General features: G+C 70.4%; 50 protein-coding genes, 2 pseudogenes and 2 riboswitches. Of the genes and pseudogenes, 23 read left to right on the forward strand and 29 right to left on the reverse strand.

Annotation, left to right across the window (positions count from 1 at the left end; all coding sequences use genetic code 11):
• Window positions 1-138: 138 nt before the first annotated feature.
• The 9 genes and pseudogenes from ADK54_RS25405 to ADK54_RS25445 form a co-directional block, all read right to left on the reverse strand.
• Complete coding sequence (locus ADK54_RS25405) at window positions 139-573, reverse strand: VOC family protein (protein WP_053728032.1); 435 nt, start codon at window positions 571-573, stop codon at window positions 139-141.
• Between the two features lie 222 nt (window positions 574-795).
• Window positions 796-1,241, reverse strand: a pseudogene (locus ADK54_RS25410) (response regulator transcription factor); the annotation flags it as partial.
• Window positions 1,242-1,435: 194 nt separating this feature from the next.
• Window positions 1,436-2,599 (reverse strand): oxygenase MpaB family protein, encoded by a 1,164-nt coding sequence (locus tag ADK54_RS25415; protein WP_053728033.1) that lies wholly within the window; start codon window positions 2,597-2,599, stop codon window positions 1,436-1,438.
• Between the two features lie 94 nt (window positions 2,600-2,693).
• Window positions 2,694-3,749, reverse strand: a complete 1,056-nt coding sequence (locus ADK54_RS25420; protein ID WP_053728083.1) for a polyprenyl synthetase family protein — start codon at window positions 3,747-3,749, stop codon at window positions 2,694-2,696.
• Window positions 3,739-4,014, reverse strand: a complete 276-nt coding sequence (locus ADK54_RS25425; RefSeq protein WP_053728084.1) for a hypothetical protein — start codon at window positions 4,012-4,014, stop codon at window positions 3,739-3,741. Before ADK54_RS25425 ends, ADK54_RS25420 begins: the two co-directional genes overlap by 11 nt.
• A 438-nt stretch (window positions 4,015-4,452) precedes the next feature.
• Window positions 4,453-5,652, reverse strand: coding sequence for a low temperature requirement protein A (locus tag ADK54_RS25430; protein WP_053728034.1), 1,200 nt, complete (start codon window positions 5,650-5,652; stop codon window positions 4,453-4,455).
• A gap of 137 nt (window positions 5,653-5,789) precedes the next feature.
• On the reverse strand, window positions 5,790-6,056 hold the full coding sequence (locus tag ADK54_RS25435; RefSeq protein WP_053728035.1) for a hypothetical protein: 267 nt from the start codon (window positions 6,054-6,056) through the stop codon (window positions 5,790-5,792).
• A 68-nt stretch (window positions 6,057-6,124) separates the two neighbouring features.
• A complete protein-coding gene (locus ADK54_RS25440) occupies window positions 6,125-7,645 on the reverse strand; it encodes an FAD-dependent monooxygenase (protein WP_053728036.1) in 1,521 nt (506 codons plus the stop codon).
• Window positions 7,646-7,889: 244 nt separating this feature from the next.
• Window positions 7,890-8,660 carry an endonuclease/exonuclease/phosphatase family protein gene (locus ADK54_RS25445; RefSeq protein ID WP_234392201.1) on the reverse strand — a complete coding sequence of 257 codons (771 nt, stop codon included), beginning with the start codon at window positions 8,658-8,660 and terminating at the stop codon, window positions 7,890-7,892.
• Between the two features lie 228 nt (window positions 8,661-8,888).
• On the opposite strand from ADK54_RS25445, the gene ADK54_RS25450 reads away from it, so the two are divergent.
• Together ADK54_RS25450 and ADK54_RS25455 are read left to right on the forward strand one after the other, a co-directional pair.
• Complete coding sequence (locus ADK54_RS25450) at window positions 8,889-10,409, forward strand: ArnT family glycosyltransferase (protein WP_234392198.1); 1,521 nt, start codon at window positions 8,889-8,891, stop codon at window positions 10,407-10,409.
• Window positions 10,410-10,695: 286 nt separating this feature from the next.
• Window positions 10,696-11,436, forward strand: coding sequence for a hypothetical protein (locus tag ADK54_RS25455; RefSeq protein WP_053728038.1), 741 nt, complete (start codon window positions 10,696-10,698; stop codon window positions 11,434-11,436).
• Window positions 11,437-11,567: 131 nt separating this feature from the next.
• Here the strand turns inward: ADK54_RS25455 and ADK54_RS25460 are convergent, their stop codons facing one another.
• The gene (locus ADK54_RS25460; RefSeq protein WP_053728039.1) at window positions 11,568-12,305 is read right to left on the reverse strand and encodes an SDR family oxidoreductase; all 738 of its coding nucleotides are present in this window, start codon (window positions 12,303-12,305) and stop codon (window positions 11,568-11,570) included.
• Window positions 12,306-12,452: 147 nt separating this feature from the next.
• Here ADK54_RS25460 and ADK54_RS25465 point away from each other — a divergent pair, with 147 nt between their 5' ends.
• Window positions 12,453-13,025, forward strand: coding sequence for a TetR/AcrR family transcriptional regulator (locus ADK54_RS25465; RefSeq protein ID WP_053728040.1), 573 nt, complete (start codon window positions 12,453-12,455; stop codon window positions 13,023-13,025).
• 323 nt (window positions 13,026-13,348) lie between these two features.
• Here ADK54_RS25465 and ADK54_RS25470 read toward each other — a convergent pair.
• The 4 genes and pseudogenes from ADK54_RS25470 to ADK54_RS25485 form a co-directional block, all read right to left on the reverse strand.
• Window positions 13,349-13,615: pseudogene (locus ADK54_RS25470) on the reverse strand (TM2 domain-containing protein).
• A gap of 244 nt (window positions 13,616-13,859) precedes the next feature.
• Window positions 13,860-14,276, reverse strand: coding sequence for a DUF2752 domain-containing protein (locus ADK54_RS25475; protein ID WP_078966610.1), 417 nt, complete (start codon window positions 14,274-14,276; stop codon window positions 13,860-13,862).
• Window positions 14,269-14,676: a TM2 domain-containing protein gene (locus tag ADK54_RS25480; RefSeq protein WP_053728041.1), complete on the reverse strand. Its 408-nt coding sequence runs from the start codon at window positions 14,674-14,676 to the stop codon at window positions 14,269-14,271. Before ADK54_RS25480 ends, ADK54_RS25475 begins: the two co-directional genes overlap by 8 nt.
• Before the next feature lie 240 nt (window positions 14,677-14,916).
• Window positions 14,917-15,867, reverse strand: a complete 951-nt coding sequence (locus ADK54_RS25485; protein ID WP_234392199.1) for a phosphodiester glycosidase family protein — start codon at window positions 15,865-15,867, stop codon at window positions 14,917-14,919.
• Window positions 15,868-16,564: 697 nt separating this feature from the next.
• Here ADK54_RS25485 and ADK54_RS25490 point away from each other — a divergent pair.
• A complete protein-coding gene (locus tag ADK54_RS25490) occupies window positions 16,565-17,335 on the forward strand; it encodes a GNAT family N-acetyltransferase (RefSeq protein WP_053728087.1) in 771 nt (256 codons plus the stop codon).
• Window positions 17,336-17,425: 90 nt separating this feature from the next.
• Here the strand turns inward: ADK54_RS25490 and ADK54_RS25495 are convergent, their stop codons facing one another.
• Both ADK54_RS25495 and ADK54_RS25500 read right to left on the reverse strand, forming a co-directional pair.
• Window positions 17,426-19,099 carry an MFS transporter gene (locus ADK54_RS25495; protein ID WP_053728088.1) on the reverse strand — a complete coding sequence of 558 codons (1,674 nt, stop codon included), beginning with the start codon at window positions 19,097-19,099 and terminating at the stop codon, window positions 17,426-17,428.
• Between the two features lie 77 nt (window positions 19,100-19,176).
• On the reverse strand, window positions 19,177-19,620 hold the full coding sequence (locus ADK54_RS25500) for a MarR family winged helix-turn-helix transcriptional regulator (protein ID WP_063802050.1): 444 nt from the start codon (window positions 19,618-19,620) through the stop codon (window positions 19,177-19,179).
• Between the two features lie 271 nt (window positions 19,621-19,891).
• Here ADK54_RS25500 and ADK54_RS25505 point away from each other — a divergent pair, with 271 nt between their 5' ends.
• The 3 genes from ADK54_RS25505 to ADK54_RS25510 all read left to right on the forward strand — a co-directional run bounded on the left by ADK54_RS25505 (window position 19,892) and on the right by ADK54_RS25510 (window position 23,003).
• Window positions 19,892-21,532, forward strand: a complete 1,641-nt coding sequence (locus ADK54_RS25505) for a hypothetical protein (RefSeq protein ID WP_053728043.1) — start codon at window positions 19,892-19,894, stop codon at window positions 21,530-21,532.
• Between the two features lie 123 nt (window positions 21,533-21,655).
• The gene (locus ADK54_RS48320; protein WP_267887035.1) at window positions 21,656-21,781 is read left to right on the forward strand and encodes a hypothetical protein; all 126 of its coding nucleotides are present in this window, start codon (window positions 21,656-21,658) and stop codon (window positions 21,779-21,781) included.
• A 511-nt stretch (window positions 21,782-22,292) separates the two neighbouring features.
• Window positions 22,293-23,003 carry a transglycosylase SLT domain-containing protein gene (locus ADK54_RS25510; RefSeq protein WP_053728044.1) on the forward strand — a complete coding sequence of 237 codons (711 nt, stop codon included), beginning with the start codon at window positions 22,293-22,295 and terminating at the stop codon, window positions 23,001-23,003.
• A gap of 132 nt (window positions 23,004-23,135) precedes the next feature.
• Here ADK54_RS25510 and ADK54_RS25515 read toward each other — a convergent pair whose 3' ends face one another.
• Entirely contained in the window at window positions 23,136-24,074 is a 939-nt protein-coding gene (locus tag ADK54_RS25515; protein ID WP_053728045.1) for a GDSL-type esterase/lipase family protein, read from the reverse strand.
• A gap of 111 nt (window positions 24,075-24,185) precedes the next feature.
• Here ADK54_RS25515 and ADK54_RS25520 point away from each other — a divergent pair, with 111 nt between their 5' ends.
• The gene (locus ADK54_RS25520) at window positions 24,186-24,542 is read left to right on the forward strand and encodes a hypothetical protein (protein ID WP_053728046.1); all 357 of its coding nucleotides are present in this window, start codon (window positions 24,186-24,188) and stop codon (window positions 24,540-24,542) included.
• Between the two features lie 283 nt (window positions 24,543-24,825).
• Here the strand turns inward: ADK54_RS25520 and ADK54_RS25525 are convergent, their stop codons facing one another.
• From ADK54_RS25525 to ADK54_RS25535, 3 genes are all read right to left on the reverse strand, one after another.
• The gene (locus ADK54_RS25525) at window positions 24,826-25,062 is read right to left on the reverse strand and encodes a DUF5133 domain-containing protein (protein ID WP_053728047.1); all 237 of its coding nucleotides are present in this window, start codon (window positions 25,060-25,062) and stop codon (window positions 24,826-24,828) included.
• 260 nt (window positions 25,063-25,322) lie between these two features.
• Window positions 25,323-25,745 carry a hypothetical protein gene (locus ADK54_RS25530; RefSeq protein ID WP_199827033.1) on the reverse strand — a complete coding sequence of 141 codons (423 nt, stop codon included), beginning with the start codon at window positions 25,743-25,745 and terminating at the stop codon, window positions 25,323-25,325.
• Window positions 25,746-25,890: 145 nt separating this feature from the next.
• Complete coding sequence (locus ADK54_RS25535; RefSeq protein ID WP_053728048.1) at window positions 25,891-26,799, reverse strand: NAD(P)-dependent oxidoreductase; 909 nt, start codon at window positions 26,797-26,799, stop codon at window positions 25,891-25,893.
• An 83-nt stretch (window positions 26,800-26,882) separates the two neighbouring features.
• Between ADK54_RS25535 and ADK54_RS25540 the strand changes: the two genes are divergently transcribed.
• The 3 genes from ADK54_RS25540 to ADK54_RS25550 all read left to right on the forward strand — a co-directional run bounded on the left by ADK54_RS25540 (window position 26,883) and on the right by ADK54_RS25550 (window position 32,890).
• Entirely contained in the window at window positions 26,883-27,245 is a 363-nt protein-coding gene (locus tag ADK54_RS25540; RefSeq protein ID WP_053728049.1) for a winged helix-turn-helix transcriptional regulator, read from the forward strand.
• 430 nt (window positions 27,246-27,675) lie between these two features.
• Complete coding sequence (locus ADK54_RS25545) at window positions 27,676-29,841, forward strand: M4 family metallopeptidase (RefSeq protein WP_053728050.1); 2,166 nt, start codon at window positions 27,676-27,678, stop codon at window positions 29,839-29,841.
• A 217-nt stretch (window positions 29,842-30,058) separates the two neighbouring features.
• Window positions 30,059-32,890 (forward strand): ATP-binding protein, encoded by a 2,832-nt coding sequence (locus tag ADK54_RS25550; RefSeq protein ID WP_053728051.1) that lies wholly within the window; start codon window positions 30,059-30,061, stop codon window positions 32,888-32,890.
• Window positions 32,891-32,939: 49 nt separating this feature from the next.
• Here the strand turns inward: ADK54_RS25550 and ADK54_RS25555 are convergent, their stop codons facing one another.
• A complete protein-coding gene (locus ADK54_RS25555) occupies window positions 32,940-34,130 on the reverse strand; it encodes a trans-2-enoyl-CoA reductase (protein WP_053728052.1) in 1,191 nt (396 codons plus the stop codon).
• 358 nt (window positions 34,131-34,488) lie between these two features.
• Here ADK54_RS25555 and ADK54_RS25560 point away from each other — a divergent pair, with 358 nt between their 5' ends.
• Window positions 34,489-35,571 (forward strand): DUF5954 family protein, encoded by a 1,083-nt coding sequence (locus tag ADK54_RS25560; protein WP_063802049.1) that lies wholly within the window; start codon window positions 34,489-34,491, stop codon window positions 35,569-35,571.
• Between the two features lie 78 nt (window positions 35,572-35,649).
• Here the strand turns inward: ADK54_RS25560 and ADK54_RS25565 are convergent, their stop codons facing one another.
• Window positions 35,650-36,615, reverse strand: coding sequence for a TIGR03557 family F420-dependent LLM class oxidoreductase (locus ADK54_RS25565; protein WP_053728054.1), 966 nt, complete (start codon window positions 36,613-36,615; stop codon window positions 35,650-35,652).
• A gap of 147 nt (window positions 36,616-36,762) precedes the next feature.
• Between ADK54_RS25565 and ADK54_RS25570 the strand changes: the two genes are divergently transcribed.
• Window positions 36,763-36,972: a hypothetical protein gene (locus tag ADK54_RS25570; protein WP_053728055.1), complete on the forward strand. Its 210-nt coding sequence runs from the start codon at window positions 36,763-36,765 to the stop codon at window positions 36,970-36,972.
• Window positions 36,973-37,108: 136 nt separating this feature from the next.
• Here ADK54_RS25570 and ADK54_RS25575 read toward each other — a convergent pair whose 3' ends face one another.
• Window positions 37,109-37,435 carry a hypothetical protein gene (locus ADK54_RS25575; RefSeq protein WP_053728056.1) on the reverse strand — a complete coding sequence of 109 codons (327 nt, stop codon included), beginning with the start codon at window positions 37,433-37,435 and terminating at the stop codon, window positions 37,109-37,111.
• Between the two features lie 186 nt (window positions 37,436-37,621).
• Window positions 37,622-37,771: riboswitch (cobalamin riboswitch) on the forward strand.
• 39 nt (window positions 37,772-37,810) lie between these two features.
• Between ADK54_RS25575 and ADK54_RS25580 the strand changes: the two genes are divergently transcribed.
• The 3 genes from ADK54_RS25580 to ADK54_RS25590 are packed head-to-tail and all read left to right on the forward strand — an operon-like array spanning window position 37,811 to window position 39,654.
• Window positions 37,811-38,026, forward strand: a complete 216-nt coding sequence (locus tag ADK54_RS25580; RefSeq protein WP_053728057.1) for a CbtB domain-containing protein — start codon at window positions 37,811-37,813, stop codon at window positions 38,024-38,026.
• Window positions 38,027-38,053: 27 nt separating this feature from the next.
• A complete protein-coding gene (locus tag ADK54_RS25585) occupies window positions 38,054-38,920 on the forward strand; it encodes a CbtA family protein (RefSeq protein ID WP_053728058.1) in 867 nt (288 codons plus the stop codon).
• Window positions 38,917-39,654: a (2Fe-2S)-binding protein gene (locus tag ADK54_RS25590; protein WP_053728059.1), complete on the forward strand. Its 738-nt coding sequence runs from the start codon at window positions 38,917-38,919 to the stop codon at window positions 39,652-39,654. The genes ADK54_RS25585 and ADK54_RS25590 overlap by 4 nt, the downstream gene beginning before the upstream one ends.
• Before the next feature lie 111 nt (window positions 39,655-39,765).
• Here the strand turns inward: ADK54_RS25590 and ADK54_RS25595 are convergent, their stop codons facing one another.
• The 6 genes from ADK54_RS25595 to ADK54_RS25620 form a co-directional block, all read right to left on the reverse strand.
• Window positions 39,766-40,548 carry an enoyl-CoA hydratase gene (locus tag ADK54_RS25595; protein ID WP_053728060.1) on the reverse strand — a complete coding sequence of 261 codons (783 nt, stop codon included), beginning with the start codon at window positions 40,546-40,548 and terminating at the stop codon, window positions 39,766-39,768.
• Complete coding sequence (gene mmsB / locus ADK54_RS25600; RefSeq protein WP_053728061.1) at window positions 40,545-41,465, reverse strand: 3-hydroxyisobutyrate dehydrogenase; 921 nt, start codon at window positions 41,463-41,465, stop codon at window positions 40,545-40,547. Before mmsB ends, ADK54_RS25595 begins: the two co-directional genes overlap by 4 nt.
• On the reverse strand, window positions 41,462-42,529 hold the full coding sequence (locus ADK54_RS25605; RefSeq protein ID WP_053728062.1) for an enoyl-CoA hydratase/isomerase family protein: 1,068 nt from the start codon (window positions 42,527-42,529) through the stop codon (window positions 41,462-41,464). Before ADK54_RS25605 ends, mmsB begins: the two co-directional genes overlap by 4 nt.
• Entirely contained in the window at window positions 42,526-43,674 is a 1,149-nt protein-coding gene (locus ADK54_RS25610; protein ID WP_053728063.1) for an acyl-CoA dehydrogenase family protein, read from the reverse strand. Before ADK54_RS25610 ends, ADK54_RS25605 begins: the two co-directional genes overlap by 4 nt.
• Before the next feature lie 4 nt (window positions 43,675-43,678).
• Entirely contained in the window at window positions 43,679-45,178 is a 1,500-nt protein-coding gene (locus tag ADK54_RS25615) for a CoA-acylating methylmalonate-semialdehyde dehydrogenase (RefSeq protein ID WP_053728064.1), read from the reverse strand.
• Window positions 45,179-45,401: 223 nt separating this feature from the next.
• A riboswitch (cobalamin riboswitch) is annotated at window positions 45,402-45,589 on the reverse strand.
• Window positions 45,590-45,940: 351 nt separating this feature from the next.
• Window positions 45,941-47,359 carry a short-chain fatty acyl-CoA regulator family protein gene (locus ADK54_RS25620; protein ID WP_053728065.1) on the reverse strand — a complete coding sequence of 473 codons (1,419 nt, stop codon included), beginning with the start codon at window positions 47,357-47,359 and terminating at the stop codon, window positions 45,941-45,943.
• 361 nt (window positions 47,360-47,720) lie between these two features.
• On the opposite strand from ADK54_RS25620, the gene aceA reads away from it, so the two are divergent.
• From aceA to ADK54_RS25655, 7 genes are all read left to right on the forward strand, one after another.
• Complete coding sequence (aceA, locus tag ADK54_RS25625) at window positions 47,721-49,010, forward strand: isocitrate lyase (RefSeq protein ID WP_053728066.1); 1,290 nt, start codon at window positions 47,721-47,723, stop codon at window positions 49,008-49,010.
• 135 nt (window positions 49,011-49,145) lie between these two features.
• A complete protein-coding gene (aceB, locus tag ADK54_RS25630) occupies window positions 49,146-50,738 on the forward strand; it encodes a malate synthase A (protein WP_053728067.1) in 1,593 nt (530 codons plus the stop codon).
• Window positions 50,735-51,604, forward strand: coding sequence for a 3-hydroxybutyryl-CoA dehydrogenase (locus ADK54_RS25635; protein ID WP_053728068.1), 870 nt, complete (start codon window positions 50,735-50,737; stop codon window positions 51,602-51,604). The genes aceB and ADK54_RS25635 overlap by 4 nt, the downstream gene beginning before the upstream one ends.
• A gap of 477 nt (window positions 51,605-52,081) precedes the next feature.
• Entirely contained in the window at window positions 52,082-53,398 is a 1,317-nt protein-coding gene (locus ADK54_RS25640; protein WP_053728069.1) for an ABC transporter substrate-binding protein, read from the forward strand.
• Between the two features lie 14 nt (window positions 53,399-53,412).
• Window positions 53,413-54,405, forward strand: a complete 993-nt coding sequence (locus tag ADK54_RS25645) for a carbohydrate ABC transporter permease (protein WP_053728070.1) — start codon at window positions 53,413-53,415, stop codon at window positions 54,403-54,405.
• A gap of 25 nt (window positions 54,406-54,430) precedes the next feature.
• On the forward strand, window positions 54,431-55,270 hold the full coding sequence (locus ADK54_RS25650; RefSeq protein WP_053728071.1) for a carbohydrate ABC transporter permease: 840 nt from the start codon (window positions 54,431-54,433) through the stop codon (window positions 55,268-55,270).
• Window positions 55,267-56,664, forward strand: a complete 1,398-nt coding sequence (locus ADK54_RS25655) for a GH1 family beta-glucosidase (protein WP_053728072.1) — start codon at window positions 55,267-55,269, stop codon at window positions 56,662-56,664. Before ADK54_RS25650 ends, ADK54_RS25655 begins: the two co-directional genes overlap by 4 nt.
• Window positions 56,665-56,918: the final 254 nt, after the last annotated feature.

Below are 56,918 nucleotides of genomic sequence, written 5' to 3' on the forward strand. Positions count from 1 at the left end.
GGGGAGGGTGAGCAGGAAGTCCTCCAGGACGCGGGAGTAGACGTTGTCGCTGGTGCTGCCGGTGACGATGATGTCCTTGGCACGGTCGACGAGATAGAGATATCCCTCGGCGTCGAGATAACTCATGTCAGTCGAGACTCAGTCGAGACAGAACTCGTTGCCCTCGATGTCCTGCATGGAGATGCACGACTCGTTTTCCTCATCGGCGCGCAGCACTTGCACGCATACCGCGCCGAGCGCGATCAGTCGTGCGCATTCGGCCTCAAGCACGGCCAGGCGCTCTTCGCCCACGAGCCCGGTGCCGACCCGCACGTCGAGATGCACCCGGTTCTTGGCGACCTTCCCTTCGGGAACGCGCTGGAAGTACATACGCGGACCCTGACCCGAAGGATCCATACAGGCAAACCAAGAACGCTGATTCTCAGGTGACAGCGAGCGGTTGTAGTCGTCCCACGTGTCAAACCCGTCCGGCGGCGACGGTACGACGTACCCCAGCACCTCGCACCAGAAACGAGCGACGCGCTCAGGGTCCGCGCAGTCGAAGGTGACTTGAAACTTCTTGATCGATGACATCGGCGCACCATAACAGGGGGCTCCGTGGCTCACCTCCCGGTAGCCGTCGACCAGTTGACCGGGGATGGTCTACGGCGTGCGGTGGAAGCCGGACCGTGACGAGGAGACCGCCGGCAGAGCGGGGGACGAGGTCGAGGGTCCCGTCGTGGGCGCGGACGATGCTGTGCACGATCGCCGAGGCCGACGCCGGCGTGCGCGTCGGTGCGTACGCGTTCCGTTCCATGGTTCGCCGAGGCGCTTGCGCAGCGCGGAGACGGTGATGCGCACGGCGTTGGTCAGGGGTCGGCGTTCTCGTCCCAGGCCCGTCCAAGCAGCTCTTCCGCGCTGACGACCCCGCCCTCGGCGGCGACGAGGACTTCGAGGACGGCGAACGGTTTGCGGGTGAGCGCGACGTGGCGTCCGTCGCGGAAGACCTCCCGGCGGAAAGGGTCGACCCGCAGGCCCCCGAGCTCGCGGACAGGGGGCCGGGCGTGCGCGCGGCTGCGGTCGAGCGCCCGCAGCCGCAGGACGAGCTCCCGCAGCTCGAACGGTTTGATGAGGTAGTCGTCGGCGCCGAGCCCGAACCCGAAAGCCTTGTCGTCGATGCCGTCGGCAGCGGTGAGCATGAGGATCGGGATGCCGCTGCCGGAGGCGACGATCCGCCGAGCGACCTCGTCGCCGGAGGGGCCGACCGGACACACGAGTCAGTCTGCCGGTGTTGGCACGGGGCCGCCCCGAGCGCCAGGATCCGCGGCACGGATGCCGGCGCCGCGAACCGCATCGGAGCGAGGAACCCCAGTGCCGGGAAGCGATTTTCGCTACGCCCGCGAAACGCGAAATCACCGGCCTCCGCGAACTTCCTGACAAGCGGCGTTGCCTCCGGTCACTCGGAGACCGTGGCGGCCGGCGGGGTCCACCGGTGGGTGCGGGGCAGCGTGCCGGTGATGCCGTAGTCCTTCTTGAGCTGTTCGGGGATGGCGTAGTGCATGACGCGGCCGCGGGTGAGGGAGGACAGTTCGAGGACGGCGGTGAGGTGGCCGAGGCGGTCCAGCGCCCAGGCCCCCAACGGGGAACGGTCTTCGATGGTCTCCAGTACGCCGAGGAGGTGGGGCACGGCTTTGACCAGGGTGTCCCACCGGGTGCGCGGTACCTGGAGCCAGTCGGCGCACGTGTCGCCGACGAGGTGGCGGATGAGTGCGGAGACGATCGGGTCGAAGAAGGTCCCGGGCACGATCTCCTCGTAGAGGTCGATGAGTTGCCGGGTGAGGTGAGCTCCTTCGTCGGACGGCCCCATGTGCCGGACCATGTACAGGTCCAGGAACTGGCGTGCTTCCTCAAGGGACTTGGGGCAGGCCTCCTGGTCGACGCCGAGCATGGCACCGACCACGCGCCAGGCGTAGTAGTACGCTTCCGCGCCTTCCGTCGACATGTGGATGCCGAGGCGGTGCAGGCTGTCCAGGACCAGCAGGGAGAAGAACATCTGCCCGCCGATCATGTCCTCCTGACAGATCGGCGTTCCGTACACCTCGGTGTCCCAGCGGTTCTCGCGCCGCAGATGGTGACGGATGGAGGCGTGCAGGAGGCGGACCTTCTGGGCGGCGGGGATGAAGCGACTGCCGGCCTCGAAGGCGTCGGGCCGCATCAGGTAGACCGTGAACTGACCTGTCTCCGCCATCCGTTTGGAGGGGTACTTCAGCCCGTGGGTGGCTGACAGCAGTTTCGCCACGTGCGGGACGACGTAGCACGCGGGCATCGAGGCGAAGGACAGGGCGGTGGAGATGTGCACGTCGTTGTCGATGAAGAACAGCCGGGCCTTCTCCATCTCACCCCAGTCCACCCAGGACGGCGGCACACTCGTGGCCTGGAGGTATTCCCGAGCCACATCGGGCAGCCCGTCCGGCAAGGGAGCGCCGGCGGTGGAGACGTACCGCATCAGGGTGTTGAACTTGCCCACCTCCCCCCGTTCGAAGAGGGCGGCGACCGTGGCGTCGGCGAGTTCGTCACCGGCCCCCCGCAGCGCGTCCATTGATGCCTCGGTGTAGGTCACGACAGGGCTCCTTGTCATCCACAGGTCATCCACGGGTCATCCGGCGACGGGCGGGGACTGCGGCCGGTGGCACGCCTGACCTCGCCATACCGGGTCAGGACAGGCGGACCGCCGCCGAACGCGCCAGCTCGGTCAGGGCAGCGGTGGCGGGCGCGGGTGTGTTCAGGTCGTGCAGAACCCCGAGGGCCTCCTCGACCCGCGCGGTGATCATGGCTTCGATACGGTCGGGAGCCTTCAGCCGGCACATCAGCTCGCGGATCTCGTCCAACCCGTCCGTCCCCGGGTCACGGCGGCCGAGGAGAGCGCCCAATCGCTTCCGCTCGTCGTCCGCCGCGAGCCGCCAGGTCTCGGCGAGCAGGGCCGTGGGCCGGTGACCGCGTACGTCGTCGGCGTTGGCCTTGCCGGTGCGTCCCGGGTCCCCGAACAGGCCGAGCAGATCGTCCCGGAGCTGGAAGGCCTCGCCCAGCGGAAGCCCGTACGCCGAGTAGCCGACGCGCAGCCGCTCGCCTGCCCCCGCCAGAGCTCCGCCGATCAACAGGGGCTGCTCGACCGTGTACTTGGCGGTCTTGTACCTGATCACCTTCAGCGACGCCGTGGTGTCCGGATCGGCCCCGGTACGCAGGATCTCCAGGCACTCCCCCGCGATCAGCTCCCGGGCGAGCACCGACCACAACGGGCGGGCTCGCGCCAGGTACGCGGCGGGCAGACCACTGGTGGCGAACAGCTGCCCGGCCAGTGACATCAGCAGGTCCCCCACCAGCATCGCGAGCGACCTGGCGGCGGCGACGGCACGCGGCCGACGGCGTACGGCACCACGTAACGCGATGTGCGCCGTGGGCCGGCCGTGCCGCAGCGCACTGTCGTCGACGAGGTCGTCGTGCACCACCGCGGCGGCATGCACCAACTCCATCGAGGCGGCCGCCCGCACCAGCGCGTCGCTGTCCGGCTGTCCCACCGCGCGCCAGCCCCAGTAGCAGAACGCCGCGCGCAGCCGTTTCCCGTCGGCGACCGCGGCCTCCAACTGGCCGGCCACCGGGCCCAACAGGGCATCGATCGCCGACAGTTGCTCGGCCTCCTGGGCGACGAAGCGGTGCACCACCTCGTCGACGCGGGCCTTGAACGCGGCCGGCTCCCACCGGTCAGACGTCATCGGCGGCCCGGGCCAGGGCATGGCGGGCGAGGATTTCCAGATGGGCCGGGGGGACAGCCGCGTACCGGTCAACCACCAGGCGCCCACGCGCCATCAGATCGTGCTCGGCCTGCGCCGCCAGCTCCGCGGCGTCCGAGCGGCGCAGCAGCCCCCGCACCGTCCCCAGCGCCGCACCCAGTGTGCTCACCGCCAGATCGGCCAGCCCGGCCGCCAGCAACACCGCCTGCTCGTCCAGGCCCCCGCGTCGTCCCGCTTCGCGCGCCATCCGTCCCCCCACCCACATCACGCCCGGAGCGGCGCCGTCATGCGCCGCCCTCCCCAGGATCGCGTCGCACCCGATCCATGACCGGAAGAACTCACGATCGAGTGATCACATCGCTTGTCCGTACGGAGGTTGGTCCGTCGCAGGCCGGTGGTGCCGGGGCTGGGGCTTCGTGAAGGCGGTCGCCCGACCGGGCGCCGTTCGGCCTCAAGGGTTTGACGGTCCGGCCGATCGGGATACCCGGCCACCCGCGTCCTGCTGCTCTGGGGACGACGCCCCGCCGACCCGTCGCGCTGACACAGCTCGGCCGGCCCGGAAACCCTGCGCAGGGTACGGACCCTCCTGGGCGGCTACTAGGCCTCGGCGTTCGACAAGGCGGCCGGCCGGATGGCCGTCCTCGCTGACGAACCATCAGTTCTCGCTCTTCGTGGCGGAGCCCCACTACGCGCTGGTGCGCCGGGCGACGGCCACGCCCCAGGGGATGCCCAGCAGAACGAGCAGCCCCAGTCCGAGTGGCAGGGGGGCCGGGCGGGCCGCACCGAGGGCGAGGCTCACAGCGGCGGCCGCGGCACTGGTGAGGGCGAGCGGGCGATACAGGGCCCGGTCCTCGCGCCAGGCGCGCAGAGTGGTGGCCACCACCATGGTGATGGCCAGGACGGTCGCGCAGGTGGCGCTCAACAGCCATGCGGTGGCGGCCGGGGTGCGTGTGTCGTGGGCATGCTCGACGAGGCTGACCATCGCGGCGCCCATCGCGGCGATCGCCGCGGTCAGCGGAAGATGGGCGAACAGCCAGCGGACGGCGGCGGCACGGGTGGCCACGGGCGGACGGTGGCCCGCGTAGTCGAAATACGTCCACCACGCCCCGAACCCGACGAGGACCGCGACGAGACCCACGGTCAGGGTCCGGGCGTCGACCCCGTGCTCCTCGGTCAGCCCGTCGACGACTCCGGTCACCGTCTCGCCGAGGACGATGATGATCAGCAGTCCGAACCGCTCGATGACGGCATCCGTGATGGCGAGAGCTGCCCGTTGGGCGGAGGGAGACGTCGCGGTGTGCATCATGACGGCGAGACCGGCGAGGTAGAGGACGTCGAGCGCACCCCAGGCCGGCAGGCGGGCCCGCTGCGGCAGCGACGTGCTCGCCACGAGGAGGACGGCGCAAGCGGCGGTTCCCGCAACGTACGGGCGGGACAGCCGGCGGTACTCGGGGCGGTCGCCGCGGGAAGCCAGGGCCCACAGAACCGCCAGAAACGCGAAGAGCACCCCGGCCGTCACGGCGAACGCGGCCCCGAGCGAGCCGCCCACCCCCGGGATGAACGCGCCGAGCGGCACGAGGACGAGGATCTGGAGCAGGAACGTCGTGCGGCCTCGGACGTCATCGCGGCCGTGCAGCTCGTGATGAAGCGTGCCGTTGAGCCACGCGATCCAGATCAACGTGAATACGACGGCGTACTCGCCGAGGCCGCGCCACGTCAGCTGACCCGCCAGATGGTGGGCGGCCTGCGCGACGAGGACGACCATGACCAGGTCGTAGAAGAGCTCCAGGGGACCGACGACCCGTTCGCGGGGCTGCTCCCCGTGAGGGCGGGGCGGGTGCCACAGCTGCTGGCGGATGCGGATCCATCGGGATTCGGGTGGCATCGGTGACCTAAGCGCCGGGTGGGTCAGGGCGGGTGGGGCGTCTTGGTGGAGAGGGGATCACCGAGTGGCGGGCGCCGCAACTCGGACCCACGCCGCGCCCGCACCGTCCACCAGCAGGTGGGTCCCGAGCGAATTCGTCACCCGCCGCCGTGGGCGTCGCCACTCTGAACACGGTCGTCCCGCCCACCGGCCCACCTGGGCTTCGCCCGGTCCATCACCTTCTGGCCCGCGATCCCGGTGTTCAGCCAGTTCACGGGCCGGTCGGGGTGCCGGAGCCCCCACTCGCCCGCGTCGCGCAGCGGGTAGCCGAACCCGAGACCGTCTTCGCTCGCCAGCCGCTGGCAGTCGGTGATCGAATCCCCGGCGAACATCACGGTGCTTCCGGGGCGGAGTGTGATCGTCATGTGTGCTCCTTGACATCGGACGAGGAGGGGAAAGGGGGCAGCAGACCAGCCGGAGAGGAATTGCTGCTTTAGATTTCCGGGCTACCGAGCCAATTCCTGGCTGCCCGCTCAAAGGATTCGGGATCAGGGGTGCGATCTCCTGTCCAGGCCACCACCCCGTCGGGTCGGACGAGCACGGCGCCCAATCCGAGGTCGTTCCCCGCCGGCCCGGCCGCGTACCGTATCCGGCTCTCCCAACCCATCGCCGGACGGTGCAGGCGACGGTCGGCGCTGAAATCGAGCGCGACGCCTCGTCCGTCCTGCATCAGGTCGCCGAGGCGGGTGCCGTTGTCGAGGCAGAGGTCCGGGGCGTTGCGGCCGACCAGTGGATGCTCGCCGCCGAGGTCGTAGCGGATCGACGATCCCGACAGCCTCTCGAACGCGTAGGTCGTTCCGTCACGGGTTCCGAGCAGGTCGCGAACCACTCCTTGGATCGCCCGGGCATGCGGGTCGGGGCTCATGACCGCCACCTGGGCGCGCGACCAGTCGAGCACCCGGGCACCGATCGGATGGCGTTCGCGGGTGTACGTGTCGAGCAGCCCGTCCGGCGCGTACCCGTGCACGGTCGCCGCGAGCTTCCAGCCCAGGTTCATGGCGTCGCCGATGCCGGTGTTGAGTCCCTGGCCTCCGAGGGGCGAGTGGATGTGGGCGGCGTCGCCCGCGAGCAGCACACGTCCGCGCCGGTAGGTCGTCGTCTGCATGGCCCGATCGGTGAAGCTGGAGGCGAGTTGGACGTCGCTCAGCGTCACGTCGGTGCCGGATACGCGGCGCAGCACGGCCTGGAGATGATCACGGGTCGGCTGCCGCGAGCGGTCGAACGCGCCGCCGTCGAAGTCCATCATGCCGATGTGTCCTTCGGTGGCCATCCGGATGTACGTGCCCGTCGGCGTCAGGTTGATCCCGGGGCTCAGCTTGTCGGGATCGGCGAGGGTGCCGAGCATCAGGTAGCCGGTGAACTGCGGCTCTGTGCCGACGAATTCGAAGCCCGCGAGCCCGCGCACCGCACTGCGTCCGCCGTCGCAGCCGACGACCCAGCGCGCCGCGTACTCGTGCCCGTCGGCTCGCGCGACCGCGCACTCGTCGTCCTGGGAGATGGCCGAGACCGTGACGCCGCGCCTGATCTCCACGCCCAGCTTCGCCGCCCGCTCGGACAGCAGCGACTCGACCGCATCGAGGTAGGTGAGCATGCCGTCCATCGCCGGGCTGGGAAGCCGGTAGGGCAGGGCGGCGACATCGACTTGGGCCGGATCGAGCACCATGCCGGCGAAATGGCCCACGCCCCGCAGGGGTGACGGCTCGTGCCCGTCGTGGCCCGCGGCGAAGTCGTCTCCGGCACCCGATGCCGTCCGCAGCCGATGCAACATCCCGCGGCGGTAGAACGACTCGACCGACGCGACGGACAGGCCCCTCATCCCGAACGGCTTCGTCTTGACCGGGGAGCAGGGCTCCGGTTCCCGTTCGAGTACCAGGACGGAGCAGCCCGCGAGGCCGAGCTCGCAGGCGAGGAACAGACCGACCGGGCCGGCGCCCACGATCACTACGTCATGCATGAGAGATCCCCTTCCCAAACCATCGCCGGGTGGGCACCCGGCAGGACCTCTCGAAAGGTGCCAGACCTCACCTACATCGGACCGACAGCCCCCGACATGTCACCGACGCCGGACCCACACCCCCGACGAATCGTCAACTCCGGCTGCCTGTAAGGGAATTGAGGCACTGGGGTGGACGGCCGGCTGGATGACTCGGCAGGCGAGGAAAAGCGATCGCCTCGAAGCCGCGGTTGCTCCCCGCTCCTCAGCGTTCGGTTGGCGCTGTCCTGTCCGGCGACGGGTGCGGGCCGGACGCGAGGTCGCAGACCACGCCGAAATGGTCGGAAGGCCACAATGGGCCGCGTGCGGTGAGGTACGGGGTGGTGAACGCCAACTCGGCGTGCGCTGCCCGGAGTCCGGCCGTGAGGATGTAGTCGATACGTCGCGCCGGTTCGCGGGCTTTGCGCGCATGCACGTTGACGGGTGTGTACGTGTGGCCCGAGCCGCGGCCGCCGCGCGCCCACGCGTCCTCCATGCGGCTGGTCAGCCATCGGATCTCGGCTGTGTCCGGGGCCGCGTTGAGGTCGGCCAGGAGGACGACGTCGCGTCCCCCGTGCCCCGCCACGAGTTCCGCGAGGAACCGCACCTGCTGTTGCCTGATGTGCGCGTGCTCCCATTCCCAGGTCAAATGCGTGACGAGCACGGTGGTCGAACCCACCTCGGCGCACAGCACCGACCGGGGCTCGACACCCGGAGTCGGCAGCGGGAGCACCTCGTACCGTGTGACGGGCGCCCGGCTGAGCAGCGCATTGCCCTGGGTGGCACGGGTGCGCGCCGAGCAGGCCGGCGCGTAGGTCACGTGATGGCCCAGGGCATCGGCGATCCGCTCCGCCTGGCACCGCGAGCCCCTGCGCCACACCTCCTGCAGACCGACCAGGTCGGGAGCGAGCCGTACGAGCTCGGCCCTGACCAGGGGCAGCCGACGGCGCCAAGCCGGGCCCCGGCCCCAGATGTTGAGAGTGACGGCACGCTCCATGTCCACCACCACACCGTACGCGTTCGTGCACGGCGCGGCGTGGCTGCGCCCGGCGGCCCGGCCGGCCCACATCGGGTCGAGGCCTGCTCCAGAGGCGGCACCCCCGACGGCCCATGCCTTGTGATCACAACGCCCATAGAGCCGCCCGGTAAACGGTCTTGGAATGGGGGCGGGGCCCGGCTCTTGTCCCCCTTGGCCGCGCCACTCGTGGGCTGCCAGACTGCGGCGGTGAACATTCGGGGGGATGGTCGGCTTGGTCTGCACTCGTTCGCGGCACGGCCGGTCGCGTTGGTGGCGGCTGTTCTCTTCGCCGTGCTCGTCGCACTGTCCGGGCGATACGGCTTCCACCGCGACGAGCTCTACTTCCTGCTCACCGGCCGGCATCCGGCCTGGGGCTACGTCGACCAGCCTCCGCTGACCCCGTTGCTCGCCCGGGCCGGCACCGCCGTCTTCGGCGCGAGCCCAACAGGTCTGCGGGTCGTACCCGCACTGCTCTCCGCATGCTCCGTGGCGCTGACCGCCCTGCTGGCCCGGGAGCTGGGAGCCGGCCGCGGCGCGCAGGCTTTCGCCGCCGGGTGCTGTGCCTGCTCGGGATACGTCCTGGCCATTGGCCACTTGCTGTCCACCAGCACCTTCGATCTGACCGCCGAACTGGGCGTCCTGCTCCTGACGCTGCGGCTGCTGCGGACCCGCGACAGCCGCTGGTGGCCGGCCCTGGGTGCGGCGATCGGGACGACGCTGCTGAACAAGCAGCTCGTCCTCTCGCTGCTCCTCGCACTGTTGGTGGGCCTGCTGGCAGCCCGCCCCTGGCGCGAGGCCACGCGGCGCCCCGGCCCCTGGGACGCACGGCTGCTGCTCGGACCCCTGCTGGCGCTGTTCCTCGCGCTCCTCATCAGCGCACCCACTCTCTGGTGGCAGGCCACGCACGGCTGGCCCGAGGTGAAGGTGGCCCGCGTCCTCAGCCACGTCGACGGCGTGTCGGGACGGCTGCTGTTCGTGCCCCTCCAACTGCTCCAGTTCTCCCCGATCCTCGTTCCGGTCGCGATAGTGGGCCTGCGCCGGCTGCTCCGCGACGACGAGCTGCGCTGGGCCCGGCCAGTCGCCCTCGCCTACCCGGTGCTCTGCGTCCTGGTGCTCGTCGGCGGCGGCAAGCCCTACTACCCGCTCCCGCTCCTGCTCGCCGTGACGGCGGCCGGCTGCGAGCCCGTCGTACGCCGAGCCCGCCGGTCCTGGCGCACCCTCGCGCCCCTCCTTCTCGTGGCGGCGGCCACCAGCGCCCTGGCCGCCCTGCCAGTACTGCCGGTCTCTGCAGTCGCGGTGACCAACGCCGTCGACATCGACCAGGGCGAGCAGGTGGGCTGGCCCCGATTCACGCGTGCCGTCGCAGCCGCCTGGACGTCGATCCCCACCGCTCAGCGCACCCACGCCACGCTGCTCACTTCGAACTACGGCGAGGCGGGCGCCCTCGCCCGTTACGGCCCCGCCTACGGCCTGCCCACCGCGTACTCCGGCCACATGAGCCTTTACGAGTGGGGCCCACCCCCCGACAGTGCCGACGGCCCCGTCCTCCTCGTCGAACAGGCCGACGGACAACACCGCCTGGAACAACCCTTCAGCGACTGCCACACCGTCACACGCACCGACAACGGCCTCGGCATCAACAACCAGGAACAGCACGGGGAGGTGGTGCTGTGCACTGGCGCGCACCGACCGTGGTCCGTGCTGTGGCCGTCATTGCGCCAGTACTGACACACCGTCAGTTGCTGTGGCTGGGCCGGTCGCCCGCAAGGCCTCGTATGCGCCCCGTACGGGCCGCACCAGGGCGTGGCGTTCGGACACCACGCGCCTCCGCCATCCGGAGTGTCCGGTTCAAGTCACCGGCCCGTCCTGGCAGTTGTGACATCGGCCGGGCAACCCGGCTTCCTCGTGTCCCGTGTACAGAGGTGTGCAGCAATAGCTGCGCACCGCACGGAGTCCGGCCGGGGCGTGCCGATGTCCGGTGGAGTCACACACAGACCGAAACGGAGAATCCAGCATGACTGTTCGTCGTCGTACGATCTCGCTCGCTCTCGTCACCACCGGCGCGGCGCTGGCCCTGGCCGCCTGCGGAGGCGGCTCGGACAACGCGGCCGCAAGCCCTTCCAGCGGCGGCGCGAGCCCGGGCACCGCGACTGCCACAGCGACGCCCGGCCCCGGTGGCTCCGGCGGCCCCAAGGCCGGCGGCGCAAGCGGATCCGCCTCCGCAACCAACGCGTCCGGAACCGCCGGCACGAAGACGGGCGGAAAGGACGCCACCAGCGACTCCTACGCCTACAAGCACCTGTGCACAGCCGGGCAGCTCTCGATCAGCACGAAGGAGCTCGACTCGAACCCGGACCAGTACGTCATCGCCGTGACCAATCGCGGCAAGGCCGCCTGCGGCCTCTCCTCGTACTACCCCAGGGTCGACCTCGGCTCGAAGAACGGCGCGGACCGCTCCCACAACATCCACCCGCTCGTGCCCAGCGGTCTGGGTGGCGCCCCCGCCATGCCGGTCTACGCGGGGCGCACCGTCTACGCGGTACTCGATGTCGACCCCAACGGCGCCAAGGGCAGCAACGGCGGCATCGACGAGATCAACGTCCTTGCGGACCAGCGCTTCCCGAACGCCGAGACGCACAACTTCCCGATGAACGAGGGAGCCACCGTCGTCCAGCACCCCAAGCTGGGGCTGTACCGCGACAGCGTCGGTGACGCGGTCAGCAGCATGCGCACGGCGGACATCAACGGCAGCTGAAGCGGCCGCCCGCCCTCCTGGCCGTCGTACGGCGTGCGAGGACGATGGCGACGAGCCCGTGGGGCAGAGGAACTCGGGCACGCGGCTTCGACTTCTGGGGGCGGCCGCTCCGTGGCGGACGTTTCCGGATGTCAGGCTTGCGCAGTGGGCCGGACGACGATCTCACTGATGTCGATGCCGGCGGGCTGCTCGATCGCGTAGCCGATCGCGGATGCGATGGCGGAGGGCGGGATGGCGATCTCGTCGCGCTGTTGGGCGATCGCCGCCGCCGCTTCGGGGCTCCCTCCCTTGCCCACGCCTTCGGTGTTGGTGAACCCCGGTGAGACGAGGGTGACACGCAGGTGAGGTCCCGACTCCTGCCGCAGCCCCTCGGTCAGCACCTTCACCGCCGTCTTGGTGGCCGCGTAGACGCCCTGCGGGGATTTCACGACGTAGGCCGCGGTGGAGGCGACGTTGACGAACTGGCCGGAGCGCTGCCGCCGAAAGATGGGAAGTGCCGCCGCGATGCCGTTCAGCAAGCCGGTGACATGGGTGGCGACCATGGCGTCCCAGTCGTCCTGACGCAGCTCGTCGAACGGTGACACCGCCATCGTGCCGGCGTTGGAGACCAGGACATCGAGTCGGCCGAACTGGTCGACCGCCGTGTCCGTCAGGCGCTTGAGATCCTCTCGGCGCGTCACGTCGATGACGGCGCCGACGGCTGAGCCGCCCCGCGCCGTGATCTGGTCCACCACCGCGTTCAGCCGATCCTCCCGCCGGGCCCCGAGCACGAGCCGGGCACCTTTCTCCGCGAGGTAGGCCGCCGTCGCCGCTCCGATACCACTGCTGGCACCTGTGATCGCTACGACCTTGCCCTCGACACCCGACATGATCAATGTCCCTCCAAGGTGGATGAACGCAGGTCAGGTCATGACCTACGATAAAAGTGGGGGCGCCACCACTTACGTCAAAGCTAAGTGGATGCTCCCCCACTTAGCAAGGTGAGAGGGAAACGAAGAGGAGAGTGGCGACCGCTGATGGCCGGCAGTGCACAACGCCCGTTGCGAGCCGACGCACGGCGCAACAGAGACAAGATCCTCGCGGCCGCGGTGCGCGTGTTGACCGAGGAGGGGCTGGACGCGCACCTGGAGCACATCGCCAAGGAGGCGGGCGTGGGCAGCGCGACCCTGTACCGCAACTTCCCCACCCGGGAGGCCCTGATCGAGGCGGTCTACCGCAACGAGGTGGCCCAGCTGTGCGACGCGGCGCCCGGCCTGCTCACGCAAAAGCCGCCCTACGAAGCCCTGCACGACTGGACACGCCTCTTCCTGGACTACGTCACGACCAAGGCTGGCATGGTCGATGCCTTGCGCGCCATCGCGGCCAAGGGAAACAGTCCCTACGGCCACAGCCGGGACATGGTCCAGGCCGCCATCACCACCCTCATGGACGCGTGTGCGGCCGCCGGGACGATCCGCACCGACATCAGCCCCGCCGACATGAGCGCCGCCCTCGAAGGCATCGCCCTCACCTCGGCCAAACCCGAACAACGCGGACGAGCCGAGCGTCTGCTCGACCTCATCCTGGACGGCCTCAAGACCCGATCGTGAGGGCAGTTCCGGGGGCAGGTGACGCGGCGCTCAAGTGCCGTGGAAAGTCTGGCTGGTTGGTTGCCGAGTGGCGGTAAACGGATACCCCCCGGTCAGCCCCGCTTCCACTCCGATCCCCCGGATTCCTCACCGGCGGCACCACCATACGAGACCACTGGTCACACCCACGGTCGAAGACTCAGGCCCGGCGCCGCGCCCGGACGCGCACCTCACTCAGCACAGCGATCCGCCCCGCTGGATGAGATCCAACAGGGCGGATTCCGACAGGGCCCCGCGTCGTCGGGGCTCTCGGGCGCAGGGGCCGACGGGCGGCCCACACGGCATCAGCCGCGCAGCACGCGGCCCTCCTTGTCGGTGCGGTCGTTGCTGACGAGGTAGATGATCCCGTCGATCAGCGCCCAGAACCCGAGCCCGCCACAGGTGAGCAGCTAAGCGATACCCACACCGACCGAACCGACATAGAACCGGCCTATGCCGAGCGTGCCGAGGAAGAGCTGGAGGATTCCGGCGACGATCTTCGACTTGTCCGAGTACGGACGGCCCTGGGGGTCGTAGCCGAAGGGAGCGGCGGGGCCGGCGGGGACGGTCATGGTGGTGCTCCTGGGAAGAAGTGTGACAAGCCGGGCGGACTGCCCGGACGGCCCAGGGAGGAACCTCGCTCATCGCGCAACTGACTCGATCACGGCGGCCACGAGCAGCCGTGGGCCGTCCCCCCTATGCATAACGATCATAACCCGCATATAAGGCGCATAAGGACACGAGCGCGGCAAGCGGGAGCGGAAGCGGCTCGGAGCGACGGCTCCTCTTCCGTGATCGATTCCCGACCGCGGCATCTCAAGTGACGTTGCGCAGCACCGCCCAGGCCACCGCCGCGAGCAGGATCAGCACGTGGAGGGCCGGAGCGATCTCCGGTCTCCACGACCGACCCCTCAGCCCCTCCAACGTCCAGCGGCCCCACAGGGCCAGCGCGAACGGGGCGGCGAGCAGCAGGGCCCGGTTGTCCAGCCAGGCTTCGGCGAGGTGACCGTGCATCAGGTCGTACGTCATGCGGGTGCCGCCGCAGGCCGGGCAGAGCAGTCCGGTGACGAGCCGGAACGGGCAGGCGGGCAGCAGGTGTCCGCCTTCGTGCGGGTCAGTGCCCCACAAGTACCAGGCCCCTGCGACGCCGACGACGAGCACCGTCAGGGGTGCCACCGCGGGATGCCGGGCCAGGCGGCTCCGCGCCGACACCGACCGGACCGAGTCAGCCACGCAGGATCCGGCCCCGGTCGTCCGTGCAGTCGTCGCCGACGAGATACATGATCCCGTCGATCAGCGCCCAGACCCCGAGCCCGCCACAGGTGAGCAGCTGAGCGATGCCCACACCGACCGAACCGACATAGAACCGGCCGATACCCAGCGAGCCCAGGGTGAGCTGAAGGATTCCCGCGACGATCTTCGACTTGTCCGAGTACGGGCGGCCGTAAGGGTCGTAGCCGTAGGGCGCATTGGGGTCGCCCGTATAGAAGCCGGGCGGAGGCGCATACCCCGGCGCCTGCTGGTAACCACCCCGCGGGTGGCCGTAGGGACCTGCCTGGCCGGTCGCGCCGGGATTCTGGTTCGGGTGGCCATGACCGGGCGGCTGGATGGGCGGCTGCGGCTGCTCGCTCACAGTGGCTTCACTCCTGGAATTTACGGAAAGATGCCGATCCTAACGCAGGGCTTGGTTGACAAGTCCAACCGGCGCCGATTACGGACGTCTCCGCGAAATCGGCACGTTACGGCCGGGACCAGGCCGATGCCGGACGATTGGCGCCGCAGCCGACCACGACAGCGGGACGTTTGGAAGCCGCCCTGCTGTCACCCCCGCCGCCGAGTTGCCCGTGGGGTTGCCCTCAACACCCCCGGTGTCTCAACGGGAGTACACGGCAACGCCGTTGGAGACTGCGCGTTCCTCGCCATGGTCAAGGGCGTTGCGCACCACGAGGTGGCCGGTGTGGTCCCGGGTCGCCAAGGTGGCGGATCCGCCGCCGTCCAGGTAGGCGCCCACATCGCACCCCAAGGTGGCCAGAAGACGGGCGAGCTCGCTCACGGTCAGCCCGCTGGACGTTCCTTCACGGCCGTCCGTCGACAGGAGGCGCATCACGTGGCCGCCCCGCGCGATCCCGATGGCCGAACGCGGTTCGGCAACCACCGTGTCCAGACCGGGGAACGGCCGGCCGCTCACGACGATCGGGTGGGCGCCGAGAGCGAAGGCGAACGATGCGCGGCCGCTGGAGACAAGGCGGTAGTCCACCTTCACGGCCGTCCCCGGTTTCAGTGCGCGCAGGGCTTTCGCTCCGGCCTCGCGGCCCAGCAGAACGACGCTGCCCTCCGGGATCCGCCCGGACCCGGGTGTCGACGAGACGGAACGGACCACTCCGTGCCGGACCGTGACCTCGTAGGCGTCCCGGGTGCAGGGCGCGGCCCGGACGTCGTCGGTACCGCAGACGGCGCGGGCGCGGGACGTTGCACCCCAGCGCGGGGTGAAGGCCCCGATGGAACCGACGGGGAGGGCGTACTGGTTGAGGCCACCGAGGGGCAAGGTCCCGTGGGCGGCGGTGCGGATGTGGCCCCGCAGGGTCAGTCGGCCGGTTCGGGCGATGCCGTCGACGCCGACCCCGAAGACGTCTTCGGTGGAGCCGCCCCGAGGCAGGGGCCAGCCGAATCGCTGCCCGTCGGGGACCGCGGCCTTCAGCGGCCCGCCATCCCGCACCGCCGGACCGGAGGTCGCGCCGGTCGCCTGCACGCCGGGATGCTGCGACTCCTCGATGTCGAAGAAGTCGCCGTTGACAGCAGCCACCGCCCTCTGTCGCGCAGCCATCACGGACACCTTCTCGCGCGCGGCCACACCCCCTGCGTACAGCAGGCCGGCCTGCACTCCCCGACGGCCCAGATCCACCGTCAGCACATGCACCCGGGCGCTGCCGTGCGACGTGCGCACAGTGAACGCCCGGTATCCGACTCCAGGCGCGACCACCTCCGATACCGCGGCCGCGTCCGCCGGTACGGCTGCGGCTCGCACCGGGACCGGGGCGGAAGCGGAGGCTGACGTCCAGGACGACGCGGCACCCACAACAGCGAACACGAGCACTGCTACAGCGCTCTTGAGCCTCTTCACCCCATCACCATGCCCGAAACCGCGCTCCGCGCACCGCTCACCTTCCGGCCATCCCCACCAACAGCCCCAAAGGGAAACCCGTCTGACACTCACTCGGCCGCCTATCGCCCGGGGCGTCGGTCCTCCCGCCGGCTCCCTTGGCCGCTTCAAGCCGGGGCAACCCTTCGGAGCCTGCCGGTATGGGTGACGCGGGACGGGGTGGGCCGGGATGCTCTACCCATGGACGAGATGCTGCTCGGCCGACTGGGCGGGGCGCTCGGCGTCCGGCCTGCTGCGCGTGCTGGTCGGGCAGCACCCGTCGGGCAATCGATGGCAAGCGCGTGGCACACAACGTACCTGGGTCGGACTTCGACAAGCCAAGGAGCTCTCGGTGCAGGATTCCTCGGATGCGATCGAATCGATGGAGCAGCTGGCCGTGGCCTGGCGCGCCATGGTGCGCGACCGTGACGCGGGCGCGGACGTAAGGGACTTGAGTGGGATCGCCGTGCGTTGGGCCGACTGCCGCTTCGCGTTCTGGAACTGCCTCACTTTGACCGACGTCGACGCGGATGCGGGGCTCGCCGAGCGGCGCCTGGGTGAGGCGGCGGACATCATGCGCTCGAAGAAGCATCCGGGCTACCTCTGGATCTTTGAGGACCTCCTCGGTGCGGGGGCGCGTGCCGCGCTGGCGGGAGCGGCCGGGCGGGCGGGGCTCGAGTACGCCTTCCCCGGCACCGGCATGGCCGGAGACCTGCTCCCGCTCCCCGAACCCGCCCATCCCGAACTGACCTTCGCGCGCGTGAGCACCGACGAACAGCTCCAGGCGTACGCGGACCTCAACTCGCGTGCGTACGGCTTTCCGTTGGAGGACGGCCGCGACGGACTCGTCGGCTCCCCGCTGTGGAAGAGCGATGTGCACGCCTATCTGGCCATGCGGGGCGACGTTCCGGTGGCGTGCGCCGCAACAGTGGAGACAGCGGGACGCCTCTTCGTCGTACTCGTCGCCACAGCCCCACAGTGGCAGCGCAGGGGCTACGGCGAGGCGGTGACGAGGAAGGCCCTCTACGAGGGAGCCCGGGCCACCGGCCTGACCCGCGCGACCCTGCACGCCACCGCCGCCGGAGCGCCCGTGTACCCCCGCATCGGCTTCAAGCCGAATACACCCATCCACTTCTACACGCTGAAGAGCTGATCGCCCCACCTCTCAAGTCCCGCGCCTGAGCCACCGGTTCACCCTGCTCGCAGAGCGGGTTGCGGGTGTCCGCCCCGGGGCGGACAGCGCTCACGAGGAGGGCGCTTTCCGCGAGGGTTGGCGGCCTTTCACCGAGTCGGTCGGCCGGTCCGATCCCGCCTTGTCGTGACGGCCGCGCAGCGCCGAGGCTGCCGCGCCGACCAGGGCCATCACCGCGGCGACGGTGAAGACCGTGACGAGCCCCTGGTGGAAGGGCCCGGAGACGAGCTGGGGGAAGAAGCGCGTCCCGGTCAGGGTCTGCACGTTGTGGGCGGGCAGTGTGTGCAGTACGCCACTGGGGCCGAGCAGGTGGCTGATGGGGTTGTTGCCGAGGAACGTGGCGAACAGCGTGCTCACCGGCGGCAGTCCCGCCACCTGCGCGGCGGTGCTCGCGGGCACGCCCTGGGCCTGCAAGCCGCTGTTCAGCGCGTGCGGAAGCGACCCGGCGAGACCGGAGATCATCAGCGAGAAGAACAGCCCGATCGACAGTGCCGTACCCGAGTTCTGGAACGTCGAGCGCATGCCGGAGGCCGCTCCGCGCTGCTCGGGCGGCACACTGCCCATGATCGCCGAGGTGTTCGGGGCGGAGAACATTCCCTGGCCGAGACCACTGAGCAACAACAGGGCCGCGAAGGCCGGGTAGGGGAAGTCGACCGGCAGGGCGAGCAGACCGACGAACGCGGCGGCCACGAGGAGCAGCCCGGTGGTGGAGAACAGCCGTGCGCCGAAGCGGTCCGACAGATAGCCGGAGGTCGGTCCCCCGATGAGGAAGCCGACGGTCAGCGGCAGCATGAAGATGCCGGCCCACAGCGGCGTGCGTTCGAAGTCGTAGCCGTGCAGCGGCAGCCAGATGCCCTGCAACCAGATGATCAGCATGAACTGCATGCCGCCACGGGCGATCGAGGTCAGGAGCGAGGCCAGGTTTCCGGCGGCGAACGCACGGATACGGAACAGGCCGAGTTGGAACATCGGCTCGGCGATGCGCGTCTCCGCGATACAGAACGCGGCGAGCAGCGCGACCCCGACGCCCAGCCCGCCGAGCACCCAGGGGTTGGTCCAGCCGGTCGACCGGCCGCCGTAGGGCTGGATGCCGTAGGTGATCGCGGCAAGGAGCGCACCGGCGCCCGCGCTGAAGGTGAGATTGCCGATCCAGTCGATGCGGCCCGGCTTGCGGGAGCCGATCTCGCGCAGGCTGCGGTACGACCAGAAGGTGCCGACCACCCCGATCGGCACGCTGACCCAGAACACCGCGCGCCAGTCGATGGCGGCGAGCAGACCACCGGCGAGCAGCCCGAGGAACTGCCCAGCCAGCGCGGTGATCTGGTTGATGCCCAGCGCCATACCGCGCTGTTCGGCCGGGAACGCATCGGTGAGGATCGCCGCCGAGTTCGCGGTCAACATGGCCCCGCCCACGGCCTGTACGACCCGGAAGCCGATCAGCCAGAGGGCTCCGGCGCCGCCTTTCAGTGGATCGAGCGACAGGGCGAGTGAGGCGCACGAGAAGATCGCGAAGCCCACGTTGTACATCCGAACCCGGCCGAACATGTCGCCAAGGCGGCCGAGCGCGACCACGAGCACCGCGGAGACCAGGATGTAGCCCAGCATCATCCAGAGCAGGTAACCGATGTTCCCGGGGGCGAGCGGGTCCAGGCCGATGCCGCGGAAGATGGCGGGCAGGGAGATGATCACGATCGAGCTGTCTATGGTGGCGATCAGCACGCCCATCGTGGTGTTGGACAGCGCGACCCACTTGTAGCGCCCGCCCGGGACGGGCTCGGCGGCCCCGGACGGGCGCCGGGCGTTCACAGTCGCTCCCCGAGCCGGTCGAGCAGCGCAAGCAGCGCGAGGAGTTCGCGTCGCTCCGCGGGGGTGAACTCCTCGTCGATGGCGGCGGCCATCCGCTGCACGGATACGGAGCGCCGGTCGGCCGTCATCCTGCGGCCCGCGTCCGTAACCGTGATGACCGCGCGGCGACGGTCGCTGGCGTGTCGCCCGCGGCTCACAAGACCGCGCTCCTCCAACGCGGCCAGCGTGGTCGCCATGGCCTGCGGACGTACCCCCTCCAGTTCGGCGAGTGCCCCCGGAGAGTCAGGGCCGTACGAGTCAAGGCGAGCCAGCACAGACGCCTCCGACAGAGCCAGGTCCCCCACCACACTCTTGGCCGCCCGCACCTTCCGGGCGATACGGCCCACGCTCAGCCGGAGCGCCGCCGCAAGCTCGGCCGCGTCCTCCGTGGGCGGTGTCATCCCATCCATAATCACTAACAATACATTAATTAATTCACCGTAACTACCCCTGCGGCCGTCGGCCGCCCGACCCGCCGACGCACGACGCCGCTGGTTATGGAACTCAGCCGAAGCGGGCGGCCAATAACACAGTTCGTCATGTGGTGCCGGATATCCCCGGGTGGGGGACACGCTGGGGCCGAAGTTCCGTTTCGCCCGGAGATGCTCGGCTCCATCCCCGATGATGGGGACCGCCCGGGGCAACCCATCAAGTAACGCTGGGAGTACGCACATGACGGTGGAGGCCGGCGCACGGCAGGAGGAGCGCGTCGCGGGGCGGGTGTGGACGGTGCGTCTGGACCCCTACGGGCGCCCTTCCGCCGGCACGGTAAGACTTTCCTGCTCCCGCCCCGCCTGCGCCGATCAGCGCTTCCCCGACGGCGCCGCTGCCGGGCGCAAGGCCGCGGTCGGCCACGTCAACGCGCACCTGGCCCGCATCCGCGCGGGCGGCGGTCCGCGGGGTGAGGCGTGGTGTGCCTGCCGCGCCGCTGACTGCGCCTGGCACACGCCCGACCCCGACGCCGGACGGCGGGGCGGGGCACGGCCGGTGGCGGGGACGGTGCGGTGCGGGGGCCCGGTGGTCCTGACGGTGTACGCGGACCGTACGGGGCGGCTGTGGCGGATTGCGGAGATGTGCGCGCGCTGCGCGGCCGCCATTCCCGACTGCCGCGCCCTGGACACCGCTCCGCCACCCGCTCGGCAGGGCCAGGCCACCAGTGGGGCGGCCCGGGAGCCGGAGCCGACGGACAACACGGCGAGAGCCGTTGACAGTGTGGCCGCGCTGTTCTCCGACCACCGCCCCTCCCCCGCCGGCGGCACGTCGTCCTCCCCGGCCACCGGGCCAACCCCGGTCCCGCGTGCCCGCGCCGCCACGCCGGCCGCGGCGTCCGGGCGGGGGAAGCAGTGGGGGAAGATCGCGCAGCGGACCGTGCCGCACGACCTCCAGCCCGACGTCCTGCGGGTCGAACTCATCGAGCTGGGTGACGCGTTCCGCGCCTATCAGCAGCGCGCCGAACCCGACCCCGCCCTCCTCGCCGAGCTCCACGAGCGCAAGGCCCGAGCGTTCGCCCTCTGGGCCGACGTCAGTGGCGACGGCTCCCTGCGCGACGAAGCGAGGCGCGCCGAGAAGGCCGCGGAGACCACCCGGGAAATGCAGAACAACCGCGACGGCCGGATCATCGGCAACACGGGAAACGGCGACGAGCCGGTAGTGCAGCGGTTGCTGACCCAGAAACAGGCCGCGCACGCCCGCAGCGTGCTGGAGTACGTCGAAGCCCACGCCCCGCGCCCCGAGGCCGAGGTCCGCCTCGCGGTGCTCATGCTCACCCTGCGAGCCGCGCGCGCCGGCACCGGGAACGTCACCGGCCAGGACCTCACCGGCTGGCTGCAAGGCGATGCCGAGCACGTGCTGGACCAACTGGTCGCGGCCGACTGGCTGCGCCTGCCCGGCACGGTCGCCGACGCGCTGGCCTCCCAGCCCGAAAGCCCCACCGCCATCACCGTCCCCGCCTTGCTGCCCGAGCGGCCCCGCCCGTTCGCCTTCGGCAAGACCACCCGCTCGAAGCTCTCCGGCTGGGCCCAGAAGGCGGTGGGCGACCGGAAGCTCCGCAAGAAGAAGCTCGGCGCCACCACCCGGCTCCTCGCCGTGTACACGGCCGCCCACACCAGCCCCGACGGACGGCTCGGACGCCCCGAGGACGACGGAATGCCCCTGAACGGACCCGCCACGTTCTGCACCCTGCTCCCCGACCGGGTCGCCGAGCACGTCGAGCTGCTGGTCGCCGCCGACTGGCTCGCCGAAGCCGACACCACCGGCGGAAGACTCCGCGGCCGCCTCGCCGAACGCGTCCTGCCGCTCGGGGGGTTGCTGTAACGCACCGCCCGGGACGCCATGACGCCGTCAGCCCCGCCGGAGGCTCCACGTCCGGTCGGTTCGGCGGGGGCGCGGTGTGCCACACCCGGCGCTCGCGCCCAACTGGGCCGGCACGGTCACGAGTTGAAGTGCGAGGCGGCCCTCGACGTACGGAAGATCGACGAGGCGATGGGTACGGCGGAACACCTCGGTCTCGCCTTCTGCGAGGCCACCGAGCTCTACAGCGGCATGGAAGGAAACCTCAACTGACACGCCCCCAGTCGGTGTCGTACGTGACTCACCGGCGTCTGTGACGCCGTGCCGACCCTTTCACCAGCCGCCAACGTGTCGCTAACGCCCCGACTCCGCGCCGTTAGCGACGCGCGCGACCAAAATCCCGGAGCGCTTTCAGTTCTCAACCAGCACCTGGCAGTTGGCGCCGTCGGGTAGGCGCGGGGACTATAGCCGGACGACTCCTCCTTGGATAGGCGACGGGAGAAACGGGTGGGGTAAATGGGGTGTGAGGTTTCACACGCCGCGGGGAATTGCCTCGCGGCGACTTCCAGCAGACTCTTGCATCCGTCAGGCCCCGCATACGGCACCCCGAGATCCGCGCAACTCAATCGGTGAGCCACATGCCGCCCGAGCGCTACGTGGCGTCTCCCGCAAGGGAGTTGCCCATCGGGCCAGTTCTTCCCGTGACCAGCAGTTGGGAGGAGAAAGCCAGGGGCACGATCGCGTCCGCGAGGTCACCGTGCGCACACAGCTGGAAGGAAACCGTGTGAGCCGGATCTCGGTCCGGGGATTCGCGGTGGCGTCTGCCACTGCGGTCACCACCGTTGGCGCCGTGGTCGGCGTCGCCGCGGCGGGCCCCGCTGCCACTTCGAACGACAACTTCGAGGCCGCCGCGGCCGATGGCACGCTCCTCGCGGACATACCCGCCGGCCAGCAGGCCCAGGTGCAGACCGCATCCCTGACGCAACAGGCGGACGCCCAGTCGGCGCAGGCCAGTGCCTCGGCGAAGAAGTCCGCCGAAGAGGCGGCGCGCCTGCGAGCCGCCCAGGACGCCAAGGCCAAGAAGAGCGCCGCCGACAAAACCAAGGCAGACAAGGACAAGGCAGACAAGGACGCCAAGGCCCGCGATCTGGAGACCCAGACCGCCAGCCGCTCGGCGAGCCGGAGCACCTTCCAGGTCCAGAGCTCGTACTCGATCTCCGACGTGCAGGCGATCGCACGTCAGATCATCCCCGCCGACCAGTTCCAGTGCTTCAGCAACATCGTGAACAACGAGTCGAGCTGGAACTACCAGGCCACCAACGGCACTGCCTACGGACTCGTCCAAGCGCTGCCCGGCTCCAAGATGAGCTCCGTGGGCTCGGATTGGCAGACCAACCCGGCCACCCAGATCAAGTGGGGCCTGAACTACATGAACGAGCGGTACGGCAGCCCCTGCGGCGCCTGGTCGTTCTGGCAGAGCCACGACTCGTACTAGGCCGATGGCCGACGGCCGATGATCACCGGTACGAGCTAGGTGCGGATCCCGCCCCCGCTGCTCAACGAAGAGGCCCGGATCCTCGGTGGATCCGGGCCTCTTCGACGTTCGCTCAATCGCCCGTTGCCGGGCTCAGCGGCTGAGGGCGTCGAGATGCCGAGACAGCACCTGATGTCCTTCGGGGGTGGGGTGCAGGCCGTCCACGAGCAGTTCGGTATTGCCGTGCAGGGGCTCCCACATGTCGAGGTGGTCGACGTGGTTCTGAGCACACCAAGTCCGTATGGACTCGCGCAGGGCCTGCGCTCGGGCCTCGGTGAACCGCAGGCCCTCGTAGTCATGGGTACGCGTCTCGTCGACCCACGTCGGTCCCATGACAACGAGGCGTGCGTTGTGGCTCTGGGCCGTGCCGGCCAGTGAAGCGAGGCTGTCCGCGATGAGCGCAAGGCCATCGGGGCGGGCCTGTGACGGGTCGAGCGACAGGGCGCTGTCATTGATGCCGGCGGCGACGAGGATGGTGTCGGGTCGGCGAGCGGCAAGGAGCGCGGGCGTCTGCTCGCATACGTCGATCAGGGTGCTGCCGGGGATGGCCAGGTTGAAGACCCGGTGTTCGGCCTCGTTTTCGGCGATGTGGGTGGCCGCGAGGCGGGCGGCCCAGCCACCCTGTGGGTCGCAGCGTCCGTAGGCGATGCTGTCGCCCACGATGACGACGCGCGCTGCCGGGCGGAGCGGATTCGCGTCCAGGTACGCCCAGGCGCTCTCCCCAGAGGAAAGCAGCACTCGTCTGCGGACGTAGTCGTCCACCTCGTAGGCATCGGCGGCGGCGAGGTCTCGCTCAGTGAGGTGCAGGACGGCGCCCTCGACCGTGGCTCCGAGCTTTCGCTCCAGGGTCAGGTGTACGTCGATGCCGCTGGTGGCGATCACTGACGGGTCGGTGATCGGCAGGGGCCTGGTCGTGTGGCCGGCCAGCGATGCCGCGGAGCTGGGCACGGGTTGGCCGAAGAGAGCGGTCTGGACCCGCTCGTCCAACAGCGTGCCGAAGGAAAACAGGGTGTGGGGGCGGAACTCGGTCACCGTGAAGCCGTGGCCCTTCTTCTGGAATGATCAGTTCAGCCTACCGGCCGAACCACAGGGGAAGGCGAGCTGAGCTGGCACAACGCACGACTTGAGCGGGTGCATCGGCCTTTGATCGGTTCGGCTCACTCCTGCTCCGGTGTCCTGTCGGGCCTGCTCTGGCGTCCCGTCGGGCTGGAGCGCACGCTATGCGTTGAGGGAACGGCCGCGCTCTGCCTGCGCGCCGAGGGCCGCTCCTGGCGCCTGTGGCTCTCCGCGGACGGCGCACGAACCGCCCGGCTCCCGGAACCCGGCACCGCTGCCGATGACGATGACGATGACGACCCGAACGCAGCCGACGCCTCCGCCCGGGGCACGGCCGACGAGCTGGTCCTGGCCATGTACGGCCGCATACCGGTGGACTCCGTGAAACTCGACGGCGATCGACGCCTCTTCGACCTCCTCGTGGCCTGGGACCCGGAGGACTAGCACCTGACGGTGCGTCATGCCGTGCGCCCGCCACACCTCCTGCCGACGGACAGCCACCCCGTGGTGGCCCGGGGTCACTGCTCCCGGCCTCCGACCAAGTCCCGCCGGACGCCTCCGGCCGACCCGAGCTCGCGAAGGGAGCGGCTGTGTATCCGGCGGTCGGGCGGTCGCCGTGCTCGATGCGGCAGGCGCCAACCACCCCAGCGACTGCGGCACCTCAGCAACTGCCCGACTTCCGGGGGTGTTTGGCGCTGTCGATGCTGGAGCCAGCAACGCTCAGGCCTCAGGTGCCTACGGTGTCCAGCACGGAGTCGTCCAAGGTGCGCGCCCCCGGCAGCCGGTGCCGGGCGGCGATCACGGCGGCGTCGATGTCCCGCGTCCCCGTCGACACGCACAGGGTGTACGCCACGTCGTCCAGGCGCCGCCGAGTCGACTCGCTTCCCCCACACGCCTCCAGGGCGCGGAGCGCGGTGTATTCGTCGAGGAGTTCGCGGAGCACTGCGGGGTGGGCCATCAGCATGGGCGGGAAACCTCCGGTTGGCGCGGTCTGGACCCCTCTCGGATGCCCCCGCTTCCCGGTCCTACACCCCCCACCCGTACCGGGCGGGGGCGGGCTGCGGGGTGATGGCGGAGTGCGTGCGGCTCCACAGGTCGGCGAGCGCGCGCACATTGGCAGCGCAGCGCCCAGCGGTCGACGGGCTTGATCAGGAACCCGGCGGCGCCCGGTTCTTGCAGGCGGGGACGAGGGCGCCGATCTCGTCGGGTACGGCGCGGAGGGCCTCAGAAGCGCCGGGCCGACTCCTGTGCGTGGGCCATGCGCCGCAGGCTCAGCAGCATCGGTCCGTACAGCACCGTAAGCGCGACGGCCACCTCGATCTGGCCGGTCGGGGTCGGCTGCTCCTCGACCATGTCCAGGTCTGTGATGGCCAGTTGCGCTGCGAGTCGCCCGTACGGGAGCAGTTGCTCGGTGCCGCGGGGGTAGCCGAGCCGGACGAGGGCGCCGACCGAGTCGATGAACCGCCGGTGGGCGCGGTTGTGCGGGTCCAGGCCGGGGCCGCAGGACCAGCCCAGCCGTTCCAGCAGGGCCTCCACCGAGCGGCGGGCGGTGAGGGCATCCTGGGTCGATGGGGGACGGCCGGTCAGGGCGATCTCGCGGGAGAGCGGTGCCGCGCCGAGGTCGGCTGCCAGTTCGGCGGCAGCCATCTCAGCCTCCACATCTCCCCCAGCACGGCGGGCGTCCACGTCTCCCACATCCTGGCCAAACCCGGCGCCGCCAGCCGCACCCAGGCGGCGGCGACCGCCCACCGGCAGTGGGCGGGACATGGCACCGCCTGGCGATGACCCTTCGTCAGCGCGGTGCTCGGATGCTGTCGATGATGCGGGTCCAATTGTCACTGCCGTGGCCCTCGTTGATCGCATGCCGATAGTGGGCCTGCACGGCCAGCGGGAGGGCGAGGTCGAGGCCGAGCGACCTGCTGGTGTCGACGATGTGGTCGGACGTCGCGCCCATCATGGTGACCGTGCTGAGGTCGCCGGGATGCTCGCCGGCGTCAAGCGCGGCGCCGGGGTTCTTTTCGCCGGCCCGCAGGATGTCACCGATCGCGTCGGCGGAGGAGAGCAACTCCGGCAACGCTTCCGCGGCCTTCATCCCCGCGGTGCCCAGCATCGCGGTGGCGTGCATCAGCGCGGACAAGGTGGTGAGGAACACCGCGAGTTGGGCTTGGTACATCATCTGGGCCAGGCCCGGGTCCTCCCCCAGGTACTTCGGCGTTCCGAGCAGCGCCAACGTCGCCAAGTGCTTCTCCATGCCTTCACCGCGGCCGCTGTAGTACACATGGGCCGCCTCCGTACCGACCATCGGCGCCGGGACCATGACACCGCCGGTGAGGAAAGCGGCATCGTGGGCCGCTGCCCAGGTGGCCGCTTCACGTGAGCGGTCGGGAGTGTCAGAGCTCAGGTTGACCAGTGTCCGACCGGCGAGCGACGCGGTGGCACCGTCGAGGATGTCGTACATCGCCTGGTAGTCGGTAAGACTGAGGATCACGAGGTCACTCGTTTCGACCGCCTCGCCGGGCGTCGCCGCGAGCGTTGCTCCGTCGGTCACGAGACCGTCAGCCCTGCTGGCAGTGCGGTTCCAGACGGTGACCGGGTGGCCGGCGGTGAGGAGGGTGCGTGTCATCGCCTGGCCCATCGGGCCGAGCCCGATCACGGTGACAGCGCTGTTCTTCCTGGTGGTTCGGTTCTGTTGTTCGTTCACCCCTCCATGATCAGAGAGCGCCGCTAGTCTCGGAAGTACCCACTAATTTCTGCGGTACTTACCTTTTCGTAAGGGGACTTGTGATGGCCAAGGCGCCGAGACGCGGGCCTTACATCTGCGGCATCGACGCCGCGCTCGACGTGGTGAGCGGCAAGTGGAAGGGGCTGATCCTCTGGGAACTCCATGCCCATGGCGTACGCCGCTTCGCCGAGCTCCGTCGCGGTATGCCCGGGGTGAGCGAGAAGATGCTGACGCAGCACCTGCGTGAGATGGAGGAGGACGGTCTCGTTCACCGGAAGGTGTATGCCGAGGTGCCGCCGCGGGTGGAGTACTCCCTGACCGAGCACGGGGACACGCTCAACCAAGCGCTCGGCCCGCTCGGCGTCTGGGGAGTTGAGCGGATCCGTCGCGAAGACTCCGATGCGGTCGAGCCCTCACACGACTGAGCGGCTCCGGGCCACCAACTCTGCGCGGGTGCTCCCTTCCTGAGGGCTGTTTCCGCCGAGGCTACCCAAGGCCCGGCGACCAGTACGGGCCCGCCGGTGACGCATGCCTCCATCGCGAGCCGCCACGACCCGCTTCCCATCGCCGATCAATGCGCACTCCTCAACACGGCTGACAGCACGCCTTGTTGAGGAGTGGGGCGCACATGCCGACGCGCCGGGGCAGCCACGATCCCCCCCGGATAGGGAAACCCCTCACACTCACCGCACTGCCTGGCCGCCACCACCCCCGTTGCGGACACTCGTGCGTCGGCGCGGCTCCCGCCACGAGCGGCGTCGTCAGCACACCCGCACCCGTCCGCCGCCTCCCCAACAGCCTTCCCCACCAGCGGCGGACGCCTCCGTGTCCGTAGCGAAAGGAACCCCCACCCCCATGGAGATACGAAGAGCCGCGAGGCTCTTGACAGCCGCGCTCGCCTGCGTGTCCGCGTCCGCCATCGCCCTGCCCGTCGCCACGGCGGCGCCGACGCCGCACCCCGTACCGGCCGGCCCCGGCGCCTTCGCCGCGGCGCCCTACACGGCCGATCCGGCACCAGCCGTACGCAGCCGCGTCGTGGACGCCGCGCAGAAGGCGCTGGCGGCTCACGCGGGTGCCGCGCACAAGGCCGACGGCGACGCCTTCTCGGTCCGGAACCTGGTGGTCGACCGGGACGGCTCCGCCTCCGTCCGCTTCGACCGCACGTACAAGGGCCTTCCCGCCTACGGCGGCGACGTCATCGTGCACCTGAAGAAGGACGGTACGTACCAGTCCCTCGCCACCGGTTCGGGGACCTCCGGGGCGGTCTCCACCGAGCCCCGACTGGCCGCCTCCAGCGCCGCGAAGGTGTCGACGGCCGCGTTCAAGGGTCACGTCGACTCGGTCTCCGCCTCACACCTCGCGGTGCAGCTGGAGGGCGCCGACGCGACACTGGTCTGGGAGACCGTCGTCAGCGGCACCCGCCTCGACCAGACACCCAGCCGCCTGCACGTTCTGGTGGACGCCCGTACCGGCAAGGTCGTACGGACCAATGACGAGGTGAGCACGTTCGCGGCCGAGGGGGCCGCGCACGCCACCGCCTCGAAGGTCGGTGCGGCGGCGCGGGCCGCCGCACCGACGGTCGCCGGGACGGGCCAGTCGATCTACAGCGGCAGGGTCTCCCTGGACGTCACCCAGTCCGGCAGCGGCTACTCAATGACGGACCCGTCGCACGGCAACGGCTACACGACCAATCTCAACCACGCCACCAGTGGCACGGGTTCGGTCTTCACCAGCTCCAGCGGGACCTTCGGCAACGGCTCGACCAGCGACCCGGCGTCCGCCGGGGCCGACGCGCACTACGGCGCGGCGGAGACGTTCGACTACTACAAGAACGTCCAGGGCCGCAACGGCATCTTCGGCGACGGCCGGGGCGTACCGTCGCGGACGCACTACGGCAACGCGTACGTGAACGCCTTCTGGGACGGCACTCAGATGACATACGGCGACGGCCAGTCCAACGCGCGCCCGCTGGTCGAACTCGACGTCGCGGGGCACGAGATGAGCCACGGCGTCAGCGGCGCACTCACCGGCTGGGACGAGACCGGTGAGACCGGCGGCATGAACGAGGGCACCAGCGACATCTTCGGCACGATGGTCGAGTTCTACGCCAACAACCCGGTCGACACACCCGACTACACCATGGGTGAACTCATCAACATCAACGGCGACGGCAAGCCGCTGCGCTACATGTACAACCCCTCCCTCGACGGCTCGTCGCCCAACTGCTGGAACAGCGGCAACGGCAGCCTCGACCCGCACTATTCGATGGGCCCGCTGAACCACTGGTTCTTCCTCGCGGCCGTCGGCAGCGGCGACCACGGCTACGGCAACAGCCCGACCTGCAACAACTCCACGGTCACCGGACTCGGCAACGACAAGGCCGCCAAGATCTGGTACAAGGCGCTCGCCTCGTACGCCAACAGCAGCGAGGACTACCACCAGGCGCGCATCGACTCGCTGAAGGCCGCCGCCGACCTCTACGGCACGCACTGCACCGAGTACAACACCATCGACGCGGCCTGGGCAGCGGTCAGCGTCACCGGCGCCGACCCCGTACCCGGCAGCTGCAACAGCCAGCCGGGCTCGCCCTCGGTGACCAACCCGGGCAACCAGAACGGCGTCGTCGGCACCGCCGTGTCCCTGCAGATCCAGGCGAGCGACCCCGGCGGCAAGACGCTCAACTACAGCGCGACCGGGCTGCCCGCGGGCCTTTCGGTCAACTCCTCCACCGGTCTCATCTCCGGCACTCCGACAACCGCGGGCACCGCGTCCGTCACCGTCACGGCGAAGAACACCGACAACGCCACCGGCACGGCCTCCTTCACCTGGACCATCACCGGCGGCGGCAACCCGCCGGGAGGCTGCGGCAACCTCCCGGCCTGGAGCTCGACCGCCAGCTACGTGCCGGGCGACCAGGTCTCGTACAACGGCCACAAGTGGTCCTCGCAGTGGTACTCGACCGGAGCCGAGCCCGGAGCACCCGGCTCCTGGGCCGTCTGGAAGGACGCGGGCGCCTGCTGAGTCCCGCCTACTGAGTCACGTCAACTCCCGTACTGTGCCGGGCCGTTGGTCTTCCGACCGGCGGCCCGGTCCGCACGTCGACGGCCTGCCCGTCCAGATCTTCAATTGGTCTTGACCTTTCACCGAGGGCAGTCCTACATTCGGCGCGGCACGATGAAGGACAGGTTCATGATCGATGACTGAGGCATGAACGAAGCGGTGTCCGGGAGGGCTTGCGATGACCGAGCCGACCAGCCTGTCACCCGGCGTCGAACGCACCGCCCTCCGCGACACCGTACGGACTCACCTGTCGCGCGGAGGCGGCGTCCTCCTCACCGGCCCTGCGGGCATCGGCCGGACCACGGTGGTGTCTCAGCTGGCCGCGGAACTGGGCGCCCACGGTCACCGGGTCCTGCGCTGTTCACCCTCGCCCGCCGAACAGGACAGCCCCTTCCTCGGACTCATCGACCTGCTGACCGGCGTCGCCGACGACACCCTCGCCGCACTGGCCGCCCACGAACGAGCCGTACTCGAAGCAGCCCTGCTGCGCAGCGAGGGGACCGGTCCGGCCGCCGGGCGCGACGCGCTCGTCCTGCGGATCGCCGTCCGCAAGGTCCTCGCCCTGCTCTGCGACACCGGTCCGCTCCTGCTGATCGTCGACGACGCGCAGTGGCTCGACCGACCGACGGCGGACGTCCTCAAGTACCTTGCCCGCCGCGCCGACCCAGGCCTGTCGGTGCTCGCCACGCTGCGGACGGGGGACGAGTCCGGCCCCCCGGCCGAGCGTTCCGTACTGGAGCTGTGCGCGCAGCCGGTCCGCCGGATGTGCGTCCCTCCCCTGACCGCGCACGAGGTCGGCGAGCTCCTGGAGCGGCACGACCACCCCTGCTGGCCCCGGCCGCTCGTCGCGCGGCTGCATCACGCGAGCGGCGGCAACCCCCGTACGGCACTGGAACTCAGCTCCGCTCTCGACGAGCGCGTCCGGCTTGAGGGCGCGGCCCTGCCCGACTCGACCGAACCGCTCCCCGTCCCGGACTCCCTGCGCCGGCCGATCCTCGACCGGATCGGCGCCCTTCCCGCCGGCGCCCGGCAGACGCTGGTCATCGCGGGCACCGCCTTGCGCCCCACGGTGGAGTTGCTGCGGCGCGCGGGCCGCCACCACGTCGCGGCTGACCTGGACGCCTGCGTGCGAGGTGGCATCGTCCGCGTCCTGTCGGCGTCCGACCACGGGACCATCAGGTTCCTGGATCCGCTGACGCCGATGGTGCTCCAGGCCGAGACCCCGTACGAACGTCTGGTGGAGGCGCACCGCGCGCTGGCCGACGCGTCCGACGACGCGGTCGAGCGGGCACACCACATGGCGCGGCTGACGGCGGGCCCCGATCCGGTCGTGGCCGCCCGGCTCTCCGCCGCCGCCTCGGCGGCCCGCCGCCGGGGTGCTCCCAAAACCGCGGCGAGACTCGGCCGCCTGGCCGCCGAGTACACACCCGCCGGGCAGACGCACATCGACATCGACCGCAGGCTCACCGCCGCCGAGGACGGCATCGAGGCCGGAGACCTCGACTTCGCAAGGCAGCTCGCGCACGACGTACTGGGCGACGCCGATCGGCCCGCCGACCGGGTACGCGCCTGGAACGTGGTCATCGACTCCTGCGGCCAGGCGATGGCGGAGATCGCGGACGTCTTCCCGGAGGCGGTACGCGACGCCGGTGGCGACCCCGAACTGCTGGCCCAGTTGCACTACCGGATGAGCTGGCGGGAGTGGATGGTCGGCGGCTCCGCGCCACGCGCCCACGGCCATGCCGTCCGCGCGGCCGGGCTCGCGGCCCGGACCGGCGACCGGCGGACCGAGCTCATGGCGCTGACCCAGCAGGCGGCCCTGGAGCTCTTCCTCGGGCTCCCCGAGGCGGAAACGACCCTGGCGGCGGCCCTCGCCGCACCACACGACGCGCACGTGATGACCCACCACAACGGACCCGTCTACCTCAAGTACCGCTTCCACTTGGTGCGCGACGAGCTGGACGAGGCACGGGCCGAGCTGCGCACCCTCGTGTACCGGCTGCGCCAGCGCGGTTCGGCCGACAGTCTGAGCCAGTGTCTCATCGGTCTCGCGCAGGTCGAGATCCAGCGCGGACGCTGTCGGCCGGCCCTGACCATCGCCCACCAGAGCCTGCGCATCGTCGAGGAGGCGGGGCTGAGTCAGGGGCCCGCCTGGTACGCGGTCTCGCTCGCCGAGGCGGCCGGCGGCAGCCTGAGCCGGGCACTCACCGCGGCGGAGACGGCCAAACGGCACAGCGAGGACGACGACGACCGGCTCTTCCTGCCCCGGGCCCTGCATGCCGAGGGAAGGATCAGACTGTTCAGCGGCCAGAGCGGACAGGCGGCCGAACTCCTCGGACGCGTAGGCGAGTTGGAGACGGCGCAGGGTCAGCGGGACCCGGCGACCCGCCGCTGGCACGCCGACCTCGCGGAGGCCCTGGCCGCCGACGGCGCACCGGACGAGGCGGAGGCGGTCATCTCCCTGGCCCGCCGCCAGGCCGAGCGGCTCGGCCGGCCCGGCGTCCTGGCCACGCTCGACAGGGCGGCAGCGGCGGTCGACGCGGCGCGCGGTGAACTCCCGCAGGCTGCAAGGGAGTTGGAGAGGGCCGCAGTACGACTGCGGGCCACCGGATATCCCCTGGAGGAGGCCCGCACCAGAGCGGTCCTGGGCCGCGTCCGGCGCCAACTCGGAGACGAGGCCGCCGCCCGTGCCGCCTTCTCCGCCGCCCTGCGGATCTTCACCAAGGCCGACGCCCGCCCCTGGGCGGCGCTGACCCGCGCCGAACGCGATCGCGCGCAGGACAGCTCGGCCTGCTGGCCCGAGGCAGGCTCGTGGTCGGACCACCTCACGTCGACCGAACGCAGCGTGGTCGCCCGCGTCGCGCAGGGCGCCACCAACCGCGAGATCGCGGCGGGCCTGGTACTCAGCGTGAAAACGGTGGAGGCGGCCCTCACCCGCGCCTACCGCAAGCTGGGCGCCAAGTCACGAGTGGACATCACGCGCATGGTGATGACACGGCCTACGGCGTGAGCGCGGGGTGCGGGCAGGCAAGGTGCCCGCCTCATCCGGCCGCTGGGTGTTACGGCGTCGGCCATGCGACGGTGGTCTCGGCGGGCCGGTCGTAGTCGATGTCGGCGACACCCCAGCCGTAGAGCTCGCGGATCTGGCCCATGAACCAGTCGGCTCCGGCTGCCGATCGGTCGAGTCCTGATTCCGGGTCGGCCCACAGCTCGCGGACCTGGTCCTGGACCCGCGGGTCGAGTTCCCAGCCGTCAAGGCGGATGCGGCCCTCGCCGTCCGTCACGAGGGGGGCGGTGCCGGTGAGTTGGTCCCACAGGTCCGCTGCCTGCTGGGCGGCGGTGCGGAAGCCGTCGCCGAGGACCGTCCGCAGGAACGTGGTGTACAGGGCGATGGAGGGGATGGCGCTGGAGGCCTGGGTGACGGCGGCTCCGGCGACGACGGTCATCGCCCGGCCCCGGCCCGCGAGGACGCCCGCGTTCAGACGTCCCGCGGTCCGCTCCAGGTGCTCCTTGGCCGCGCCGATGGTGCCCTGGCGGTAGATCGGAGCGGTCAGGTCGGAGCCGATGTAGGTCAGTGCGGCGGTGGTGAAGTGGTCGGCGAGCAGGGAGCGTTCGGCCAGGGCCCGCACCCACAGCTGCCAGTCGGCGCCACCCATCACCTGCTCGGTCCCGTACCTCTCCTCCTCGGTGGCGGCCTCCAGGCGGACGCTGGTGACCTTGGGGGTGTTGTCCGAGAAGTCCAGCGCCGGCGCCTCGTAGGGCGCGCCGAGCGGCTTGATCACCGAGTGGTGGACGGTGCCGGTCTCCGGGTCGGTACGGCGCGGGGCGGCGAGACTGTAGATCAGGTGGTCCACCTTTCCGAACCGCTGCTCCACCAGGTCCAGCACCTCACGCTTGCCCTTTTCGGAGAAGGCGTCGGTGTTGAGGAAGACGAAGTCATGGCCGGCTTCGGCGGCGAGGCGGGCCGCGGCCGCGGTGCGGTACCAGCCGGCACTGGCGGTGCGCCGCTCGGTCTCCGCACCCTCGTACGCGACGCCGACACCACGGATGCCGTGCTGACGCAGCCCGGTCAGAAGCGTGGCGAGGCCGTAACCCGCGCTGTGGCCGAGCAGCAGGACCACGGGACTGCTGCCGTCGGATCGCGGGGGAATCTGTTCCCACATGCGGGTGACCGTCGCCGCGGACCCGGTCGGGTGGGAGTTGACGATCAGGAAGCCGCGCTGCTTCGGATCGATCTGCCGGAGGGTCACGTCGGGGTCCGTTCCGCTAGAGGGTGCGAGGAGGGCAGGGCTGGGCCACGGCCTGCTCGCCCGGGGTCGTGACGGTCAGGGACCGCGCCGGATGGTGACCAGCTCGGCCGGGGCCGGGCGGTCGGTCCCGGATCGCACTCCAGATGTCCGTCATCGAAGATCGTATCGACGCCCGTGGCCACGGAACTCTCCGAGCGCACCACGGAATATCCGCTCGGCGGTTGTCGAATCCGGCCTTGACGGCATTCCTTGTCCGCCCTCGACGGCTGTCCTTGAGCGTTAACACCTTTCCGTGGCGAGTGCGGGAGGATCCGAAGATTCAAGGACGCCGGCGTCCTGTCATCGGCAGGATGAGGGCATGGACCATGGGGATGCGGGACCAGGCCGAGCGCGACCGATCACGGTGCGGGTGCCGGTGGAGCCTGTGGAAGCCGCCGTAGAAGCCGATGCTGTTGACGCCGTCGCACGTATAGGGAATTTGGTCGTGCGGGGCCCGCTGTTCGGGGTGGCGGCACAGGATGACGGGCACGGACCGGCGTGGCGGGTGCTCGTCGCGATCACGCTCGGCTGCCCTCAGCAGGCCCGGGACAGCCTCAACTCGCGGCTGTGGTTCCGCGCGAAGGACGACGCGTACGGCCCGGAGGAACGGCGCGCTCTGCTGGCGGCAGTGACCCGGCTTGAGACCGAGCGGGTGGACGAAGTCGCCGTGGCCGGGACCCGGTTCCGCATCGTGCGTGCCGAGGAGTACGCGGCCGTAGGGAGCCGGGGTGCCATGGAAGGGCCGCGCCCGACCGATCCCGAGCCCCTCGTCCCCGACTGGTCCCGCGCGTCCAGGGGCCCGGAGGTCGACGACGGTCTGGTCCTGGACCCGACGGCGCCGGTCACCCCGACTCAGGTCGCGGAGCAGCTGGCACTGCGGGACCTCTGCTACACCGGCGACCGGTTCCCCGAAGACGTACGCGCCGACTCGCGCCGGGCCTTGGTCCTGCATCCGGACGTTCTGCTGTTGCCGCCGTCGTTCACGGTCGTGGAGCGGTCAACGAACAGCTGGGCGCCGGTCAGCGGTCCGCATGCGAGCGCGCACTCCGCCCGCAGGTCCCTGGACTTCGCCCTGACCTGGACGTGGCCGCGCATGCGTGGCCTCATCCCGATCGACGCCGCCGTGGACGTCGACGCCCGCACCGAGACCGAAGGCGACGGAGCCGCGCGGCCACGCGAGGACCTGGCCGAGTACGCCAAGGCCGCCGCCGCGCTCCGGGCCGGTCGCGTCAACCGCCTGAAGTTCCAGGGCACCGTCTATCAGATCGCCCGCACCCGTCGCCTGCTGCGCTGGGGGGCCGACGGCCCCGAGGGCCCGCGCCCGTCCGACGTCAACAGCCAGGACCCCATGCGCCTCCACCCGGTGCTCGACGAGGAGGGCCGGATCGTCTCCGACGACTGACGGCGGTCGGCTCCGTAGGGGGGCGCCCGGGCCGCGCCGGATCATCGCCCCGTTCGCGAGTGCGTACGGCCGAGCGCATCACAGCTCGTGCAGCGCGGGCAGCAGCTTCTTCTCGGCCCAGTCGATGAACGAGAGTTGCTGTGGGCCGCCGATCTGGATGAGGGCGATTTCGGTGAACCCGGCTTCGGCATAAGGGCGTACGGCGTCGACGAAGTCGTCCACGTCGTCGCCGCACGGAATGGACCGCGCCACGTCCTCGGGGGTCACGAACCGTGTCGCCGCTTCGAAGCCCGAGGGTCCGGGCAGCTCCGAGTTCACCGGCCAGCCCCCGGCGAACCAGCGGAACTGGTCGTGGGCGCGGGCGACCGCCGCGTCCCGGTCGCGGTCGAAGCAGACGGGCAGCTGGCCCACCCGCGGCTTGCCTGCGCCGCCGTGCCGGTCGAAGGAGGCGAGCAGTTCCGGCTTGGCCTCGGTGGCGATGACCAGGTCGGCAGCTCGGCCGGCCAGGGCGCAGGACCGCTCGCCGGAGACGGCGACGCCGATCGGCGGCAACTCGTCGGGGAGGTCCCACAGTCGGGCGTTGGCGACCCCGAAGTGGGCGCTCTGCTGGTTGACGTAGCCGCCCTCGAAAAGCTCGCGGATGATCTCGACGGCCTCTTCGAGCATGTCGAGGCGCACCTGCGGAGCGGGCCAACCGGCGCCCACCACATGCTCGTTGAGGTTCTCGCCGGAACCGAGTCCGAGCCGGAACCGGCCTTCGGACAGGATCTGCATCGTGGCCGCCTTCTGCGCCACGACGGTGGGGTGGTAGCGCAGCGTCGGGCAGGTCACGAACGTCATCAGCGGGATCCGTGTGGTGGCCTGGGCGGCCGCGCCGAGCACGCTCCACGCGTACGGCGCGTGCCCCTGGCTCTCCAGCCACGGAAAGTAGTGGTCGGAGGTGACGGAGAAGTCGAACCCGGCACGCTCCGCGGCGACCAGATCCGCCACGAGCTCGCGCGGACCCGTCTGCTCAGTCATCATTGTGTAGCCGATTTGCACCATATTTCACGACTAACCGGGCTGCGCCGATGGAAAACATCGGCCCGCCTTCCGTTTGCGGGTTCCCGACCGCATCGGTTGCGCCACATCGCTTCCGGTGCATGACAGGGGCTACGCGGTCCGCAGACCGTCCGCCGTCGAGGAGTCGTCATGGTCATAGTGGCCGTTCTCATCCCGCCGCTGCTCCTTGGCGTGCTGCTGGCCCTCGGCCGGTACGAGGAGCGCCTCCTCGGCGCCCCCACACCGATCGAGGACCGGCTGCGCGAGCGGCGCGGGTACGCGGTGCCGGACCGCCCGTCCGAACAGCCGCGGCGGACCGCCCGGCCTGCACCGTCGCGCAAGGTGGGGCCGCCCCGGTGACGGTGCGCGGCCGTCCGGATCGCGCGTCCGGGCCGGTCCTGGCACGATGGACGGGCGGGCCTCACGGCCGGGGCCGGTCCGTGCCCCCCGTTCAGTCCCCCGCCGCACGGAGCCGGCCGAACCGCCCGCCTCGGCCTCAACTCCCGCCGAGGGCCCGCTTGAGCTCGGCCTTGTCCATGCTGGACCGGCCATGGATGTTGCGGCGCTGCGCCTCCGCGTAGAGCTGGTCGTACGTAGGGCCCTGTGAGCCGCTGTGCGAGCGCCGGCCGCCCCGTTGGGACGAGGACATGTCCTGGATGGAGCTCTTGCTCGCGGTCTTGGACTCGCCGGCGCGGGCCCGTTCCTTGTTGACGGTCCTGGCCGCGATCTCTTCGGCGCGCTTGGTGCTCTCGCCGCGCTCCTCGGCGCTCTCCTTGATGTGCTCGTACTGGCGCTCCCGCTGGGGGCTCGATCCGCGAGGCATGCTGTCTCCTTGGCCACTCGGGGTGATCGGGGCGCTTCCCACCTTGGAACGCCCCGAGGGGCTCCGCAATCCACCGACGGTCGGGCGAGGGTTGCGTACGGCCTACGGAGCGGTCGCTCGACGCCGGTCCGGGGTCGGCGCAAGAGCAGGGCGCGGGAGCGGGGCCAGGACTTGGCAACGGCTTGATTGACCCGTTCGAGAACGGCGCCCTATGCTCCACGTGTAGTGATGAGATAAGGAAGCTGGTGAGATTCCAGCACGGTCGCGCCACTGTGAACCGACCGCCCGCGAGGGTGGCCGGTGAGTCAGACACTTATCCGTCACTTCGCCCCGTTTGAACCAAGGGACGCAAGATCCCGAGAAGGAGGGCCCGCCTTGAGCAGCATTTCCACATCCCGCCCGGCGTCCACGCCTGTCGTCCTGCCGGTTTCGAAGTCGGTGCTGTGGCTGGTCGGCACCGCGATCCTCGCGCTGGCCGCCTACTACTTCATCGGCGTCGACCAGGGGGCCGTCTCGGTCTTCGGCAACGACATGCACATCCACGAGTTCGTCCACGACGGACGTCACTTCCTCGGCTTCCCCTGCCACTGACCCACACGGAAGTACGGACAACTCGACATGGAAAAGAAGCTGATACTGCGCGGCGTTCTCGTCGGCGCAGTGGCAGGGCTGCTCGCGTTCGTCTTCGGACGGATCTTCGCCGAGCCGCAGATCGCGAAAGCCATCGACTACGAGAGCGGGCGTGACGCCGCTCAGACCGCACTGGACAAGGCCGCCGGCCTGCCGGTGGACGCAGCGGGCCCCGACCTGTTCAGCCGCACCATTCAGGCCGATGTCGGCCTCGGCGTCGGCATGATCTTCTTCGGCATGGCCATGGGCGCGCTCTTCGCCGTCGCCTACACGGTCTGCCTGGGCCGGACCGGCGCCCTGCGCGCCCGCACGCTGGCGCTGCTGGTGGCCGGTGGCGGTTTCCTCGCGATGTACCTGGTGCCGTTCCTCAAGTACCCGGCCAACCCTCCGGCGATCGGCCACGAGGACACCATCAAGCAGCGCAGCGGCCTCTACCTCATCATGGTGGTGTGCTCGATCGCCTTCCTGGTGGCGGCGGTCTGGCTCGGCAAACGCCTCCAGGCTCGTTACGGCAACTGGAACGCCACGTTGATCGGCGGCGCCGTGTTCGTCGTCGCGATCGGCATCGTGATGCTGGTCCTGCCCTCGCTGGGGCACCTGGCCTACAACAAGGAGAACTTCGGCAACCAGGCCACCGAGACACCGCTGCCCCTCAAGGACTCCAAGGGCACGATCGTCTACCCGGGTTTCCCCGCCGACGTTCTGTTCTCCTTCCGCTTCTTCTCCGTCGCCGCCCAACTCCTCCTCTGGGCCGCCATCGGGCTGTTCTTCGGCCCCTTGGCCGAACGCCTTCTTGAGCCCCGCCGGGAATCCGCCGACGCCCCCGCGCAGGGCCCGGCTCCCGTCCCCGCATGACGTTCGCTCCGACGTCGGGCGCGGTGATCACCGAGATCACCGCGCTCGGGCCGTTCTTCGCCCTGCACACCCACGCCGTGGACGCCCGGCCGGTGGAGCCGTGGGTCCCGATGTCCCGGCGACTCATCGAGGCTCGCGTGTCGGCCGTCCGAGGCTGGCTGGCCGCGGCCGGAGAGCAGCCGCTCGCTGCCGTTGAGGTGCGGGTGGCCGCTTCCGTGACCCACCTCGGCCTGGCCGCGAGACTGCTGTCGCCGGCCCTTGCCGCGTTCGTGCTGCACGAACGCCTTCTCACCTTCGGCCTCTCGGACGCCCACTGGCAGCCGGTCCTGGGCGGCCCCATCCCCCTGTCCGTCCCGCGCACCGCGGTGAGCGCCGGACCGGTTCCGCCCGAAGCACTCGCCACCTTCCTCGACGGCCCCATCGGTGAACTCACCACCGCCATGCGGCCGTTCTCGCTGTCCCCCCACATCCTCCGAGGCAACATCGCGTCGGCCCTCAACGGTGCCGCGACCATGATCGCCAGCGCTGCACCGGAGCTCGCGGAGCGAACCCGTACGACGCTCACGCTCCTCCTGGACAGCCCGGCCCTGCGGTATTCCGCCACCACAACCGCCAACGGCGGGTTCCGGCGCAGGAGTTGCTGCCTGATCTACCGTGCCGCCCCGGGCCACAAGGGTTCCCTGTGTGGCGACTGCGTACTCAATCGCGACGCGGGCCGCGCCAGAAGCCGCTGACGGCCCCGCAGTTCGCGGAACCGTCACCGCCCGGACACTCGGCCCATCTCCTGTCGGCCGGGCCGCCCGCCCCTGCGCGAGCGGCCCGGCGGTTCTCCTTGGACTCGGCTCCTACCGGTGGGTGAACTCCGGTGGCCGCTTCTCGGTGAAGGCCGCCATGCCCTCCTTCTGGTCCTGCGTGGCGAACACCGCGTGGAACAGGCGGCGCTCGAAGCGCACCCCTTCGGCAAGGGTCGTCTCGAAGGCGCGGTTCACGGACTCCTTGGCCATCATCGCGACGGGCGCTGACATACCGGCCACCGTCTCCGCGACCGCGAGCGCCTCTCCGAGCAGGTCGGCGACCGGCACGATCCGCGAGACCAGCCCGGCGCGCTCGGCCTCGGCCGCGTCCATGGTCCTGCCCGTCAGGCACAGTTCCATCGCCTTGGCCTTGCCCACCGCGCGGGTCAGCCGCTGGGAGCCGCCGATACCCGGGATCACCCCGAGTTTGATCTCCGGCTGGCCGAAGACGGCCGTGTCGGCGGCGAGCAGGATGTCGCAGAGCATGGCCAGTTCGCAGCCACCGCCCAGGGCGTAACCCGCCACCGCCGCAACGGTCGGCGTACGCAGTTGTCCGAGCCGGTCCCATGCGGTGAACCAGTCGCTGAGATACATGTCCAGGTAGCTCCGCGGCCGCATCTCCTTGATGTCGGCACCGGCCGCGAACGCCTTCGCCGACCCGGTGAGGACGATGCAGCCCACGTCCGGGTCCCGGTCAAGTGCCTCGGTGGCGGCCACGACCTCGGTCATGACCTGGGGGTTGAGCGCGTTGAGCGCCTTCGGCCGGTTGAGGGTGACCAGCGCGGTGCGGCCCTTGCGTTCGACGCGGATGGTCTCGTACGCGGTGTCGGTCATCGGGTTCCGTTCTGTGGTTCCGCCGCCCGGGCCGCGGCACGCAGCGCGTGGACGATGCCGGAGAAGTCCTGCCCGGCTCCGGGGCCCTCGGCGAACGCGGCGTACAACTCGGCGGCGCGCAGGCCGAGTCCGGTGTCGATGCCGCCCGAGCGCAGGGCGTTGGCGGCGAGTCCCAGGTCCTTGGCCATCAGGGGCGCGGCGAACCCGGGTTCGTAGCCGTGGTTGGCGGGGCTGGCCGGGACCGGGCCGGGGACGGGGCAGTTGGTGGTGAGCGCCCAGCACTGGCCGGACGCGGTGGAGGCCACGTCGTACAGCGCCTGGTGGGACAGGCCGAGGCTCTCCCCCAGGACGAACGCCTCGCTGACGGCGATCATCGAGATGCCGAGGATCATGTTGTTGCAGATCTTCGCCGCCTGCCCCGCTCCCGGCCCGCCGCAGTGCACGGCCTTCTTGCCCAGCACGGACAGGAGCGGCTCGGCCTGGGCGTACTCCATCTCTCCCCCGCCGGCCATGAAGGTGAGCGTGCCCGCCTCGGCGCCCATCACGCCGCCCGAGACCGGTGCGTCCAGGGCCCGGTGGCCGGCGGCGACGGCGGCCTCGTGGGCCGCTCGGGCGTCGGCCACGTCGATCGTGGAGCAGTCGACGAACAGCGTGCCGGGCTTGGCGGCCGCGAGCAGCCCCTCGTCCTGATAGAGGGCGAGGACGTGGCGGCCGGCGGGCAGCATCGTGATCACCACGTCCGCCTCCGCGGCGGCGGAGAGGGCGGATTCCGCCACCTCGACACCGGCCTCCGCGGCCGCCGACAGGGACGCGGGAACGAGGTCGTAGCCGAGCACGCGGTGACCGACGGCGGCGAGGTTGGCGGCCATCGGGCCACCCATGTGTCCGAGCCCGATGAATGCGACGACATTGGTCACCAGGGCACCTCCTGAGGCGATGCGGAGTCGGTCAGGCGCAGTTCGCGCTCGCCGAGCGGGGCGAAGAAGCGAGCCACTTGGTCGTCGCTGACCTCGGCGAGGGAGGCGGGCGACCAGTGGGGGGTGCGGTCCTTGTCGATGACCTGGGCGCGGATCCCCTCGACCAGGTCCGGCGTGCCGAGCGCCGCACAGGACACCCGGTATTCCTGCTCCAACACCCTTTCCAACGCGCCGAGTTGACGGACCCGGCGCATGGCGGCCAGCGTGACCTTGAGGGCGGTGGGTGACTTGGCATTGAGCGTGGCGGCCGCCTCCTTGGCCTCGGTCACCCCGCTCACGAGAAGCCGGTCGATGATCTCCTCGACCGTGTCGGCCGCGTAGCAGTGGTCGATCCACTCGCGCCGGTCGGCCGGCTCACCGGGCGGCGGCTCGGCCACGTGCCGGGTGAGCGCCTCGTGCACGCTCACCCCTGCGAGATCGGCCGTCAGCGCAGCGAGCCGGCCGGCCGGGACGAAGTGGTCGGCGAGCCCGCACAGCATCGCGTCGGCGGCGCCGACGGGCGCGCCCGTCAGGGCGAGATGGGTGCCGAGCTCTCCTGGGGCGAGCGCGAGGAGGTAGGTGCCGCCGACGTCGGGAACGAAGCCGATGCCGGTCTCGGGCATGGCCACGCGGGAGCGTTCGGTGACGATCCGGACGGTGCCGTGGGCCGAGATCCCGACGCCGCCGCCCATGACGATGCCGTCCATCAGGGCCACGTACGGCTTGGGGTAGCGGGCGATGCGCGCGTTGAGCCGGTACTCGTCGCGCCAGAAGTCCGTCGAGGCCGTGCCGCCGGTGCGCGCGTCCTCGTAGATGGAGCGGATGTCGCCGCCCGCGCACAGGCCGCGCTCACCGGCGCCGGCGATCACGACGGTGTGCACGGCGGGGTCGTGTTCCCAGCCGGTCAGGGCTTCGTCGATGCGGCGCACCATCGCGTGGCTGAGTGCGTTGAGTGCCTTGGGCCGGTTCAGGGTCACGTACCCGGCGTGGCCGTCCGTGTGCAGGAGTACCTCGTCGGTGCTCATCGCAGGGTCTCCGTGAGCCCGCGGGCGACGATGACGCGCATGATCTCGTTGGTTCCTTCCAGGATCTGGTGCACCCGGAGATCGCGGACGATCTTCTCGATGCCATACTCGCTCAAGTAGCCGTATCCGCCGTGCAGTTGGAGGGCGCGGTCGGCGACGGTGTAGCCGGTGTCGGTGGCGAAGCGCTTGGCCATGGCGCAGAGCTGGGCTGCCTGCGGGTCGCCGCGGTCCAGCGCTTCGGCGGCCGTACGGACCAGGGCGCGGGCGGCGGTGAGTTCGGTCGCCATGTCGGCGAGCCGGAACTGGAGCGCCTGCGCGTCGAGCAGCCGGGCCCCGAACGCCTCGCGGTCGGCGAGGTGGGCGAGGCTGCGGTCCAGGGCGCTCTGGGCGCCGCCGAGGGAGCAGGCCGCGATGCCCAGGCGGCCGCCGTTGAGGCCGTTCATGGCGATGCGGAAGCCCTCGCCCTCGGCGCCCAGACGGCGGTCGGCGGGGATGCGGACCCCGTCGAGGACCACCTGACGGGTGGGCTGCGCGTTCCAGCCCATCTTCCGTTCGTCGGGGCCGAAGGAGAGCCCCGGATCGCCGCGTTCGACGACGAAGGCGGAGACGCCGCCGGGGCCGTCGCGGCCGGTGCGGGCCATGACGATGTGCACGTCGGAGGATCCGGCGCCGGAGATGAACTGCTTCACTCCGGTCAGTACGTAGTGGTCGCCGTCGCGTTCGGCGCGGGTGCGCAGGGCCGCCGCGTCCGATCCGGCGCCGGGTTCGGTGAGGCAGTAGCTGCCGAGGGTCTCGGCGGTGCAGAGGCCGGGCAGCCAGCGGTCGCGCTGGCCCTGGTCGCCGTACCGGTCGATCATCCAAGCGACCATGTTGTGGATGGAGAGGTAGCCGGCGATGGAAGGGCAGCCGGTGGCGAGGACCTCAAGGACGAGTACTCCGTCGGCGCGGCTGAGCCCGGAACCGCCGGATTCCTCGCGTACGTAGATCCCGGCGAGGCCGAGGCCGGCCGCGCGGCGCAGCACGTCGACGGGGAAGTGTTTGTCCTGGTCCCAGGTGATGGCGTGCGGGGCGAGCTGCTCCTGGGCGAAGTCGAGGGTGACCTCGGCCAGGGCGAGCTGGTCCTTGGTGAGCAGGGTCGTGGTCACGCGGTCACCCCATCGTCGGGATGGTGAAGCTCGCGCCTTCCTTGACCCCGGAGGGCCAGCGCGAGGTGACGGTCTTGGTGCGGGTGTAGAAGCGGACGGCGTCCGGGCCGTGCTGGTTCAGGTCGCCGAAGCCGGAGCGCTTCCAGCCGCCGAAGGTGTGGTACGCCACCGGGACCGGGATGGGCACGTTGACGCCGACCATGCCGGTGTTGACCCGGCGGGTGAAGTCGCGGGCGGTGTCGCCGTCGCGGGTGAAGAGGGCCACACCGTTGCCGTACGGGTGCTCGCTGGGCAGCCGCAGGGCCTCCTCGTAGTCGGCGGCGCGGACCACGCACAGCACCGGGCCGAAGATCTCCTCGCGGTAGATCCGCGTGTTCGGGGAGACCCGGTCGAAGAGCGAGGCTCCGGCGAAGAAGCCGGACTCGCTCCCGGGCAGGGTGAACCCCCGTCCGTCCACGACGAGTTGGGCGCCTTCGGTGACGCCGATGTCGACATAGCGGTTGACCCGGTCAAGGGCGTCGCGGCTCACCAGCGGGCCGAAGTCGGCGTCCGGGTCGTCGGAGCGGCCGATGCGCAGGGTGGCGATGCGGTCCTTGAGCCGCTCGACCAGGGCGTCGGCGGTCTCCTCGCCGACCGGGACGGCGACCGAGATCGCCATGCAGCGCTCCCCCGCCGAGCCGTAGCCCGCGCCGATGAGCGCGTCCACGGCCTGGTCGAGGTCGGCGTCCGGCATCACGATCATGTGGTTCTTGGCGCCGCCGAAGCACTGGGCGCGCTTGCCGTGGGCGGCGGCGGTCGCGTAGACGTGCGCGGCGATCGGGGTGGACCCGACGAAGCCGAGGGCCTGGACCCGCGGGTCTTCGAGGAGGGTGTCGACGGCTTCCTTGCCGCCGTTGACGACGTTCAGGACGCCCGGCGGCAGACCGGCCTCAAGGAAGAGCTCGGCCAGGCGCAGCGGTACGGACGGGTCGCGCTCGGACGGCTTGAGGATGAAGGCGTTGCCGCAGGCCAGTGCGGGTGCGGCCTTCCACAGCGGGATCATCGCGGGGAAGTTGAACGGGGTGATGCCTGCGACGACGCCGAGCGGGCTGCGCAGCGAGTGCACGTCGATGCCGGTGCCCGCGTTGTCGGTGAACTCTCCCTTGAGCAGATGCGGGATCCCGGCCGCGAACTCGACGACTTCCAGGCCGCGTCGGATGTCGCCGTGCGCGTCGGCGACGGTCTTTCCGTGCTCGGACGAGAGCAGCCGGGCCAGCGACTCCCGCTCCCCCTCGACGAGTTGGAGGAAGCGCAACAGGACGCGAGCGCGCCGCTGGGGGTTCCACTGGCCCCATTCGAGCTGCGCCTCCTCGGCGTCGGCGATCGCCGCCTCGGTCTCGGCGCGTCCCGCGAGGGGGACCCTGGCCTGCACCGCGCCGGTGTTGGGGTCGTACACGTCGGCGTAGCTGCCGGAGGTTCCGGAGGTGTGCTTTCCGCCGATGAAGTGGGTGAGTTCACGGGCCATGGAAACCTGCTCTCGTCAGGTGGGATCCGAGGAGGCGCGGCTTGGCGGCGACGCGGCACCGATCGGGGTGCGCACCGCTGGACAAGGCGCGGGACAGCGAAGGACGAATGCCTTCGGTGAGTTACGAACGCGCGGGCACAGCCGCGCACTTCGGGTACTCCGCCGGATCACCAGGGCCGTGGTCACGTACCGGTGCCATGCGTGTCTTCTCCATCCTCGTGGACAACACGGAACACCCCACGGCCGGTATCCTGACTCCCGGATCAGCGCGCATCGCCCGCCTTCCCGACGTGCAGGGCACGTCAGTGGCGTACTGCTCGGCGACACACTCCCCGGTCACAGTGGCGGGACCGCGCCGGATTCACACCGGCTTCCCTGCACCGCGGGCTTACCCACGAACATATAGTTGGACGTCCTAGTAAGTCCACCCCGTCCCTCACTCATTGCGTGGTGGGCACGGTCCGCCGGCCGGGTCCGGTCTAGGCGCCCAGCGGGCGGATCGAGCCGCCTGGCTGTTCCTGTCGCCGTGGCTGACGGAGGGTCAGCGAGCCCTCCAGCTCACCACGCAAATCGCCCTGTTGGAGCACGGGCTGCTCCTGGACGGCTTGGTCGACGCGGCCGGACTGACACCTGCCCGCTGCGAACGCTGCGGCTGCGCCGAGGGGGCCCGGCCTCCAGCTGGCGGACGGCCGGCCATCGATCCTGACCGGCGTACGTACGTGCCGTATCCGGTGGAGACTTCGAGCTACTCCTGACGAACCATCAGGCGATGGCTGACTGCTCCGCGGCCACCGGGTAGGGGACGAAGGTGCTGCTGTTCTCGTCGACGGCCAACCGACGGTCCAACGGCGGTACGGCTCGCTGCGGGCAGTCCGTGCGTTCGCAGAGGCGGCAGCCCATGCCGATGGGGACGGCGGCGGAGGTGCTGTCGAGGTCGAGGCCGTCGGAGTAGACCAGCCGTGCGGCGTGCCGGATCTCGCAGCCGAGGCCGACGGCGAAGGTCTTGCCCGGCTCGCCCCAGCCGCCCCGGTGCCGGGAGATCGCGCGGGCGGTCCACAGATAGCGCTGGCCGTCCGGCATGGCGGCGACCTGGACGTGGATGCGGCCGGGCGCGGCGAACGCCTCGTACACGTTCCACAGCGGGCAGGTGCCGCCGGCCCGCGAGAAGTGGAAGGCGGTGGCGGACTGACGCTTGGACATGTTGCCCGCCCGATCGACGCGCACGAAGGAGAACGGCACTCCGCGCAGCCTGGTGCGCTGGAGCGTGCTGAGGCGGTGGCAGATCGTCTCGTAGCCGAGTCCGAAGTGGTCGGTCAGCCGCTCGATGTCGTAGCGGGACTCCTCGGCGGCCGCGTGGAAGCGGCGGTAGGGCAGGATCAGCGCGGCGGCGAAGTAGTTGGCGATGCCGATCCGGGCCAGCGGCCAGGCCGCGGAATCCTGGTCGAAGTCCTCCGAAGCGAGGGCGGACATCCCCACCGCGTGTTCGAGGAGCGCGAGTTGGGTGGCCATCCGGAACGCCTGCTGGCCCGGGCGCATCCGGCTGGACAGGTGCAGGACCCGGGCGCCGGGATCGTAGTGGTGCAGGAGCCGGTCGGAGTCCGTGGCCAGGCGCACCCCGTGGCGTTCGGCGAGCCGCGCGGACAGCGCGCGCACCACCTCGCCGGGGCGTACGCCGATCTCGGCTGCGAGGTCTTCCGCGGCGAGGTCCAGGTCGTGCAGGTAGTTCTGGCGCCGGTAGAAGAACTCGCGGATCTCCTCGTGCGGGGAACGCGGCTGCGCCACCGCGCCCGGCCCCCGGCCCTCCGCGACTTCGGCGAGCTGCTCCGTCAGGTGCTGGTTGCGTCGGCCGAGGTCCACCAGGACGGTCGCCACGGCGGGCATGCGGGAGGCCAGGTCCGAGAGGTCGGAGGCGGACACCCGGCCGGCGGAGACCTCACCGGTGAGGGCGTCGCGCAGGTCGGCGACGAGACGGCTGGTGTCGCGCTCGGAGAAGAAGCCCGGGTCGACGCCGAACGCCTCGGTAAGGCGCAGCAGTACGGGCACGGTCAACGGCCTGGAGTCGTGTTCCATCTGGTTCAGATAGCTCGGCGAGATGGCGAGGGCGCGGGCCAGTTCGGCCTGGCTCATGCGGCGTTCCTCGCGCAGCCGGCGCAGCCGCGCTCCCGCGTACGTCTTGCTCACCCGTGGCTCCCGTGTGGTCACGATCGTCGGCACTGCTCGCGATCGTAGCCGCGCGGGCGAGCTGTGCGGACTTAACAGAGTTGGCAAATAACGGGCCGAAGATTCGCAGAAGTTGGCATCTTTCCCTGGTTGCTGGCACTGAGTGCCGGTGTCAGAGTCGTACTGCGGCCCGCCGGACTCCGTCGGACGGAGCGGAACCGGGGTGCGATTCATGCCCTGATGTCGGAGGTCCCGGCCCTTCCGCCCGGCTCTGCACCATTGCTCGGATTGCCGACCCAGAGGCCGGCAGGCCGCACCCTCAAAGCTCTACGGCACCCAGTGCCACGCATTCGCACAGTTCACGATTCTTCGGGAGACGGTCATGGCACAGGCAGAGAAGACGACAGCAGCGGCGGCGGAGCTGGCTCAGCGGTGGGCGACCGATCCGCGCTGGAAGGGCATCGAGCGCACCTACAGCGCCGAGGACGTGGTCCGGCTCTCCGGCAGCGTCCGCGAGGAGGCCACGCTCGCCCGGCGCGGCGCCGAGCGGCTGTGGCGCCAGCTCCACGAGCTGGACTACATCCACGCCCTTGGCGCGCTGACCGGCGGGCAGGCCGTCCAGCAGGTGAAGGCCGGTCTCCAGGCGATCTACCTCTCCGGCTGGCAGGTCGCCGCCGACGCCAACCAGGCCGGGCACACCTACCCCGACCAGAGCCTGTACCCGGCCAACTCGGTTCCCCAGGTGGTGCGCCGGATCAACAACGCGCTGCTGCGCGCCGACCAGATCGCCACGGCCGAGGGCGGCACCGACACGACCGACTGGCTGGCCCCGATCGTCGCCGACGCCGAGGCCGGCTTCGGCGGCCCGCTCAACGCGTTCGAGCTCACCAAGGCGATGGTCGCGGCCGGTGCGGCGGGCATCCACTACGAGGACCAGCTCGCCTCCGAGAAGAAGTGCGGCCACCTCGGCGGCAAGGTGCTCGTCCCCACCTCCCAGCACATCCGCACCCTGAACGCGGCCCGCCTGGCAGCCGACATCGCCGACGTCCCCACCCTCATCGTGGCCCGCACCGACGCCCTCGCCGCCAACCTCCTCACCAGCGACGTGGACGAGCGCGACGCCCAGTTCGTCACGGGAGAGCGCACCGCCGAGGGCTTCTACCGGGTGCGGAACGGCATGGCTCCGGTCATCGCACGCGGCCTGGCGTACGCCCCTTACGCGGACCTGATCTGGGTCGAGACCGGCACCCCGGACCTGGCTCAGGCCCGCGAGTTCGCCGAGGCCATCCACGCCGAGCACCCCGACCAGATGCTGGCCTACAACTGCTCGCCGTCCTTCAACTGGAAGGTGTCCCTGGACGACGACCAGATCGCCAAGTTCCAGCGCGAGCTCGCCTCCATGGGCTACCGCTTCCAGTTCATCACCCTGGCCGGCTTCCACTCCCTCAACCACGGCATGTTCGACCTGGCCCGCGGTTACGCCGAGCACGGCATGACCGCGTATGTCGACCTCCAGGAGCGGGAGTTCGCTGCCCAGGAGCACGGATTCACCGCGGTCAAGCACCAGCGCGAGGTCGGCACCGGCTACTTCGACCAGGTCTCGACCGCCATCAACCCGGCATCCTCGACCACGGCGCTGACCGGCTCCACCGAGGAGGAGCAGTTCCACTAGAACGCCGTCGGGCCCGCCCCAGGGCCGCGCTCCTCGTGCCTCACCTTCCAACGCGATCAGCCATCCCCGTGTCCAGGCCGGGGGCCGGACGACCGTCTCCGTCCGGCCCCCGCCCCTCCCGCTGAGGAGACCCGCATGTCCATCTCCGCCCCGACCAGCCGTGCCCGGGTCCTCGGCGCCCCGGGACACCGGCACGACGAGATCCTCACCCCCGAGGCCCTGGAGTTCGTCGGCCGCCTCGTCGACGAGTTCGGCGACCGCCGTCTGCATGTCCTGCGGGAACGCAAGCGGGTGGCGTCCCGCCTGGCCTCCGGCTCCCCGTTCGACTTCTCCATCGCGACAGCGGGCATCCGCACCGACCCGTCGTGGCAGGTGGCTCCCCCGGCGCCCGGTCTGACCGACCGCCGTGTGGAGATCACCGGTCCGCCGGAGCGCGGCATGGCGGTCAACGCCCTCAACTCCGGTGCGCGGGTGTGGATGGCGGACTTCGAGGACGCCACCTCACCCACCTGGGACAACGTCATCGGCGGCCAGCTCAACCTCCTTGACGCGATCGAGCGCCGGATCGACTTCACGACCCCGCAGGGCAAGCAGTACCGCCTCGGCGAGCAGGTCGCGACGATCGTGGTGCGCCCCCGCGGCTGGCACCTGACCGAGGAGCACCTGGAGTTCGGCGGCCACCCCGCACCCGCCTCGCTCGTCGACTTCGGGCTCTACTTCTTCCACTGCGCCCAGCGGCAGATCGACGCCGGACACGGCCCGTACTTCTATCTGCCGAAGCTGGAGAGCCGTGACGAGGCTCGGCTGTGGAACGACATCTTCGTCTTCGCCCAGGACCTGCTCGGCATTCCGCGGGGCACGGTCCGGGCCACCGTCCTGATCGAGACCATCACGGCGGCCGTCGCCATGGAAGAGATCCTCCACGAGCTGCGCGAGCACAGCTCCGGCCTGAACGCCGGGCGCTGGGACTACCTGTTCAGCCTCATCAAGACCTTCGGCCACCGCACCGACTTCCTGTTGCCCGACCGGGCGAAGGTCACCATGACCGCCCCCTTCATGCGGGCCTACGCCGAACTCCTGGTGCGCACCTGCCACAAGCGGGGTGCCCACGCCATCGGCGGCATGGCCGCCCAGGTGCCCAGCAAGGACGCGGCCGCCCATCAGGCGGCCCTGGCCAAGGTGCGGCTCGACAAGGAACGTGAGGCCGAGGACGGCTTCGACGGCTCCTGGGTCGCCCACCCCGCCCTCGTCCCGGTCTGCCGCGAGGTCTTCGACGGGGTGCTCGGCACCCGTCCGCACCAGCTCGAACGCACCCGTGACGACGTCGAGGTGACGGCGGCGCAGCTCGTGTCGGTGCGCCGCACCAGCGCGCCGCCCACGCCGGAGGGCATCCGGACGAACATCGCCGTCGCCCTGCGCTACTTCGACGCCTGGCTGCGCGGGCAGGGCGCCGTCGCCATCGACGGTCTGATGGAGGACGCCGCCACGGCCGAGATCGCCCGGGTCCAGATCTGGCAGTGGCTGCGGCACCGGGCGGTCGAACGCTCGACGGTGCTCGACCTCCTTGAGGACGAACTCGCCGCGCTGGGCGCGGAGTACCCCTGGGCCGCCGTCGATCAGGTCCGCGCGCTCTTCGAACGGACCACCCTGGCGAAGGAGTTGCCGGACTTCTTCACCACCGACGCCTACGCCCGCCACCTCGTGCAGCACACGGAAGGACAGTCATGACCTCAGCCATCAGCCGGATCGGAGTGGTGGGCGGCGGCCAGATGGGCGCCGGAATCGCCGAAGTGTGTGCCCGCGCCGGTCTGGACACGGTGGTGTGCGAGGCCGACTCGACCGCCGCCCGCGCCGCCCGCGAGCGGATCGCCGTCTCTCTCGAACGGGCCGTCCAGCGAGGCAAGTTGGACCGCGTCTCCGCCGAGTACGCACTGGCCCGCATGGTCTTCACCGGCAGCCTCGACGACCTGGCCGACCGCCAGCTCGTCATCGAAGCCGTCGTCGAGAACACCGAGGCCAAGACGGAGATCTTCGCCAGCCTGGACAAGATCGTCGAGGACCGTGAGGCGATCCTCGCCACCAACACGTCCTCGATCCCGGTCATGCGTCTGGGCATGGCCACCCGGCGTGCCGACCGCGTCCTCGGGCTGCACTTCTTCAACCCCGTCCCCGTGCTGCCGCTGGTCGAGATCGTCTCCTCGCTGCACACGACGCCGGGGACCGTGGCGGCCGTGGAGGACTTCGTCACGCGCACCCTGGGCAAGACGGTCGTCCGCTCCCAGGACCGGGCCGGCTTCGTCGTCAACGCACTCCTCGTCCCGTACCTCCTGTCGGCGATCAGGATGACGGAGTCCGGCTTCGCAACCCCCGCGGACGTGGACGCGGGCATGGAGCTGGGCTGCGCCCACCCGATGGGACCGCTCAAGCTGGCCGACCTGATCGGCCTGGACACCGTCGCCGCCATCGCGGAGTCCCTCTACGAAGAGTTCGAGGAACCCCTGTACGCCCCGCCGCCGCTGCTTCAGCGCACGGTGGAGGCGGGGCTGCTCGGCCGTAAGAGCGGGCGCGGGTTCCACACGTACGACCGGGGCTGAGGGGCCCGGGTTCGCCGCCGGGCAGAGGGCCGGCGGCTGCTGTGGGGAGGGGCGTGGAACAGGTTGGGAGACCTGAGCCATGCCCCTTCACGCACGCGTCGGCGACCGGGCAGCGCGCGACCGTCTCCCACCGGGGGCGAGTTCATCGGTTGTGGCGACGATCACAACTCGCTTGCCAGCCAAGCCCGTTGCACAGCAGCTCAACCGCCCGCTGAAATGCAACCGTTGCACGACACCGGTCCCGCACTCCCGCGCAGGTCACGCCCCATTCGCCCACCGCGCACCGGCACTTGGCCCGTCGGCCCGGCGCGGTCGTTGGGCGGGACACCATGCTCCACCTCTTGACGCCCCACTTCCGGCGCCGCTTAACTCACGTCTTAAATTAAGCCATGTGCACCTTCAGGAGTCGAACGCGGTGTCGGCGTCTCCGAAGGCGACCTCACGGTTTTCGACTCCCGGAAAGGGACACCAGAGGCCATGCGCAACATCCGAGCCGCGGCCATAGGCGCCGCCGCCCTGTCTCTCGCCCTCGCGGCCACGGCCTGTGGAGGAGGTTCGGCGACCGGGGGCGGGTCCAACGACTCGCCCAAGACGCTCACTTACTGGGCCTCCAACCAGGGCGCGAGCATCTCGGTCGACCAGAAGGTCCTCCGGCCCGAGCTCGACAAGTTCGAGCAGCGGACCGGCATCAAGGTGAAGCTGGAGGTCGTGCCCTGGTCCGATCTGCTGAACCGGATCCTGACCGCGGCCACCTCGGGCCAGGGCCCGGACGTACTGAACATCGGCAACACCTGGAGCGCCTCGCTGCAGGCGACGGGCGCGCTCCTGTCGTGGGACGCGGCGAACTTCGCCAAGATCGGCGGGAAGGACCGGTTCGTCGATTCCGCGCTCGGCTCGACCGGCACCCAGGGCAAGGACCCGGCCGCGGTGCCGCTCTACTCGATGGCGTACGCGCTCTACTACAACAAGCAGGTCTTCGCCGAGGCGGGCATAGCGAAGCCCCCGGCCACCTGGGACGAGCTGGTCGCCGACGGGAAGAAGGTCGAGGCGAAGGGCAAGAACGGGCTGGGCGCAGAAGGCTCGAACCTCTCCAACAACATCCACCAGGTCTTCGTCCTCGCCCGGCAGCACGGCGCCGACTTCTTCACCGCCGACGGCAAGCCCGACTTCACCGGCGACGGCGCGGTCGCGGCGGTCAAGCAGTACGTCGACCTGATGGCCAAGGACAAGATCGTCGGCCCGAGCAACGCCGAGTACGCACAGAACCAGTCGCTGAGCGACTTCGCCAAGGGGAAGACGGCGATGGTGCTGTGGCAGACGGCCTCCGCCACCTTCAAGTCCCTTGGCATGAAGGACTCCGAGTGGGGCGTGGCCCCCGCGCCGGTCCAGTCCGGGACGCCCGGGGCCGGCACCCAGGTGAACTCGATGGTGGCCGGCATCAACATGGCCGTCTTCAAGAACACCCACAACCTCGACGGCGCGGCCCGGTTCGTGAAGTTCATGACCAGTGACGAGGAGCAGAAGATCCTCAACACCGCCTACGGTTCGATCCCCGCGGTCAAGACCGCCCAGGCCGACCCGGCGTTCAACTCCCAGGGCACGGCGGTGCTCCGGCAGACCCTCGCCACCAGCGCGCGGGCGCTGCCGCAGGTGCCGGACGAGTCGCAGTTCGAGACGGCCGTCGGCACGGCGGTGAAGGATCTGTTCGCCGACGCCGCGGCCGGCCGCGCGGTGACCACCGAGTCGGTGAAGGCCGAGCTGCGCAAGGCCGAGCAGCAGATGCCCGCCAAGTGAGGGCGGGCACTCTCATGGCGACCACCGCCCCTCCCGCGGGCACCCGGTCGGTGCCCGAGCACTCCCCCGGCCCGGCGCGCCACCCCCGCCGCAGCGGGCGGATCAGGCGCATCGGACTCCCGTACCTGCTCCTGCTGCCCGCCCTGCTCCTCGAACTCCTCGTCCATCTGGTGCCGATGGTCATCGGCATCGCGATGAGCTTCAAGGAACTCACCCAGTTCTCCATCCGCGACTGGGGCAGCGCCCCCTGGTCCGGCACCGACAACTACCGCCTGTCGGTGGACTTCCACGGTGCCGTCGGCGCGGCCCTGCTGCACTCCTTCCTCGTCACCGTCGTCTTCACGCTGCTCTCGGTCGGCCTGTGCTGGCTGATCGGCACCACGGCCGCGGTCTACCTCCAGGACACCTTCCGCGGCCGGGGCCTGCTGCGGGCCGTCTTCCTGGTGCCGTACGCGCTGCCCGTCTACGCGGCCGTCATCACCTGGGCGTTCATGTTCCAGCACGACAACGGCCTGGTGAACCACGTCCTGCACGACCAACTGCACCTCACCGGCAAGCCCTCCTTCTGGCTCATCGGCGACAACAGCTTCTACGCCCTGCTGACCGTGTCGGTGTGGAAGGGCTGGCCCTTCGCCTTCCTCATCGTGACGGCCGGGCTCCAGAACATCCCGACGGACCTGTACGAAGCCGCGGGGCTCGACGGAGCGGGCAGGTGGCAGCAGATCCGCCGCATCACGTTGCCGTCGCTGCGCCCGGTCAACCAGGTGCTCGTCCTGGTGCTCTTCCTGTGGACCTTCAACGACTTCAACACGCCGTACGTCCTGTTCGGAAAGTCCGCCCCGGAGGCCGCGGACCTCATCTCGATCCACATCTACCAGTCGTCGTTCGTCACCTGGAACTTCGGCGCCGGCTCCGCGATGTCCGTCCTGCTGCTGCTGTTCCTCCTGTTCGTGACGGGCGGCTACCTGCTGCTGACCTCCCGAGGAAGGAAGGCGGCCGATGTCTAGCACCGTCAAGTCACCTCCGTCGCCGATGGCCCCGCCGCGCTCCTTCCTCTGGTCGCGGCGGATCTTCCTCAGCCTGCTCACCGGCTTCGTGCTGCTGCCCGTGTACGTCATGGTGTCCAGCTCGCTCAAGCCGCTGCAGGACGTGTCCGGGAAGTTCCGCTGGCTGCCCAGCGAACTGACGATCCGCCCTTACATCGACATCTGGTCGACCGTGCCCCTCGCGCGCTACTTCGTGAACTCACTGGCCGTGGCGGGTGCCGCGACGGTCTGCTCGGTGGTGATCGCGGTCTTCGCCGCGTACGCGGTCAGCCGCTACTCCTTCCGCGGCAAGCGCGTCTTCACGGTCACCGTGCTGTCGACGCAGATGTTCCCGGGCATCCTGTTCCTGCTCCCGCTGTTCCTGATCTACGTCAACATCGGGAACGCCACCGGCATCGCCCTGTTCGGCTCCCGTGGCGGGCTGATCCTGACGTACCTCACCTTCTCCCTGCCGTTCTCCATCTGGATGCTGATCGGCTACTTCGACTCGGTGCCGCGCGACCTGGACGAGGCGGCGCTGGTCGACGGCTGCGGTCCGCTCGGGGCGCTGTTCCGGGTGGTGGTGCCGGCCGCGATCCCGGGCATCGTCGCGGTCGCCGTCTACGCCTTCATGGCCGCCTGGGGCGAGGTCCTCTTCGCGTCGGTGATGACCAACGACACCACGCGCACGCTCGCCGTGGGCCTCCAGGGCTACTCCACGCTCAACGGCGTGTACTGGAACCAGATCATGGCCGCCTCCCTGGTCGTCAGCGTCCCGGTGGTCGCCGGGTTCCTGCTGCTCCAGCGCTACCTCGTCGCCGGACTGACGGCGGGCGCCGTCAAATGACCAACTCCCGCTCGCTGAAAGGGACTTACGTGTCCGAACCGATCGACCTCGCCGCGTTCCCGCCCGACTTCCTGTGGGGCACGGCCACCTCGGCGTACCAGATCGAGGGAGCCGTCGCCGAGGACGGCCGCTCGCCGTCCATCTGGGACACCTTCTCCCACACCCCCGGCAAGATCGACAACGACGACCACGGCGACATCGCCTGCGACCACTACCACCGCTGGCCGCAGGACGTGTCCCTGATGAAGCGACTCGGCGTCAACGCCTACCGGTTGTCGATCGCATGGCCGCGGGTCATGCCGGACGGCGACGGCCCGCTCAACACCAAGGGCCTGGACTTCTACGACCGCCTGATCGACGGGCTGCTGACGGCGGGGATCACCCCCTCAGCGACCCTCTACCACTGGGACCTCCCGCAGGCCCTCCAGGACCGGGGCGGCTGGCCCGAGCGCGAGACCGCCGAGCACTTCGCCGCGTACGCCTCGGCCGTCGCCGAGCGCCTTGGCGACCGGGTGTCCCACTGGGCCACCCTCAACGAGCCGCTGTGCTCCGCCTGGATCGGCCACCTGGAGGGCAGGATGGCACCCGGCCTCACCGACCTCACCGCGGCCGTCCGCGCCTCCTACCACCTGCTCCTCGGCCACGGCCTCGCCACTCACGCCATCCGCGCGGCAGCCCCGGGCGCCGAGGTCGGCATCGTCAACAACCTCTCCTCCGTGCACGCGGCCACCGACAGCCCCGAGGACCTGGCCGCCGCCCGCCGCGTGGACGGCCACGTCAACCGCTGGTGGCTTGACCCCGTCCACGGCCGCGGCTTCCCCGCCGACATGTGCGAGGTGTACGGCATCGAACTGCCCGAGCGCCCGGGCGACTTGGAGGCCATCGCCGCCCCGCTGGACTGGCTCGGCCTCAACTACTATTTCCCGGCGTACGTCGTGGACGACCCCAACGGCCCGGTGCCGTACGGCCGTTCGGTGCGCCGCGAGGACGTGCCGCGCACCGGCATGGACTGGGAGATCGAAGCGGACGGCATCGAGTCCCTGCTGCTCCGCCTCACCGACGACTACGGCGCCCGGAAGATCTACGTCACGGAGAACGGCTCGTCCTTCCCGGACGCGGTCCGCCCGGACGGCAGTGTCGACGATCCGGAACGCACCGACTACCTGGAGCGCCACCTGACCGCCTGTGCATCGGCCGCCCGCAAGGGCGCCCCGCTCGCCGGCTACTTCGCCTGGTCCCTCCTGGACAACTTCGAGTGGGCATACGGCTACGACAAGCGCTTCGGCCTCGTCCACGTCGACTACCGCACCCAGGCCCGCACCATCAAGTCCAGCGGCCACCGCTACGCGGGCATCGTCCGCACCCACGGCGAGCAGGCCGACCGGGCAGCCTGAGTCCCTGTTCCGGAGAACACCCGCACCGCGGTGGGCATGTGCACGCACGTGCCCACCGCTGGGGGGCGGGGCCCGTTGGCGCAACTTGGTTAACGTCCAGTTTCCGGTTCTCGCACAGCGGCGGAAGCTCCAATCAGCACGCTGCTCAGCGAGAGTTCACCGGCCCATCGGGGAACCATCCTCGCCTTCTACAGCCTCGCCACCAACCTTGCCTTGGCCTGGGGGCAGCCCTGCTCGGCCCGTTGTTCACGGCG

Origin of the sequence: Streptomyces sp. WM6378 (assembly GCF_001279695.1) — a bacterium.
Taxonomy (GTDB): Bacteria; Actinomycetota; Actinomycetes; order Streptomycetales; family Streptomycetaceae; genus Streptomyces.

Bases quoted from the DNA above. Each gene is read 5' to 3' on its own strand.
- ADK54_RS25405 (WP_053728032.1), bottom strand. From the start codon at position 573: ATGTCATCGATCAAGAAGTTTCAAGTCACCTTCGACTGCGCGGACCCT.
- ADK54_RS25420 (WP_053728083.1), bottom strand. From the start codon at position 3,749: ATGACGTCTGACCGGTGGGAGCCGGCCGCGTTCAAGGCCCGCGTCGAC.
- ADK54_RS25425 (WP_053728084.1), bottom strand. From the start codon at position 4,014: ATGGCGCGCGAAGCGGGACGACGCGGGGGCCTGGACGAGCAGGCGGTG.
- ADK54_RS25430 (WP_053728034.1), bottom strand. From the start codon at position 5,652: ATGCCACCCGAATCCCGATGGATCCGCATCCGCCAGCAGCTGTGGCAC.
- ADK54_RS25435 (WP_053728035.1), bottom strand. From the start codon at position 6,056: ATGACGATCACACTCCGCCCCGGAAGCACCGTGATGTTCGCCGGGGAT.
- ADK54_RS25440 (WP_053728036.1), bottom strand. From the start codon at position 7,645: ATGCATGACGTAGTGATCGTGGGCGCCGGCCCGGTCGGTCTGTTCCTC.
- ADK54_RS25445 (WP_234392201.1), bottom strand. From the start codon at position 8,660: ATGGAGCGTGCCGTCACTCTCAACATCTGGGGCCGGGGCCCGGCTTGG.
- ADK54_RS25455 (WP_053728038.1), top strand. From the start codon at position 10,696: ATGACTGTTCGTCGTCGTACGATCTCGCTCGCTCTCGTCACCACCGGC.
- ADK54_RS25460 (WP_053728039.1), bottom strand. From the start codon at position 12,305: ATGTCGGGTGTCGAGGGCAAGGTCGTAGCGATCACAGGTGCCAGCAGT.
- ADK54_RS25465 (WP_053728040.1), top strand. From the start codon at position 12,453: ATGGCCGGCAGTGCACAACGCCCGTTGCGAGCCGACGCACGGCGCAAC.
- ADK54_RS25485 (WP_234392199.1), bottom strand. From the start codon at position 15,867: ATGGCTGCGCGACAGAGGGCGGTGGCTGCTGTCAACGGCGACTTCTTC.
- ADK54_RS25490 (WP_053728087.1), top strand. From the start codon at position 16,565: ATGGAGCAGCTGGCCGTGGCCTGGCGCGCCATGGTGCGCGACCGTGAC.
- ADK54_RS25495 (WP_053728088.1), bottom strand. From the start codon at position 19,099: ATGGGCGTGCTGATCGCCACCATAGACAGCTCGATCGTGATCATCTCC.
- ADK54_RS25500 (WP_063802050.1), bottom strand. From the start codon at position 19,620: ATGACACCGCCCACGGAGGACGCGGCCGAGCTTGCGGCGGCGCTCCGG.
- ADK54_RS25505 (WP_053728043.1), top strand. From the start codon at position 19,892: ATGACGGTGGAGGCCGGCGCACGGCAGGAGGAGCGCGTCGCGGGGCGG.
- ADK54_RS25525 (WP_053728047.1), bottom strand. From the start codon at position 25,062: ATGCTGATGGCCCACCCCGCAGTGCTCCGCGAACTCCTCGACGAATAC.
- ADK54_RS25530 (WP_199827033.1), bottom strand. From the start codon at position 25,745: ATGGCTGCCGCCGAACTGGCAGCCGACCTCGGCGCGGCACCGCTCTCC.
- ADK54_RS25540 (WP_053728049.1), top strand. From the start codon at position 26,883: ATGGCCAAGGCGCCGAGACGCGGGCCTTACATCTGCGGCATCGACGCC.
- ADK54_RS25545 (WP_053728050.1), top strand. From the start codon at position 27,676: ATGGAGATACGAAGAGCCGCGAGGCTCTTGACAGCCGCGCTCGCCTGC.
- ADK54_RS25550 (WP_053728051.1), top strand. From the start codon at position 30,059: ATGACCGAGCCGACCAGCCTGTCACCCGGCGTCGAACGCACCGCCCTC.
- ADK54_RS25560 (WP_063802049.1), top strand. From the start codon at position 34,489: ATGGACCATGGGGATGCGGGACCAGGCCGAGCGCGACCGATCACGGTG.
- ADK54_RS25565 (WP_053728054.1), bottom strand. From the start codon at position 36,615: ATGGTGCAAATCGGCTACACAATGATGACTGAGCAGACGGGTCCGCGC.
- ADK54_RS25570 (WP_053728055.1), top strand. From the start codon at position 36,763: ATGGTCATAGTGGCCGTTCTCATCCCGCCGCTGCTCCTTGGCGTGCTG.
- ADK54_RS25575 (WP_053728056.1), bottom strand. From the start codon at position 37,435: ATGCCTCGCGGATCGAGCCCCCAGCGGGAGCGCCAGTACGAGCACATC.
- ADK54_RS25585 (WP_053728058.1), top strand. From the start codon at position 38,054: ATGGAAAAGAAGCTGATACTGCGCGGCGTTCTCGTCGGCGCAGTGGCA.
- ADK54_RS25590 (WP_053728059.1), top strand. From the start codon at position 38,917: ATGACGTTCGCTCCGACGTCGGGCGCGGTGATCACCGAGATCACCGCG.
- ADK54_RS25595 (WP_053728060.1), bottom strand. From the start codon at position 40,548: ATGACCGACACCGCGTACGAGACCATCCGCGTCGAACGCAAGGGCCGC.
- ADK54_RS25605 (WP_053728062.1), bottom strand. From the start codon at position 42,529: ATGAGCACCGACGAGGTACTCCTGCACACGGACGGCCACGCCGGGTAC.
- ADK54_RS25615 (WP_053728064.1), bottom strand. From the start codon at position 45,178: ATGGCCCGTGAACTCACCCACTTCATCGGCGGAAAGCACACCTCCGGA.
- aceA (WP_053728066.1), top strand. From the start codon at position 47,721: ATGGCACAGGCAGAGAAGACGACAGCAGCGGCGGCGGAGCTGGCTCAG.
- aceB (WP_053728067.1), top strand. From the start codon at position 49,146: ATGTCCATCTCCGCCCCGACCAGCCGTGCCCGGGTCCTCGGCGCCCCG.
- ADK54_RS25635 (WP_053728068.1), top strand. From the start codon at position 50,735: ATGACCTCAGCCATCAGCCGGATCGGAGTGGTGGGCGGCGGCCAGATG.
- ADK54_RS25640 (WP_053728069.1), top strand. From the start codon at position 52,082: ATGCGCAACATCCGAGCCGCGGCCATAGGCGCCGCCGCCCTGTCTCTC.
- ADK54_RS25645 (WP_053728070.1), top strand. From the start codon at position 53,413: ATGGCGACCACCGCCCCTCCCGCGGGCACCCGGTCGGTGCCCGAGCAC.
- ADK54_RS25650 (WP_053728071.1), top strand. From the start codon at position 54,431: ATGGCCCCGCCGCGCTCCTTCCTCTGGTCGCGGCGGATCTTCCTCAGC.
- ADK54_RS25655 (WP_053728072.1), top strand. From the start codon at position 55,267: ATGACCAACTCCCGCTCGCTGAAAGGGACTTACGTGTCCGAACCGATC.